General features: G+C 68.5%; 50 protein-coding genes and 1 riboswitch. Of the genes, 26 read left to right on the top strand and 24 right to left on the bottom strand.

All coding sequences use genetic code 11. From position 1 onward, the window contains the following. The first annotated feature begins 139 nt into the window (after nucleotides 1–139). Both ABNQ39_RS26065 and adhE read left to right on the top strand, forming a co-directional pair. Nucleotides 140–880: a helix-turn-helix domain-containing protein gene (locus ABNQ39_RS26065; protein ID WP_376963800.1), complete on the top strand. Its 741-nt coding sequence runs from the start codon at nucleotides 140–142 to the stop codon at nucleotides 878–880. A gap of 160 nt (nucleotides 881–1040) precedes the next feature. After that, the gene (adhE, locus tag ABNQ39_RS26060; RefSeq protein WP_376963797.1) at nucleotides 1041–3698 is read left to right on the top strand and encodes a bifunctional acetaldehyde-CoA/alcohol dehydrogenase; all 2658 of its coding nucleotides are present in this window, start codon (nucleotides 1041–1043) and stop codon (nucleotides 3696–3698) included. 95 nt (nucleotides 3699–3793) lie between these two features. Here adhE and ribB read toward each other — a convergent pair whose 3' ends face one another. After that, nucleotides 3794–4456 carry a 3,4-dihydroxy-2-butanone-4-phosphate synthase gene (ribB, locus tag ABNQ39_RS26055; protein ID WP_376963794.1) on the bottom strand — a complete coding sequence of 221 codons (663 nt, stop codon included), beginning with the start codon at nucleotides 4454–4456 and terminating at the stop codon, nucleotides 3794–3796. Between the two features lie 133 nt (nucleotides 4457–4589). Next, nucleotides 4590–4741, bottom strand: a riboswitch (FMN riboswitch). 109 nt (nucleotides 4742–4850) lie between these two features. Further along, nucleotides 4851–5837: a sugar-binding transcriptional regulator gene (locus ABNQ39_RS26050; protein WP_376963791.1), complete on the bottom strand. Its 987-nt coding sequence runs from the start codon at nucleotides 5835–5837 to the stop codon at nucleotides 4851–4853. A 148-nt stretch (nucleotides 5838–5985) separates the two neighbouring features. Here ABNQ39_RS26050 and ABNQ39_RS26045 point away from each other — a divergent pair, with 148 nt between their 5' ends. From ABNQ39_RS26045 to ABNQ39_RS25990, 12 genes are all read left to right on the top strand, one after another. Continuing rightward, nucleotides 5986–6933, top strand: coding sequence for a sugar ABC transporter substrate-binding protein (locus ABNQ39_RS26045; protein WP_376963788.1), 948 nt, complete (start codon nucleotides 5986–5988; stop codon nucleotides 6931–6933). Nucleotides 6934–6937: 4 nt separating this feature from the next. Continuing rightward, entirely contained in the window at nucleotides 6938–8560 is a 1623-nt protein-coding gene (locus tag ABNQ39_RS26040) for a sugar ABC transporter ATP-binding protein (protein WP_376963785.1), read from the top strand. Continuing rightward, the gene (locus ABNQ39_RS26035; RefSeq protein ID WP_376963783.1) at nucleotides 8557–9546 is read left to right on the top strand and encodes an ABC transporter permease; all 990 of its coding nucleotides are present in this window, start codon (nucleotides 8557–8559) and stop codon (nucleotides 9544–9546) included. The genes ABNQ39_RS26040 and ABNQ39_RS26035 overlap by 4 nt, the downstream gene beginning before the upstream one ends. A gap of 14 nt (nucleotides 9547–9560) precedes the next feature. Beyond that, entirely contained in the window at nucleotides 9561–10634 is a 1074-nt protein-coding gene (locus ABNQ39_RS26030) for a thiamine pyrophosphate-dependent dehydrogenase E1 component subunit alpha (RefSeq protein WP_376963780.1), read from the top strand. A gap of 11 nt (nucleotides 10635–10645) precedes the next feature. Beyond that, nucleotides 10646–11641 carry an alpha-ketoacid dehydrogenase subunit beta gene (locus ABNQ39_RS26025; RefSeq protein WP_376963777.1) on the top strand — a complete coding sequence of 332 codons (996 nt, stop codon included), beginning with the start codon at nucleotides 10646–10648 and terminating at the stop codon, nucleotides 11639–11641. Next, nucleotides 11638–12954, top strand: a complete 1317-nt coding sequence (locus ABNQ39_RS26020) for an acetoin dehydrogenase dihydrolipoyllysine-residue acetyltransferase subunit (RefSeq protein ID WP_376963774.1) — start codon at nucleotides 11638–11640, stop codon at nucleotides 12952–12954. Before ABNQ39_RS26025 ends, ABNQ39_RS26020 begins: the two co-directional genes overlap by 4 nt. After that, entirely contained in the window at nucleotides 12947–13282 is a 336-nt protein-coding gene (locus ABNQ39_RS26015; RefSeq protein WP_109095760.1) for a carboxymuconolactone decarboxylase family protein, read from the top strand. Before ABNQ39_RS26020 ends, ABNQ39_RS26015 begins: the two co-directional genes overlap by 8 nt. A gap of 112 nt (nucleotides 13283–13394) precedes the next feature. After that, the gene (locus ABNQ39_RS26010) at nucleotides 13395–14933 is read left to right on the top strand and encodes an FGGY-family carbohydrate kinase (protein WP_376963770.1); all 1539 of its coding nucleotides are present in this window, start codon (nucleotides 13395–13397) and stop codon (nucleotides 14931–14933) included. After that, nucleotides 14930–15676 (top strand): SDR family NAD(P)-dependent oxidoreductase, encoded by a 747-nt coding sequence (locus ABNQ39_RS26005; protein WP_376963767.1) that lies wholly within the window; start codon nucleotides 14930–14932, stop codon nucleotides 15674–15676. The genes ABNQ39_RS26010 and ABNQ39_RS26005 overlap by 4 nt, the downstream gene beginning before the upstream one ends. Before the next feature lie 14 nt (nucleotides 15677–15690). Beyond that, nucleotides 15691–16458, top strand: a complete 768-nt coding sequence (locus ABNQ39_RS26000; RefSeq protein WP_376963764.1) for an SDR family NAD(P)-dependent oxidoreductase — start codon at nucleotides 15691–15693, stop codon at nucleotides 16456–16458. Between the two features lie 100 nt (nucleotides 16459–16558). Continuing rightward, entirely contained in the window at nucleotides 16559–17686 is a 1128-nt protein-coding gene (locus ABNQ39_RS25995; RefSeq protein ID WP_376963761.1) for an HlyD family secretion protein, read from the top strand. Next, complete coding sequence (locus ABNQ39_RS25990) at nucleotides 17683–19263, top strand: MFS transporter (RefSeq protein WP_376963758.1); 1581 nt, start codon at nucleotides 17683–17685, stop codon at nucleotides 19261–19263. Before ABNQ39_RS25995 ends, ABNQ39_RS25990 begins: the two co-directional genes overlap by 4 nt. A 38-nt stretch (nucleotides 19264–19301) precedes the next feature. Here the strand turns inward: ABNQ39_RS25990 and ABNQ39_RS25985 are convergent, their stop codons facing one another. From ABNQ39_RS25985 to ABNQ39_RS25925, 13 genes are all read right to left on the bottom strand, one after another. After that, nucleotides 19302–19994, bottom strand: a complete 693-nt coding sequence (locus tag ABNQ39_RS25985) for a TetR family transcriptional regulator (RefSeq protein ID WP_376963755.1) — start codon at nucleotides 19992–19994, stop codon at nucleotides 19302–19304. A gap of 89 nt (nucleotides 19995–20083) precedes the next feature. Next, nucleotides 20084–20950, bottom strand: a complete 867-nt coding sequence (locus tag ABNQ39_RS25980) for a sugar phosphate isomerase/epimerase family protein (protein WP_376963752.1) — start codon at nucleotides 20948–20950, stop codon at nucleotides 20084–20086. Then, nucleotides 20950–22110: a dihydrodipicolinate synthase family protein gene (locus ABNQ39_RS25975; protein WP_376963749.1), complete on the bottom strand. Its 1161-nt coding sequence runs from the start codon at nucleotides 22108–22110 to the stop codon at nucleotides 20950–20952. Before ABNQ39_RS25975 ends, ABNQ39_RS25980 begins: the two co-directional genes overlap by 1 nt. 86 nt (nucleotides 22111–22196) lie before the next feature. Next, a complete protein-coding gene (locus tag ABNQ39_RS25970; RefSeq protein WP_376963746.1) occupies nucleotides 22197–23348 on the bottom strand; it encodes a Gfo/Idh/MocA family protein in 1152 nt (383 codons plus the stop codon). Continuing rightward, nucleotides 23345–24721 carry a hypothetical protein gene (locus ABNQ39_RS25965; protein ID WP_376963743.1) on the bottom strand — a complete coding sequence of 459 codons (1377 nt, stop codon included), beginning with the start codon at nucleotides 24719–24721 and terminating at the stop codon, nucleotides 23345–23347. The genes ABNQ39_RS25970 and ABNQ39_RS25965 overlap by 4 nt, the downstream gene beginning before the upstream one ends. Before the next feature lie 141 nt (nucleotides 24722–24862). Then, nucleotides 24863–25687: an ABC transporter ATP-binding protein gene (locus ABNQ39_RS25960; RefSeq protein WP_098736845.1), complete on the bottom strand. Its 825-nt coding sequence runs from the start codon at nucleotides 25685–25687 to the stop codon at nucleotides 24863–24865. Between the two features lie 76 nt (nucleotides 25688–25763). Continuing rightward, nucleotides 25764–26780 (bottom strand): ABC transporter substrate-binding protein, encoded by a 1017-nt coding sequence (locus ABNQ39_RS25955; protein WP_109049672.1) that lies wholly within the window; start codon nucleotides 26778–26780, stop codon nucleotides 25764–25766. Between the two features lie 112 nt (nucleotides 26781–26892). Further along, the gene (locus ABNQ39_RS25950; RefSeq protein WP_098736847.1) at nucleotides 26893–27702 is read right to left on the bottom strand and encodes an ABC transporter permease; all 810 of its coding nucleotides are present in this window, start codon (nucleotides 27700–27702) and stop codon (nucleotides 26893–26895) included. A 236-nt stretch (nucleotides 27703–27938) separates the two neighbouring features. Next, nucleotides 27939–28739, bottom strand: a complete 801-nt coding sequence (locus ABNQ39_RS25945) for an ABC transporter permease (protein WP_376963738.1) — start codon at nucleotides 28737–28739, stop codon at nucleotides 27939–27941. Further along, complete coding sequence (locus tag ABNQ39_RS25940; RefSeq protein WP_376963735.1) at nucleotides 28736–29659, bottom strand: ABC transporter permease; 924 nt, start codon at nucleotides 29657–29659, stop codon at nucleotides 28736–28738. Before ABNQ39_RS25940 ends, ABNQ39_RS25945 begins: the two co-directional genes overlap by 4 nt. A 2-nt stretch (nucleotides 29660–29661) precedes the next feature. Then, nucleotides 29662–30714 carry an ABC transporter ATP-binding protein gene (locus ABNQ39_RS25935; protein ID WP_376963732.1) on the bottom strand — a complete coding sequence of 351 codons (1053 nt, stop codon included), beginning with the start codon at nucleotides 30712–30714 and terminating at the stop codon, nucleotides 29662–29664. Nucleotides 30715–30776: 62 nt separating this feature from the next. Beyond that, complete coding sequence (locus tag ABNQ39_RS25930) at nucleotides 30777–31826, bottom strand: ABC transporter substrate-binding protein (protein WP_376963729.1); 1050 nt, start codon at nucleotides 31824–31826, stop codon at nucleotides 30777–30779. Between the two features lie 282 nt (nucleotides 31827–32108). Continuing rightward, complete coding sequence (locus tag ABNQ39_RS25925) at nucleotides 32109–33062, bottom strand: LysR substrate-binding domain-containing protein (RefSeq protein WP_376963726.1); 954 nt, start codon at nucleotides 33060–33062, stop codon at nucleotides 32109–32111. 369 nt (nucleotides 33063–33431) lie between these two features. Between ABNQ39_RS25925 and ABNQ39_RS25920 the strand changes: the two genes are divergently transcribed. From ABNQ39_RS25920 to ABNQ39_RS25890, 7 genes are all read left to right on the top strand, one after another. Next, complete coding sequence (locus ABNQ39_RS25920) at nucleotides 33432–34565, top strand: NAD(P)/FAD-dependent oxidoreductase (RefSeq protein WP_376963723.1); 1134 nt, start codon at nucleotides 33432–33434, stop codon at nucleotides 34563–34565. Continuing rightward, on the top strand, nucleotides 34546–34848 hold the full coding sequence (locus tag ABNQ39_RS25915; protein WP_376963720.1) for a (2Fe-2S)-binding protein: 303 nt from the start codon (nucleotides 34546–34548) through the stop codon (nucleotides 34846–34848). Before ABNQ39_RS25920 ends, ABNQ39_RS25915 begins: the two co-directional genes overlap by 20 nt. Next, nucleotides 34845–36296, top strand: coding sequence for an NAD(P)/FAD-dependent oxidoreductase (locus ABNQ39_RS25910; RefSeq protein WP_376963718.1), 1452 nt, complete (start codon nucleotides 34845–34847; stop codon nucleotides 36294–36296). The genes ABNQ39_RS25915 and ABNQ39_RS25910 overlap by 4 nt, the downstream gene beginning before the upstream one ends. 13 nt (nucleotides 36297–36309) lie before the next feature. Next, entirely contained in the window at nucleotides 36310–37437 is a 1128-nt protein-coding gene (locus ABNQ39_RS25905) for an NAD(P)/FAD-dependent oxidoreductase (protein WP_376963715.1), read from the top strand. Nucleotides 37438–37456: 19 nt separating this feature from the next. Beyond that, nucleotides 37457–37804 carry a RidA family protein gene (locus ABNQ39_RS25900; RefSeq protein WP_376963712.1) on the top strand — a complete coding sequence of 116 codons (348 nt, stop codon included), beginning with the start codon at nucleotides 37457–37459 and terminating at the stop codon, nucleotides 37802–37804. A gap of 135 nt (nucleotides 37805–37939) precedes the next feature. Beyond that, nucleotides 37940–38704 (top strand): transporter substrate-binding domain-containing protein, encoded by a 765-nt coding sequence (locus ABNQ39_RS25895; RefSeq protein ID WP_376963709.1) that lies wholly within the window; start codon nucleotides 37940–37942, stop codon nucleotides 38702–38704. A 32-nt stretch (nucleotides 38705–38736) separates the two neighbouring features. After that, nucleotides 38737–39084: a RidA family protein gene (locus tag ABNQ39_RS25890; RefSeq protein WP_098736858.1), complete on the top strand. Its 348-nt coding sequence runs from the start codon at nucleotides 38737–38739 to the stop codon at nucleotides 39082–39084. Nucleotides 39085–39121: 37 nt separating this feature from the next. On the opposite strand, the gene ABNQ39_RS25885 is transcribed toward ABNQ39_RS25890, so the two are convergent. The 5 genes from ABNQ39_RS25885 to ABNQ39_RS25865 all read right to left on the bottom strand — a co-directional run bounded on the left by ABNQ39_RS25885 (nucleotide 39122) and on the right by ABNQ39_RS25865 (nucleotide 45311). Beyond that, nucleotides 39122–40423 carry a four-carbon acid sugar kinase family protein gene (locus ABNQ39_RS25885; protein WP_376963706.1) on the bottom strand — a complete coding sequence of 434 codons (1302 nt, stop codon included), beginning with the start codon at nucleotides 40421–40423 and terminating at the stop codon, nucleotides 39122–39124. Nucleotides 40424–40428: 5 nt separating this feature from the next. Continuing rightward, complete coding sequence (locus tag ABNQ39_RS25880; RefSeq protein ID WP_376963703.1) at nucleotides 40429–41709, bottom strand: ribulose-bisphosphate carboxylase large subunit family protein; 1281 nt, start codon at nucleotides 41707–41709, stop codon at nucleotides 40429–40431. Between the two features lie 12 nt (nucleotides 41710–41721). Next, nucleotides 41722–42261: a VOC family protein gene (locus tag ABNQ39_RS25875; protein ID WP_376963700.1), complete on the bottom strand. Its 540-nt coding sequence runs from the start codon at nucleotides 42259–42261 to the stop codon at nucleotides 41722–41724. A gap of 64 nt (nucleotides 42262–42325) precedes the next feature. Beyond that, nucleotides 42326–44221 (bottom strand): TRAP transporter large permease, encoded by a 1896-nt coding sequence (locus ABNQ39_RS25870; protein WP_376963697.1) that lies wholly within the window; start codon nucleotides 44219–44221, stop codon nucleotides 42326–42328. 49 nt (nucleotides 44222–44270) lie between these two features. Beyond that, nucleotides 44271–45311, bottom strand: coding sequence for a TRAP transporter substrate-binding protein (locus ABNQ39_RS25865; protein ID WP_376963694.1), 1041 nt, complete (start codon nucleotides 45309–45311; stop codon nucleotides 44271–44273). A gap of 142 nt (nucleotides 45312–45453) precedes the next feature. Between ABNQ39_RS25865 and ABNQ39_RS25860 the strand changes: the two genes are divergently transcribed. Further along, a complete protein-coding gene (locus ABNQ39_RS25860; RefSeq protein ID WP_376963691.1) occupies nucleotides 45454–46542 on the top strand; it encodes a LacI family DNA-binding transcriptional regulator in 1089 nt (362 codons plus the stop codon). A 74-nt stretch (nucleotides 46543–46616) separates the two neighbouring features. On the opposite strand, the gene ABNQ39_RS25855 is transcribed toward ABNQ39_RS25860, so the two are convergent. The 3 genes from ABNQ39_RS25855 to ABNQ39_RS25845 form a co-directional block, all read right to left on the bottom strand. After that, on the bottom strand, nucleotides 46617–49805 hold the full coding sequence (locus ABNQ39_RS25855) for an efflux RND transporter permease subunit (RefSeq protein WP_376963689.1): 3189 nt from the start codon (nucleotides 49803–49805) through the stop codon (nucleotides 46617–46619). A gap of 102 nt (nucleotides 49806–49907) precedes the next feature. Further along, nucleotides 49908–51071 carry an efflux RND transporter periplasmic adaptor subunit gene (locus ABNQ39_RS25850; protein ID WP_376963686.1) on the bottom strand — a complete coding sequence of 388 codons (1164 nt, stop codon included), beginning with the start codon at nucleotides 51069–51071 and terminating at the stop codon, nucleotides 49908–49910. Between the two features lie 5 nt (nucleotides 51072–51076). Then, nucleotides 51077–51853, bottom strand: coding sequence for an alpha/beta hydrolase (locus ABNQ39_RS25845; protein WP_376963683.1), 777 nt, complete (start codon nucleotides 51851–51853; stop codon nucleotides 51077–51079). 234 nt (nucleotides 51854–52087) lie between these two features. On the opposite strand from ABNQ39_RS25845, the gene ABNQ39_RS25840 reads away from it, so the two are divergent. Beyond that, nucleotides 52088–52294: a hypothetical protein gene (locus tag ABNQ39_RS25840; RefSeq protein WP_376963681.1), complete on the top strand. Its 207-nt coding sequence runs from the start codon at nucleotides 52088–52090 to the stop codon at nucleotides 52292–52294. 143 nt (nucleotides 52295–52437) lie between these two features. Here the strand turns inward: ABNQ39_RS25840 and ABNQ39_RS25835 are convergent, their stop codons facing one another. Further along, the gene (locus ABNQ39_RS25835) at nucleotides 52438–52851 is read right to left on the bottom strand and encodes a winged helix-turn-helix transcriptional regulator (RefSeq protein WP_376963678.1); all 414 of its coding nucleotides are present in this window, start codon (nucleotides 52849–52851) and stop codon (nucleotides 52438–52440) included. A 94-nt stretch (nucleotides 52852–52945) separates the two neighbouring features. Here ABNQ39_RS25835 and ABNQ39_RS25830 point away from each other — a divergent pair, with 94 nt between their 5' ends. From ABNQ39_RS25830 to ABNQ39_RS25820, 3 genes are all read left to right on the top strand, one after another. Beyond that, entirely contained in the window at nucleotides 52946–53899 is a 954-nt protein-coding gene (locus ABNQ39_RS25830) for an aromatic alcohol reductase (protein WP_376963675.1), read from the top strand. A 465-nt stretch (nucleotides 53900–54364) separates the two neighbouring features. Then, nucleotides 54365–55690: a solute carrier family 23 protein gene (locus ABNQ39_RS25825; protein ID WP_376963672.1), complete on the top strand. Its 1326-nt coding sequence runs from the start codon at nucleotides 54365–54367 to the stop codon at nucleotides 55688–55690. 158 nt (nucleotides 55691–55848) lie between these two features. Next, nucleotides 55849–56556 carry a hypothetical protein gene (locus tag ABNQ39_RS25820; RefSeq protein WP_376963669.1) on the top strand — a complete coding sequence of 236 codons (708 nt, stop codon included), beginning with the start codon at nucleotides 55849–55851 and terminating at the stop codon, nucleotides 56554–56556. The last annotated feature ends 56 nt before the right edge of the window (nucleotides 56557–56612 follow it).

Below are 56612 nucleotides of genomic sequence, written 5' to 3'. Positions count from 1 at the left end.
TGTAGGTACACTTACGTACGCAAACTTCCTTAGGTACATCACCGAACTGCACAGGGCGACAGGGGAAAGTTAGCTTCGGGCCATCGGATGCACACCGGAACGAACCGGACCGCATCGCACCGTCAAGGCCGAGGTCACCATGTCCACGCACGCCGCCATTGCCGCTCACGCCAACCGCGCCGTCCCTGGTTATCTGGTCTCCGCCCTGGCGATGACGCCGAACGCCGGCATGGGTGCCGCCATCCAGCCGCGCAACCCCGCCGACCCGCTCGCCAGCCTGGGCCACGCCAAGGTCTACGAGCGTGAGACCACGGTCTTCACCGAGGGCGATGCCGCCGGCTCGGTGTTCCGGGTGATGAGCGGCATGGTCCGCCTCTACAAGATGCTGCCCGACGGCCGCCGCCAGATCATCGGCTTCCTACAGGCCGGCGACATGATGGGTTTGGCCTTCGCCGCCCAGTATCTCTACACCGCCGAAACCGTGACGGCGACCACCATCCAGCGCATCCCGCGCCTTGAGCTGGACGCCCTGATGGATGCCCAGCCGGCCTTCGCCCGCAAGCTGCTGTCGGCCACCACCTCGGAGCTGATGGCGGCGCAGGACCAGATGGTTCTGCTCGGCCGCAAGACCGCCGCCGAGAAGGTCGCCACCTTCCTGCTGCGCCTCAGCGACCGCAAGTGCGGCGGCAAGGGAGACGATTGCACCATCGACCTGCCGATGGGCCGCAGCGACATCGCCGACCATCTCGGCCTGACCACCGAAACCGTGTCGCGCACCCTGACCAAGCTGAAGTCGAGCCGCCTGATCCGCATCCTGGTCGGCGGCAAGCTCGACCTGCTGGACCGCGACGCCCTGGCCGACCTCGCCGGCGGCTTCTGACCCCCACCGCATCCTTTTCAAATTCCTGGCCGAACACCGGGCGCTCCAAATGATTTTTGAGCGTCCCGGAGCGCGGCGGCGCGCCCGAACGGCGCCCTTCCCCACACATCACCGCGACGGCGTCATTGCGTACTTCGCGGACAGCAAGTGGATGATGACCATGACCGTTAAAACCCTTTCCGACCTGAACGCCCTGATCGCGCGGGTGAAGGCGGCGCAGGCGCGCTTCGCCGACTATCCGCAGGAGAAGGTCGACCTGATCTTCCGCAGCGCAGCACTCGCCGCCGCCAACGCCCGCATCCCGCTCGCCAAGATGGCGGTGGCGGAGACCGGCATGGGCGTCATGGAAGACAAGGTCATCAAGAACCACTTCGCCGCCGAATACATCTACAACAAGTACAAGGACGACAAGACCTGCGGCGTGCTGTCCGAGGACAACGACGCCGGCATCCTCACCATCGCCGAGCCTGTCGGCCTGATCTGCGGCATCGTCCCCACCACCAACCCGACCTCCACCGCCATCTTCAAGGCGCTGATCGCGCTGAAGACCCGCAACGGGCTGGTGCTCTCCCCCCATCCCCGCGCCCGCAAATCGACCTGCGAAGCCGCCCGCCTCGTGCTCGCCGCCGCGGTCGAGGCCGGCGCGCCCGACGACATCATCGGCTGGATCGACGAGCCCTCGCTCGAACTCTCCAACGCCGTCATGCACCACCCCGACATCGCCCTGATCCTCGCCACCGGCGGGCCGGGCATGGTCAAGGCCGCCTATTCCTCGGGCAAGCCCGCCATCGGCGTCGGCGCCGGCAACACCCCCGCCGTCATCGACGAGTTCGCCGACATCAAGCGCGCGGTGGCCTCCATCCTGATGTCCAAGACCTTCGACAATGGCGTGGTCTGCGCGTCCGAACAGTCGGCGGTGGTGGTCGAGGCCGTCTATGACGCCGTGCGCGACCGCTTCGCCCACCATGGCGGCTACATCCTGTCGCCGCGCGAGGCCGACGCCGTGCGCAAAATCCTGCTGACCGACGGCCATCTCAACGCCGACATCGTCGGCCAGCCCGCCCACGCCATCGCCGCCATGGCCGGGCTGAACGTGCCGCTCGCCACCAAGGTGCTGATCGCCGAGGTGACCGACATCGATGACAGCGAACCCTTCGCCCATGAGAAGCTGTCGCCGACCCTGGCGCTCTATCGCGCCAAGGATTTCGCCGAGGCCTGCGACAAGGCCGCCGCCCTGGTGGCGCTCGGCGGCATCGGCCACACCTCGGCGCTCTACACCGACCAGGACCGGCAGGCCGAACGCATCCGCCATTTCGGCGACAGGATGAAGACCGCCCGCATCCTGATCAACACGCCGTCCTCGCATGGCGGCATCGGCGACCTCTACAACTTCCGCCTCGCCCCCTCGCTGACGCTGGGCTGCGGCTCGTGGGGCGGCAACTCGATCTCGGAGAATGTCGGGCCGCAGCATCTGATCAACAAGAAGACGGTGGCCAAGCGGGCCGAGAACATGCTGTGGCACAAGCTGCCCAAGTCGATCTATTTCCGCCGCGGCTGCCTGCCCTTCGCGCTGGAGGAGCTGCGCGGCAGGAAGCGCTGCCTGATCGTCACCGACCGCTTCCTGTTCGAGAACGGCCATGTCAACGACAGCGTCCGCGTGCTGAAGTCGCTGGGGCTGGAGGTCGAGACCTTCTTCGAGGTTTCGGCCGACCCGACGCTGGCGGTGGTGCGCAAGGGCGTGGCGCTGGCGAACGCCTTCCAGCCCGACGTGATCCTGGCGCTGGGCGGCGGCTCGCCGATGGACGCGGCCAAGATCATCTGGGTGATGTACGAGGCGCCCGAGGTGGCCTTCGAGGATCTGGCCCTGCGCTTCATGGACATCCGCAAGCGCATCTACACCTTCCCCAAGCTCGGCGTGAAGGCGCAGCTGGTGGCGGTGCCGACCACGTCGGGGACGGGATCGGAAGTGACGCCCTTCGCAGTGGTGACCGACGAGCGCACCGGGACCAAGTACCCGATCGCCGACTATGAGCTGACGCCGAGCATGGCGATCGTCGACGCCAATCTGGTGATGGACATGCCCAAGGGCCTGACGGCGGCGGGCGGCATCGACGCGGTGACCCATGCGCTGGAGGCCTATGTTTCGGTGGTGGCGAACGAGTATTCCGACGGTCAGGCCTTGCAGGCGCTGAAGCTGCTGAAGGAGCATCTGCCGTCTGCCTACCGCAACGGGAGCCAGGATCCGAAGGCGCGGGAGCTGGTTCACAATGCGGCGACGCTGGCCGGCATCGCCTTCGCCAACGCCTTCCTCGGCGTGTGCCATTCGATGGCGCACAAGCTGGGGGCGGAGTTCCACATCCCGCACGGCATCGCCAACGCGCTGCTGATCGCCAACGTGATCCGCTACAACGCGGCGGACATCCCGACCAAGCAGACGGCGTTCAGCCAGTACGACCGTCCGAAGGGGGTGGCGCGCTATGCGCAGATCGCCCGGCATCTGGAACTGGGCGGCAGCCGCGACCATGAGCGGGTGGAAAAGCTGATCGGCTGGGTGGAGGAGTTGAAGCGGGCGCTGGAGATCCCGGTCTCGATCCAGGCGGCGGGGGTGCCGGAGGCGGCCTTCCTGGCGCGGGTCGATGCGATTGCCGAAGCCGCCTTCGACGACCAGTGCACCGGCGCCAACCCGCGCTACCCGCTGGTCGCCGAGATCAGGCAGTTGCTGATCGACAGCTACTATGGCCGCGCCTATGTCGAGCCGGCGGGCGAGCACACCCCGGCCGAGTTGACTGTCGTCGGTCAGAAGACGGCGGCCGAGTAACCGCTCTTCCCACCTCACGCCACACAACGCGGACCGCCCCGCCGGAAGCAATCGCTCCGACAGGGCGGTTCCCGTTTGCCTGCGGCCGAACCCGGTCAGCGATCCGATTGCAGGCCGCTCTCCGCCACCAGATCGGCGATGCTCACAATCGGCATCGACTGGTCTTCCGCAAAGACGATCAGCTCCGGCAGGCGGGCCATGGTGCCGTCCGGGTTCATGATCTCGCAGAGCACGCCCGCCGCCTTGCGTCCGGCCCGCGCCATCAGCTCGATGGTGGCTTCCGTATGGCCGCGGCGGGCCGCCAGACCTTGCGGATGGGCGCGGATCGGGAAGACATGGCCCGGCCGCGCCAGATCCTCCGGACGGCAGTCGTCGGCAATCGCGGTGCGGATTGTCGTCACCCGGTCGGCCGCCGAAACGCCGGTGGTGACGTCCTCGCGGGCTTCGATGGACACGGTGAAGGCGGTTCCGAAGCGCGAGCTGTTGGCCGGCACCATCGCCGGCAGCTCCAGCCGTTGCAGATGCTCGTCGGGCAGGATCAGGCAGACGATGCCGCTGCACGCGCGGATCAGCAGAGCCATCTGCTCGACGGTGATGCTGTCGGCCGGGTAGATGATGTCGCCTTCATTCTCGCGGTCGTCGTCATCGACGACGATCACTCCCTGCCCCTGCTTGAGGCTGTCGAGGGCGCGGGCGACGCGTTCGCCCGGCGTGCCGAAGCGGGCGAGCAGGTCGTTCTGACGGTAAATCTGATTCATGGTTCTCACATCCACTGAAGGGTGAGCCTGAATCAGGGCGCAAAGAGACCTCCAGCGCGCCGGACCGGAACCCGACGCGATGGCGCGAACCAGCGACGGTGGGCCTGCTCGCGGCAAGCCACCGGCGCGGTCTGCTCATTCTCTTCCATCCGGACTGTAACCGTCGGCCCCGGCCTCACACCGGGTCTGCTGACCTCACCGCCAGAGGCGGCAAGCGCTCGCGGGCTCCCCTTCTGTCGAAGGGATACCGCCGGTCGGGAGTTTCACCCTGCCCTGAGAACAAGCCTATATCGCCGACCGGGATCGGTCGACTGCGTCACCATTCCGCAACCGAACCGCCGCTGTCAAGGGAGCATGGCTGCCGTTTCCACCGGGCGGCAGCACGGGCACTCCCTCACTTCACCAGCTCCAGCGCGGTGTCGCCGTCGATGATCAACCCGCGCGCCACCCCGCTGGCGAGGAAGGCGCGGGCGGCCTGGAGCTTCGTCCGGCCTGCCACCAGCGCCACCGTGTAGGTCTGCTTCAGCCCGTCGAGGCTGAGCGCCAGCGTGCGGCGGTTCAGCGGATGGTCGACCGCCCTGCCGTCCTCGTCGAAGAACAGCCCGTTGGTGTCGCCGACCGCCCCCGCCGCCCGCAGTTCCGCCAGTTCGCCGGCGCTGATCATGCCCTGCGTCCGCAAGAGCGACGCCTCGCGCAGCTCGCCGATGGAGATGTAGGCCACCGTCGTCGACCGCGCGAGCTGGAGCGCCGTCTGCACCGACTGCTGCGACAGCAGCACGTCGCGCGCCTCCAGGCTGTCGGCGATGAAGGGCACCGGCAGGAAATAACCCTCCGCCCCGGTGGTCCGCGCCAGCGCATGCACCACGTCGAACGGGTTGTAGGCCGAGCGCGCGGTCAGCGATCCCATCAGGCTGATGAATTTCGCCCGCGGCGCGCTGACCCCCGCCATCTGCAAGGTCATCTGCTCCAGCGTCCGGCCCCAGCCGGTGCCGACCACCGCCTCCTCCGTCTCCGCCAGATGGCGGCGCAGATGGGCGGCGGCGGCGGCCCCCACCGCCCGGAAGGCGAAGGGGGCGAGCAGCGCGTCGTCGCGCTCGCCGCCGGCATCCTGGGTCAGCGCCGGCGTGCAGATGCAGACGTCCAGCCCATAGCGCTCGCGGATCGCCTCCTCCACCGGCAGCAGACCGACATTGGCGGAATTGATGGTGATGCTGACCATGCCGCTGTCGCGGGCGTCGGACAGCAGCTTGTTCACCCGTGCGCGGGTGACGCCCAGCCGGCGCGCCGCCGCCTCCTGGTTCAGGCCGCCGACATAGTACAGCCAAGCCGCCCGCGCCATCAGCACCTCGTCCTCCGGCCCTTCGCTGGTCCCGTTCCGCATCGCGCGCTTCTCCCCTCTACCCCTGTCAGGTGACAAATGTATCTGGTGTTGACATTTGTCACGCCCCACCACAAGCTCATCGTCGTCGGCGCAAGACCGGCATCGAGAATTCGCCAGCCAGATAGCTGGCAATGGGAGGAGAATGGAAATGAAAAACCGGCTTTCCGGAATGCTTGCGGCTGTCTCGATGGTCGCGATGATGACCGCCACGGGTGCGGCGCAGGCGCTCGACATCGCCTGGGTCCATGCCAATGCCGCCGCGCAGTCCGAACAGCGGGTGAAGGCCGGCTTCGACGCCTGGGCCAAGCAGAGCGGCAAGACCGACTGGAAGATCAGCGTTCTCGACAGCGGCGGCTCGGGCGAGGCGACCGCCTCCAACATCCAGGACGCAGCCAACCGCGGCGTGAAGGCCATCGTCATCACCATGGCCGACCTGCGCGCCAGCCGTGCCGCGCTCGACGCCGCCAAGGCCGCCAAGATCCCGGTCTTCGCCGTCGATTCCGGCTATGTCGACGGGGTGCTGGTCGATGTGACCACCAACAACTGGGCGATGTCGGCCAACGTCTCGGTCTATCTGCTCGACCAGATGGGCGGGCAGGGCAACCTCGTCTTCCTGCGCATGGCCGAACACCACGGCACCCGCAAGCGTGGCGACGTGATGGCGACGGTGCTGAAGGAATATTCCGGCGTGAAGGTGCTGGCGGAGCACAACATCAACTACACAGCCTTCTTCGAGGACACCAACCGCACGATGGAGGATTACGTCGCGCGCTTCGGCAACACCATCACCGCCGTCTGGGCGCCGTGGGACGAGCCGGCGCAGGCCGCCGTCAACGTCATCAAGGGTGCCGGGCTGAAGAACGTGAAGGTGATCGGCATCGACGGCCACCCGCAGGCGGTCGCCGAGGTCTGCAAGCCCGACAGCCCGCTGATCGCCACGGTGCGCCAGCCCTTCGAGGAGATGGGCAAGACCGTCGGCCAGTGGCTCGACGACGTGGTGGTGAAGGGTAAGCCCGCCGCCGAGGTGATCCCGACCAAGACCGTCTATCTCGACGCGCCGCTGATCACCAAGCAGAACTGCAAGCAGTTCATGTGACCGGGTGCCGCCGGCCCGCGATGGCGGATCCGTCCGCATCTGGGCCGGCGGCGGCCAGCTTCATCCCCTGCTGTTGCAAGAGGTCGCCATGGAAATCCATCTGGCCGACATCGCCATGCAGTTTCCGGGAACGCGGGCGCTGGATGGCGTGGACGTCGTCTTCCGCAGCGACGAGGTGCATGGCCTGATCGGCGAGAACGGCGCCGGCAAATCGACGCTGGTCAGCATCCTGGGCGGCAGCCTTCAGCCCAGCGGCGGCACCATCGCGGTGGACGGGCGCAGCGTCCGTTTCGGCTCGCCGCAGGACGCGCTGTCCCAGGGCATCGCCCATGTCAGCCAGGAGGGCAGCCTCGTCCCCGGCCTGACCGGGGCGGAGAACATCCTGCTCGGCGTCGAACCGCGCCGCCTCGGCGGCATGATCCGCGCCTCGGCCCTGAAGGCGCAGGCCGCGGCGCTGCTCGCCACATGGTTTCCGCAGGTCGAGATCGACCTCGGCTGCCCGGTGGCCGAACTGCCGATGGCCGACCGCAAGGTGATCGAGATCGTCCGCGCGCTCCGCGGCTCCGCCCGCATCGTCATCCTCGACGAGCCGACGGCGACGCTGCCCGCCCGCGAGAAGGAACAGCTGTGGGCGATCATCCGCACGCTGCCGGCCCGCGGCGTCGGCGTGGTGCTGATCAGCCATTTCCTGTCGGAGATCAAGGCGCTGTCGCACCGCATCACCGTGCTGCGCGACGGCCGGCGCATCTGCACGGAGTCCGCCGACGCGCTCGACGAGCAGATGCTGGTCGACATGATGCTGCGCCGCAGCGGCTCCGGTCCGCAGCGCAAGTCGGAAGAGGCGGCGCGGGCCAGCCGCGGCGAAATCGTGCTCGACATCCGCGACTGGCGGGTCGGGCGGCTGCATGTGCCGCGGTTCACCCTGCATGCCGGCGAGATCGTCGGGCTGATCGGCCTGACCGGTGCCGGCCATTTCGGCTTCGCCCGCTCGCTGCACAGCCCGTCCGGCGTGCGCTGCGCCGGGCTGGCGGTCGGCGGCCGGCCGGTGAAGCCGGGACCGCCCGCCCACATGCAGGCGGCCGGCATCGCGCTGGTCCCCGACCACCGCATGGAATACGCGCTGATCGGCGAGTGGACGCTGCGCGAGAATCTGGCGATGGTCCATCCCGGCCATGGCGCCATCGCCGCCGGCATCCTGTCGCCCGGCCGGGAGGAGGCCGAAGCCCGCCGCATCATGCGTCTTCTCAACGTGAAGGCCCATTCCTCCGGCCAGCTTCTGCGCACGCTGTCGGGCGGCAACAAGCAGAAGATCTCCATTGGCAAATGGCTCTACGGCGCCGAGGGCCGCTACCGCGTGATGATCTTCATCGAGCCGACTGAGGGCGTCGACATCGGCGCCAAGGCCGAGATCTATGCCGAGATGCGGCGCCTCGCCGCCACCGGCGTGGGGATCGTCATCGCGTCCTCCGACCTGCTGGAGATCGAGGCGCTGGCGCACCGCGTCATCCCCTTCCATCACCTGCGGCCCGGCCCGGAAATCCCCGGCACCGGCTTTTCCGAGAGCGCGTTCATCGCCGCCATCTCCGGAGCCGTCCCGGAGACTGCAAAATCAGGAATTCCCGCATGACCGACACCGCCACCGGATCCCTCCCCAGCCACGACCGGCTGTTCGGGCTGCGCAAGGAGCATGTCCAGCGCTACAGCACGCTGGTCGTGCTGGTCGCCATGTTCGTGGTCTTCTCGCTCGGCGTCGACCGCTTCCTGACCGGACAGAACCTGCTGAACATTGCGCAGCAGATCTCGATGCTGACCATCGTCGGCGCCGGCCTGACCTTCGGCTTCGCCGCCCGCGAGATGGATCTGTCGGTCGGTTACACCGTCGGGCTTGCCGGCGTGCTGGTGCCGCTGCTGCTGGTCAAGGGCGTGCCGCTTCCGCTCGCCCTGCTGGCCGGTCTCGGCGCCGGGCTGGCGGTCGGGTCCGTCAACGCCCTCCTCGTCACGCTGGTCGGCATCCCGTCGCTGATCGCGACGCTGGCCGTCGGTTCCATCCTCTACGGCATCAACTTCCTGATGACCGGCGGCCGGGCGATCTATGGCGGGCTGGACGAGGCCTATCTCTGGCTCGGCCAGGGCCGCGTCGCCGGCATCCCGGTCCTCGCCTTCTTCATGCTGGCCGCCGTGCTGGTCGCCTGGTTCGTCATGGAGCGGACGATCTTCGGCCGCTACATCTACGCCGTCGGCGGCAACCAGAAGGCGGCCGAGCTGTCCGGCATCCGCGTGCGCAAGTACCGCGCCGCCGCGCTGGTCGTCTGTTCCCTCTTCGCCGTGATGGCCGGCACGCTGCTCGCCGCCCGGCTCGGCTCCGGCCAGCCGAATGCCGGCGAGCGCTACCTGCTCGACGGGCTGGCGACGGTCTTCATCGGCATGACCATGTTCCGGCCGGGCACCGCCACCGTGCCCGGCACCTTCTTCGGCGCGCTCTTCATCGGGGTCATCAACAACGGCCTCAACCTGATGGGGATGGACACCTACATCCAGGCGATCGTGAAGGGCGTCATCATCCTTGCCGCCGTCGCCGTCGTCTCGCGCAGCACCAAACTCAACCTTCTTTGAAATCGGAGTCTTCGATGTACGAGGCTGACCTCCGGGCCACGGCCGGCCGCGCCATGGCGGGCCGGGTCGGGGCGGGCGCCAACACGCGCCTTCCCGAACTCTACCGGACGATGCGCCGGATCCGCACCTTCGAGGAGCGCGTGGGCGAACTGTTCGTCCGCGGCCAGTCGGCCGGTTCCATGCTGCACCTGTCCATCGGCGAGGAGAGCGCCGCCGCCGGTGTCTGCGCACATTTGCGCGACGGCGACAGCTTCACCACCCACCACCGCGGCCACGGCATCTTCCTCGCCCGCGGCGCCGACCCAGCCCGCATGATGGCGGAGATCGGCGGCAAGGAAGCCGGCTATTGCCACGGCAAGGGCGGGTCGATGCACATCGCCGACATGGGGCTGGGCCATCTCGGCGCCAACGCCATCGTCGGCGGCGGCATCCCGGCGGTGGTCGGCGCCGGGCTTTCCGCCCGCCACCACAAGACCGGCGCCGTCAGCGTCGCCTTCTTCGGCGACGGCGCCACCGGCCAGGGCATCCTCTACGAGAGCATGAACATGGCCGCCCTGTGGGGCCTGCCCTGCGTCTTCGTCTGCATCAACAACCAGTACGGCATGGGCACCAACATCGCCCAGGCGACCGCCAACCCCAACCTGCACGAACGCGCCGCCGCCTTCGGCCTCGCGGCGGAGACGGTGGACGGCCTCGACGTCGAGGCGGTGGCCGAGGCCGCCGAGCGTCTCGTCGAGGGTGCGCGGGCCGGCAAGCCCGCCTTCCTGGCGGTGTCCTGCTACCGCTTCTACGGCCATGCCCGCAAGGACAAGTCGCCCTACCGCGACCCCGTGGAGGAAGAGGCCGGCCGCCGTCAGGACCCGGTCGCCTTCGCCCGCTCAGCATTGATCGACCGCGGGCTGGAGTCGGAGAGCGAACTGGACCGGCTCGATACCGAGATCGGCGCCGAGATGGACGCGACCATCGACTTCACCGTGGCGCAGACCGAACCGCCGCTCGCCTCGATGTTCCGCGACGTCTATGCGCCCGAGGAACCCGAACCCGAACCGGTGCGCGCCCGCATCGACCGCGTTCTGGCGCGGGACTGAGGAGACCACCAATGGCACTTCAGGAACTGACCTATCGCGACGCTCTGCGCAAGGCGCTGGCCGACGCGATGACCGAAAACCCGGACGTGGTGATCCTCGGCGAGGAGGTCGGCCGTTACGGCGGCGCCTATGGCGTCACCAAGGATCTGATCAAGGAGTTCGGGGCGGAGCGGGTGATCGACACGCCGATCTCCGAACCGGCCATCGTCGGCGCCGCGGTGGGTGCGGCGATGACCGGCCTGCGCCCGGTGGCGGAGCTGATGTATGTCGATTTCATCGGCATGACCATGGACCAGCTCGCCAACCAGGCCGCCAAGATCCGCTACATGTTCGGCGGCCAGATCGGCGTGCCGATGGTTCTGCGCACCCAGGGCGGCACCGGGCGGTCGGCCGGCGCCCAGCACAGCCAGAGCCTGGAAGCCTATGTGATGCACACGCCGGGCCTGCGGCTGGCGATGCCCGCCACGGTGGCCGACGCCTATCACCTGCTGCGCATGGCGCTGACCAAGCCCGATCCCGTCGTCTTCATCGAGCATAAGGCGCTCTACACCATGAAGGAGAGCGTGGACCTCGACGCCGAGCCGCTGGCCTGGGGCAAGGCGGCGGTGCGGCGCGAGGGGCGCGATCTCGTCATCGTCACCTATTCCCGCCAGCTTCATTACTGCATGGAGGCGGCGCGCCAGCTGTCGGCCCAGGGCGTCGAGGCGACGGTGATCGACATCCGCACGCTGAACCCGCTCGATTTCGACACCATCCGCGCCCATGTCGAGCGCACCGGCCGCGCCATGGTGGTCAGCGAGGGCGTGATGACCGCGGGCGTCGCCGCCGAACTGTCGGCGCGCATCACCGAGGAATGCTTCGACTTCCTCGAGGATCCGGTGGTCCGCGTCGCCGGCGAGGACATCCCGATCTCGGTGTCGACCGCGCTGGAAGCCGGATCGGTGCCCGGCCCGCAGCTGATCGCCGACACCGCTCTCCGGATGCTGGCCGGACGGGTGCCGGCATGACGACCGCAAGTACCACGACCCTCACCCTGACCATGCCCCGGCTTGGCGAGACGATGGAGGAGGGCGTCATCGTCGGCTGGCTGGTCGAGCCGGGACAGCAGTTCCGCCGCGGCGACGCCATCCTGGAGCTGGAAACCGACAAGACCGTCGTCGAATATCCCGCCCTGGGCGATGGCCGTCTCGACGGAACGCTGGTGTCGGCCGGCGACCGTGTGCCGGTCGGCGCCCCGATTGCCCGCGTCGCGGTCCTGTCGGCCGACGAGTGGGCCGCCGCCCTTCCCGACACGGCGGAAGCCGAGGCTGAAGTAGCCCCTGCGGCCGGCGCATCGGCAGCGCCATCCCCGCCCGCCGGCTTCACTGCCGCCACGCCGGCTCCGGAACGCGGCTCCGACGACCGGCTGCGCGCCACGCCGACCGCAAGGCGGCTGGCCCGCCAGCACGGCGTCGCGCTGGAGACGCTCCACGGCAGCGGGCGCCGTGGCCGGATCGAGCGGGCCGATGTCGAGAATGCCACCGGTTCGACCGCCCCTGCGCCGGCCGATCTGCGCTGGCTCGACACGCCGGCCGGCCGGCTGGCCTATGCGCAGGCCGGAAGCGCAGGCCCGGTGCATCTGCTGGTCCATGGCTTCGCCGGGGACCGCAGCGCCTGGGCCAATCTGGCCTCCGGTCTCGCCCGCTCCGGCAAGCGTGTGCTGATGCCGGATCTCCCCGGCCATGGCGCGACCGCCATCGAGGCGACCGATGTTGACGGTCTGGCCGCGGCGGTGACGGCGCTGGCGGAAAGCCTGCCCGGACCGCTGGTTCTGGTCGGCCATTCGCTGGGCGCCGCCGCCGCCGTCCACGCCGCCCGCCGGCTCGGCAACCGGGTGGCGCGCCTCGTCCTTCTCACCCCCGCCGGCTGCGGGCCGAGGATCGGTGCCGACTTCGTCCACGGCATGGCCACGGCTGAAACCACCGGCGAGGTCTCGCATCTGCTGCGCCTGCTGGGGCCGCGCGGCGGCCAGCTGTCGGATGCCGCCCTCGCCGCCATGACGCGCGAGATGGGGCGGGGGCGCCTGCGCACGCTCGCCACGGCGCTCGCCACCGCCGACGGCCGGCAGCGCATAGACCTGCTGCGCCCGCTGGCGGAGCTGGCAGAGCGCATTCCCGTCCGCGCCATCTTCGGCCTGGACGACCGCATCGTGTCCGCGACCGACGCGCTCAACCTGCCGCCGCGTGTGGCGGCCCATTTCCTGCCGTCCGGCCACATGCCGCAATGGGACGCCCCGCGCGAAGTCGCGGCCCTGATAGATGAGGAGACTCCGCATGGATGACGCAAAGACCGATCTGGCGGCGGCGAAGGCGCGGCTCGGTGCCTTCGCCAAGGCTTCCCCCGCCCTGATGAAGGGTTTCGCCGAGGTCAGCCGGACGGCCAGCGCCGCCGGCTCCTTCACCCCCGCGCAAAAGGAGCTGATGGCGGTGGCGATCTCCGTCGCCACCCGCTGCGAGGACTGCATCCTCTACCATGTCGACGGCGCCCGCCGGCACGGCGCCGCCGAGGCCGAGCTTGTCGAGGCGCTTGAGGTCGCGGTCGAGATGGGCGGCGGTCCCGCCGTGATGTATGCCGGCAAGGCACTGGCGGCGTTCCGCTCGCTCGGCTGAGGGGAGCCCCCCGTCCCCCGGCACTTCCCCCTCTCCCCCCTGGGGAGAGGGGATCTCTCGCAATCATAAAGCGGCCCGCAAAGGGCTGCGTGTCTCCAGGGAGGACAAGGGAATGGCCTATTACCTGACCGCCGACGGCGGCACCGAAAGCCTGCGGGCGCGCATCTACGACCTGAGCGGACGCTGCCTCGGCCAGAAGGCCGTCGCCTACGACACGCAGTTCGGACCGGGCGCGCGGGCGGAGCAGGACCCGGAGGACTGGTGGCGGGCGCTGGCCGACGCCACCCGCGGCGCCGTCGCCGATGCCGGCATCGACGCGGCGGAGATCGAGGCGATGTGCTTCGCCACCACCTGCTGCACCGTCGTGGCGCTCGACGCCGACGGACGCGCGCTGCGCCCGGCGCTGCTGTGGATGGATGTGCGCGCCCATGCCGAGGCGGAGGCGGTGCTCGCCACCGGCGATCCGGCGCTGAAGATCAACGGCGCCGGCCGCGGCCCGGTCTCCGCGGAATGGATGATCCCAAAGGCGCTGTGGCTGAAGCGGAACGAGCCGGCGACCTTCGCCGCCGCCCACACCATCTGCGAATACCAGGATTTCCTCACCCTGCGCCTGACCGGCGAACGGGTGGCCAGCCTCGACAATGCCGGCCTGCGCTGGCACTACTCCAGCCGCGACGGCGGCTGGGCGCGCGGCATCCTCAAGGCGCTCGACCTCGAGGAGCTTGAGGGCAAATGGCCGGCCCGCGTGCTGGCCCCCGGCGAAGTGGTCGGCACGCTGAGGCCCGAGGCCGCCGCCACCCTCGGGCTGCGGCCGTCGGTCAGGCTGGTGCAGGGCGGGGCGGATGCGCTGATCGGCATGATCGGGCTCGGCGTCGCCCAGCCGGGGCAGCTGGCGCTGATCACCGGATCCTCGCATTTGCAATTCGGCGTCACCGAGGCGCCGCTGCATGCCCCCGGCGTCTGGGGCAGCTATCCCGACATCGTCTATCCCGGCCGCTGGATCGTCGAGGGCGGCCAGACCTCCACCGGCTCCATCGTCAACTGGCTGCGCCGCTTCAGCGGCGGCACGCTCGACCTCGCAGCCCTGAACGCCAAGGCGGCGGCGCTGGAGCCGGGATCGGACGGGCTGCTGGTGCTCGACCATTTCCAGGGCAACCGCACCCCCTACACCGACCCGCTCAGCCGCGGCGCCATCGTCGGGCTGACGCTGGCCCACGAACCGCACCATGTCTTCCGCGCCATCGTCGAGGGCATCGGCTTCGGCACCCGCGCCATCCTCGACGCCTTCAAGGCCGGCGGCTACAGCTCGACCGAGATCACGGTCGGCGGCGGCGCCACCGCCTCGCAGCTGTGGATGCAGATCCATGCCGACACCGCCGGCCTGCCGGTGCGCATCCCGGCATCCGCCGACGCGCCGTCCACCGGTTCGGCGGTGCTGGCCGCCCACGGCGCCGGCCGCTTCGCCAGCATCGACGAGGGCATCGCCGCGATGGTCCGCCCCGGCACCAGCATCGAGCCGCGTCCGCGCGAATCCGCCCTCTACCAGGAGATCTACCAGCGCTACCTCGCCCTCTATCCGGCGCTGAAGGGCGTGCTGAACGGGCCGGTGCCCGCTACGGCCGCAACTCCGGTCAAGGAGCCCGCGGCATGAAGGAGTTCGACCTCACCGGCCGGCTTGCCGTCGTCACCGGCGGGGCCGCCGGCATCGGCCAATCCATCGCCCGCGTCCTGACCGAGGCCGGCGCCCGCGTCGCCATCCTCGACCGCGACGGCGAGGCCGCCCGCCGGCTGGCGGCGGAGATCGGCGGGCTGGCCTACAGCCTCGACGTCACCGATGCCGAGGCGGCCGAGGAGACCGCCGCCCGTCTGGTCGCCGAGGCCGGCGTGCCGCACATCCTCGTCAACAACGCCGGGATCGTCCACAACGGGCCGGCGCTTGAGGTCGATCTGGCCGACTGGCGCCGGGTGATCGACGTCAATTTGCACGGCGTCTTCCACACCGCCCGCGCCTTTGGCCGGCCGATGGTCGAGGCGGGCAGGGGGGCGGTCGTCAACATAAGCTCGATGTGCGGCGAGATCGTCGTCCATCCCCAGCCCCAGGCCGCCTACAACGCCGCCAAGGCGGGGGTCAATCTGCTGACCAAATCGCTGGCGGTGGAATGGGCCGGGCGGGTGCGGGTCAACGCCGTCGCCCCCGGCTACATCGCCACCGAACTGACGCTGGCCGGCCGTTCCCGCCCGGACTGGTTCGAGCGCTGGCTCGCCGCCACGCCGATGGGCCGGCTGGGCGAACCGCGCGAGATCGCGTTAGCCGTCGCCTTCCTCGCCTCCGACGCGGCGAGCTTCATCACCGGAACCGTCCTGGCCGTCGATGGCGGCTACACCGCTCTTTGAAGGAGAACACCGACATGGCACAGGGCAACAGGACACAGGGGAAGATCGCGCTTGTCACCGGCGCCAGCCGCGGCATCGGCCGCGCCATCGCTCTCGGACTGGCGGAGCGCGGCTTCGACCTCGCGCTGAATGACATCGCCCGGCAGGCCGGCGCGCTGACCGAGACGGCGGGGGAGGCGCGGGCGCAAGGCGTCCGGGTGGTCGAGCTGCACGCCGACGTGTCGGCGAAGGACGAGGTGCAGGCGATGGTCGACCGTGCCGTCGCCGAACTCGGCACCATCCACGCGCTGGTCAACAATGCCGGCATCCTGATCGCCGCGACGGTGGAATCCTGCCCGGAAACAGCCTGGGATCAGGTGATGGACGTGAACGCCAAGGGCACCTTCCTGGTCACCCAGGCGGTGCTGCCGCTGATGAAGGCGCAGGGCTACGGCCGCATCTGCAACATCGCCTCCATCGGCGGCAAGCACGGCGCGCCGGAGCAGGCGCATTACTCGGCGTCGAAGGCTGCGGTGATGGGCTTCACCCGCGTGCTGGCGCAGGAGGTCGGGCCGCTCGGCATCACCGCCAACTGCGTCTGCCCCGGCATCATCCTGACCGACATGGGCCGGGTGAACTTGGACGACCCGGCGATCCGCGACGGCTGGAAGGCCAAGACCGCCATGGCGCGGATCGGCGCGCCGGAGGATGTCGCCGGGCCGGTGGCCTTCTTCTGCTCCGATGACAGCGCCTTCGTCACCGGCCAGACGCTGAACGTCGACGGCGGCATCGTCCTGTCCTGACCGGTCGCAAGCGGGGCTACACCTTGGTGCAAGGCGCTTTTCCGCGGGCCATCGCGTAGGGTCGGCCGGACCGTTCCGACAGGCCGATGGAGAGCCCCGCATGAGCGATGCCGCAGCGCCACCCCAGCAAGCGGTTCAGCAACCCCCTCCGGCTGCTCCCCCGCCGGTGGCCTGGAGCCCCTGGCTGGTGCGGCTGGCGGTGCTGGGGCTGGCGGTTGTGCTGCTGGTGGCCTTCGCCACGCGCTGGGACCGCTGGCTCGGCTCCGCCGCGCGCCAGACCACCAGCGACGCCTATCTCCAGGCCGACATCACCCCGTTGTCGGCCCAGGTGGCGGGCGTCGTCCGCGACATGCCGGTCGAGGACTTCCAGCGGGTGAAGGCCGGCGATCCGGTGGCGACGATCGTCGACGACGACTACCGCGCCCGCGTGCAGCAGGCCGACGCGGCGCTGGAGGCCGCCGATGCCGCCATCGCCCAGCTCGACATCCAGAAGCGCACCCAGCGCGCCCTGGTCGATCAGGCCGAGGCGAACGTCCATGGGCTGGAGGCCGAGGCGTGGCGGGCGCGGCTGGAGGAGGCGCGGCAGCGCTCCCTCACCGAGCAGGGCGTCGCCGGCACGCTCCAGGCGCTGCAACAGGCGCAGGCGACCTCACGCCGGGCCCAGGCGGCGCTGGAGGCCGGACAGGCCCAGGTCGACCAGCAGAAGGCGGCGCTCGACGGCATCGACGTGCAGGTGCGGCAGGCCAAGGCGACCCGGCTGCAACGGCAGGCCGATCTCGACCTCGCCCGCATCACGCTCGACCGCACGACGATTCGCGCGCCGGCCGACGGCATGGTCGGCCAGCGGCAGGTCCGCCCCGGCCAGTATGTCGGGCAGGGCAGCCAGATCGTCACGCTGGTGCCGCTGCCGGCGGTGTGGGTGATCGCCAACTACAAGGAAACCCAGATGACGCGGATCCGGTCCGGCCTGCCGGCGACCGTCCGCATCGACAGCTTCCCCGACGTGACGCTGACCGGCCGGGTCGCCGCCCAGTCGCCGGCCAGCGGCAGCCAGTTCGCCCTGCTTCCCCCCGACAACGCCACCGGCAACTTCACCAAGATCGTCCAGCGCATCCCGGTGAAGATCGTCCTCGACGGCCCCCACCCGTTGCAGGACCGCCTGCGGCCCGGCATGTCCGTCGTCGTCACCATCGACACCGATGGAGAGGTTCGGGAGGGCGGATCTTGAGCGTCGGTCTGGCCGGCGGGCGGCTGTCCCGGATCCTGCTGCGCCCGGCCCAGCCGATCCTGACCCACCATCCCATCGTCGGGCTGCTCGGTGTCATGCTGGGGGCGCTGATCTCCACCCTGACCTCGCGCATCACCACCTTCGGGCTGGCCGACATCCGCGGCGCCATCGGCGCCGGCTTCGACGAAGGCGCCTGGATCACCACCGCCTACACGGTGGCGCAGATGCTGGTCGCCCCGGCCGCCGCCTTCCTCGGCGTGGTGTTCGGGCCGCGCCGGGTGCTGCTGGTGTCATCCCTCACCTACGGGCTGGCGATGCTGGCTCTGCCGCTGACCGGCACGCTGACCGGGGTGCTGACCTTCCAGCTGCTGGCCGGGCTGTCGTCGGGCACCTTCATCCCGCTGACCATCGGCTTCATCGTCCGCAACCTGCCGCCGCGCTACGTCGTCTACGGCATCGCCGTCTATGCGATGAATGTCGAGCTGTCGCTGAACTTCGCCGCCTCGGTCGAAGGCTGGGTGATCGAGCATCTCGACTGGCGCTGGCTGTTCTGGGACACCGCGCTGCTGGCGCCGCTGATGGCGCTGTGCGTCCATTTCGGCATGCCGGCCGAGCCGGTCCGCCGCGACCTGCTGAAGGACGGCGACTGGTGGGGCATCGCCTATGCCAGCCTCGGCTTCGCCCTGCTCTATGCCGGGCTCGACCAGGGCAACCGGCTGGACTGGTTCAATTCCGGCCTGATCACCGGCCTCTTCCTGTCCGGCGGCCTGCTGGTCGGCGCTTTCGTCGTGCAGGAGCTGACCTGCCCCAAGCCCTGGATCACCTTCAGCGCGCTCTTCCGCGGCAACATCCCGCTCTTGTGCCTGCTGCTGGTGCTGCTGCGGCTGGTCATGCTGTCCACCGCCTATCTGGTGCCGCAGTTCATGATCACCGTGAACAATTACCGCGCGCTGGAGGTCGGGGACACGCTGCTGCTGATCGCGCTGCCGCAGTTCCTGCTGGCGCCGCTGGTCGGCACGCTGCTTCGCCATGCCGATCCGCGGGTGGTGATGGCGGCCGGCTTCGCCGCGGTGGGGCTGGCCTGCTGGCTCGCTTCGCACCTGACAGCCGACTGGGTCGGCGCCGATTTCCTGCCCTCCCAGATGCTCCAGGCCTTCGGCCAGTCCTTCGCCATGACCTCGCTGATCTATTTCAACATCAAGAACCTGTCCCAGGCCCACATCCTGGCGCTGGGCGCCCTGTTGCAGACCTCGCGCCTGCTCGGCGGCGAGCTGGGCGCCGCCTTCATGCAGACCTTCGTCCGCGTGCGCGAGCAGTTCCACAGCTTCCGGCTGGTGTCCGACGTGGTGGCCGGCGGCACCGACACCGTCCACCGGCTGGCCGGCGGCATGGCGCGGCTCGCCGCCCGCTCCACCGGGCCTGAGGAGACGACCGACCGCGCCCTGTCGCTGCTGGCGGCGGCGGTGCGCAAGCAGGCCTATGTGCTGGCCTACATCGACGGCTTCGTCGTCATCGCCTGGTTCATCGTCGGCGGCCTGCTGCTGATCGCCCTGCTGCGCCCGGCGCCCAAACAATAGGAGTGGTCAGAATCTGACCACCCCCCTTTTCCCGGCCCTCACGGCCGCAGCGACTTCAGCACCAGCTCCACCATATGGTCCAGCCGCTCCTTCCGCGCCGGGTCGGCCAGCAGGTCGCGGCCGAAGATGACCGACAGGGTGTGGACGTTGGACAAATAGAAGTAGGACAGCCCGGCGATGGAGATGTAGAGCTGCACCGCATCGACCCCGGCCCTGAACACTCCCTGCTTCACCCCGCGCGCCAGCACGTCGCCGATCATCTGCACGAAGGGGGAGTGCATCGACTGCACCTGCCCCGAGGTCTTCAGCAGCTCGGCCCGGTGCAGGTTCTCGATGTTCAGCAGGGCCATGAATTCGGGATGGTCGATGAAATACTGCCAGGTGAAGCCGATCAGCCGCGCGATGGCCTCGGGCGGGGCCAGCTTGTCCAAATTCAGCGTGCGCTCGGTCTCGCGGATGTGGGCATAGGCATCCTCAAGGACCGCCAGATACAGCTCTTCCTTGTTGCCCACATGGTAATAGAGCATGCGCTTGTTGGTGCCGGCCTGCTCGGCGATGCGGTCGACGCGGGCGCCGCCCAGCCCATAGCGCGCGAACTCCTCCGTCGCGGCGGCCATGATGCGGGCCCGCGTTCCCTCCGGGTCGCGGGTCACCTTGACCGGCGCCGCGGCGCCTCTGGCGGGTGCGGGGGCGGGCGGCGCCGGTTCGGGGGTGTCGGTCAGGCTGTCCATGCGGGAAGCCGGCTCCTGCGGTCCGGGGGAGGGGGCTTGTTCTCCCCCATGGTAGAAGCGTCCGCCAACGATTTCAAACCACGCTCATTTTAAACCACGCTGCGGTGGCGTTCGATGCAGGTGTCCAGCACCTCGCCCATCGGCTTCTCCCACCAGGTGGCTTGCGAGAAGATCTCCACCTCCGAGTAGCCGGCGAAGCCGCACTCCTCGACCCAGCCGCGGATGCGCGGGATGTCGATGACGCCGTCGCCCATCATGCCGCGGTCGAGCAGCAGGTCGGTGGTCGGCACCAGCCAGTCGCAGACATGGAAGGCCATCAACCGTTCCTTGCCGGCGCGGCGGATCTGCGCCTCCAGATCCGGATCCCACCAGACATGATAGACGTCGACCGCCACCCCCAGCGCCCCCGACTTCTCCGGATCCAGCCGGTCGCAGAGGTCGAGCGCATGGGCCATCGTGTTCACGCAGGCGCGGTCGGCGGCATACATCGGGTGCAGCGGCTCGATGGCCAGCGGCATGCCGGCCTTGCGGGCATAGTCCAGCAGCTCGGCGATGCCGTCCTCGACCTGCGAGCGGGCCAGCGCGATGTCCTTGCTGACCGGCGAACCGGGCCGGGAGAATTGCGGCAGCCCGCCGACCACCAGCACGAGACAGGCGGCATCCAAAGCTTTCGCCTCGTCCACCGCGCGGCGGTTGTCGTCGCGCACCTCCGCCGCCTTGGACGGGTCGGCCGGGAACATGCCGCCGCGGCAATAGCCGGACAGCTCAAGCTCTCCCGCCCGCACCGCCCGCACCGCGGCGTCGAGCCCGACCGTCGCCACCTGATCGCGCCAGGGCGCGACGGCGCGGATGCCGCGGCGGGCGCAGGCGTCGAGGATCTCGACCAGATCGCCCTGCTTGCGCACCGTGGCGGTGTTGATCGACAGCCAGCGATGATCTTCGGAGAAGTCCCGCATCAGGCGATCCCCCGCACCGCCAGCACCGTCGCCATCCGCTGGGCCGCGCGGTCCGGATCGGACAGCAGCCCGGCCTTGTCGGCCAGCCGGAACAGCTCGGCCAGATGCAGGGTGGAGCGTGTGCTCTCCTGCCCGCCCACCATGGTGAAATGGTCCTGATGGCCGTTCAGATAGGCCATGAAGACGACGCCGGTCTTGTAGAAGCGGGTGGGCGCCTTGAAGATATGGCGCGACAGCGGCACGGTCGGCGCCAGGATGTCGTGGAACCCCGCCTCGTCGCCCTCGGCCAGATGGGCCAGCGCCGCGGCTGCGGCCGGCGCGATGGCGTCGAAGATGCCGAGCAGCGCGTCGGACTTGTGCTGCCCGTCGCCGGCGATCAGCTCGGCGTAATTGAAGTCGTCGCCGGTGTACATGCGCACGCCGTCCGGCAGGCGGCGGCGCATGACGATCTCCTTTTCCTTGTCGAGCAGCGAGATCTTGATGCCGTCCACCTTGGCGGCATAGTCGCCGATGATCGACAGCGCGGTGTCCATCGCCGCATCGACGTCGGCCGTGCCCCAATAGCCGGCCAGCGCCGGGTCGAACATGTCGCCCAGCCAGTGCAGGATCACCGGCTGTTTCACCTGCGACAGGATGCGGCCATAGACGCGGACGTAATCCTCCGGCCCCTTGGCGACGCGGGCCAGCGCGCGCGACGCCATCAGGATGATGCGGCCGTCCAGTGCCTCGATGGCCTCGATCTGCTCCTCATAGGCGCGGATGACGTCGTCGACGCTTCGGGCGTTCTCCGGCGGCAGATGGTCGGTGCCGGCGCCGCAGGCGATCACCCCGCCGCGCGCCTTGGCCGCCGACTGCGACCGCCGGATCAGCTCCAGCGAGGTCGGCCAGTCCAGCCCCATGCCGCGCTGCGCCGTGTCCATCGCCTCGGCGACGCCGAGGCCGAGGTCCCACAGATGCTCGCGGAAGGCGATGGTGCGGTCCCAGTCGATGGCCGGGGCCAGCCACGGATCGCACTCGGCCAGCGGGTCGGCGACCATATGGGCGGCGGCGAAGGCGATGCGGGTCAGCGGCCGTTCGGTGCGGGCGGGAAAGCCGCGCGGCGGGGCCAGCGTGTAGCTTTCGATGCTGCGGTCGGCGCGGGGGAGGCGGATGGTCGGCATGGGCGGTGTTCCTGGAAAAGTCGCAGCGGAGGGGCCGGGGGAGGGGTGGGGGAGGGGGCGGTCCGCACCCCTCCCCGGCGAACGCCTCAGCCCTCGATGGCCGGCACGTCGACCCAGCGGCGTTCGCGCCAGCTCTGCATCGCGCATTCCACCAGCTGGACGCCCTTGGCGCCTTCGATCAGGCCGTGATTGTAGGGGGTGTCCTCGACCACATGGCGGATGAAGGACTCCCACTGCACCTTGAAGCCGTTGTCGAACACGGCGTTGTCGGGCACCGGCTGCCAGGTGTCGTAAAAGTCGATGGTCTGCTTCTGGTCGGGGTTCCACACCGGGCGCGGCGTGCCCTGGCGCGGTTGGATCACGCAGTCGGTCAATCCTGCGACCGCCGAGCCGTTGGTGCCGTCGACGTGGAAGGTCACCAGATCGTCGCGGTAGACGCGGGTGCACCAGGACGAGTTGATGGTGGCGATCACCCCGCCCTCAAGCTCGAACATCGCATAGGCGGCATCGTCGGCGGTGGCCTTGTAGGGCTTGCCCTTCTCGTCCCAGCGCTCCGGGATGTGGGTGGCGCCCAGGCAGGAGATGCTCTTCACCGTGCCGAACAGGTTGTCGAGCACATAGCGCCAGTGGCAGATCATGTCGAGGATGATGCCGCCGCCGTCTTCCTCGCGGTAGTTCCACGAGGGACGCTGCGCCGGCTGCCAGTCGCCCTCGAACACCCAGTAGCCGAACTCGCCGCGCACCGACAGCATGCGGCCGAAGAAGCCGCTGTCGCGCAGCATGCGCAGCTTCTCCAGGCCCGGCAGGAACAGCTTGTCCTGCACCGTGCCGTTCTTCACCCCGGCCTCGGCGGCCAGCCGGACGACGCGCAGCGCCTCGTCCAGGTTGGTGGCGATGGGCTTCTCGCAATAGACATGCTTGCCGGCGCGGATCGCCTTCTCCAGCAGCGTCGGGCGCATCTGGGTGGTGCCGGCGTCGAAGAAGATCACGTCGTCCGGGTTTTCCAGCGCGGCGTCGATGTTGTCGCTCCAGCGCTCGATGCCGTGGCGGCGGGCCAGCTCCTGCATCTTCTCGGCGTTGCGGCCGACGATGATCGGGTCGGGCATGACGCGCGAGCCGTCCGACAGGGTGACGCCGCCCTGGGCGCGGATCGCCAGGATCGAGCGGATCAGGTGCTGGTTCATGCCCATCCGCCCGGTGACACCGTGCATGATGAGGCCAAGGCGCTTGGTGCTCATGGGTGGACTCCTTCGGAAAACGCTGATGTCGGGTTTGAAAGGGGGGAAAGCGTGGCCCGGTCGGGGCCCGCTGAAGAGGCGAAACCGGGACCGCGCAGCGCGGCGGTCGGCAGCCGGCCGGAGCCGGTGGCGAGCCTGACCGTGCCGTCGGCGCGGCGGTCGTAGAAACCGGGATGGGCGGCGAGGAAGGCATCGGCTTCGGCGGCGCTGCCGAAGCCCTCGCCATACTGGTGCCCGTTGCGCTCGGCATGCGGGATGCCGAGGAAGGCGACCAGCGCGGTGTCCTGCTGCACCGACAGACCGGCCTGACAGGTCAGATCCTCGGCGGAGATGAAGTGCGGCGGCCCCCAGGCCGCGCAGCGGGCGCGGTTGAGCATCGCCTTGTAGAGGCCCTTGCAGGATTTCGACGACACCCCGCGATAGCCCATCGCGCGGGCGCGCGGGAAGGCGTCGTAGCCGTCGTCGGACTCGTCGATGATGACCGGCACCCGCTCCGCCACTGCGCCCAGCGGCCGGGCGAGCGCCGCCTCCCGCGTGATCGGCTGTTCCAGATAGGCCAGCGCCCTGCGGAAGCAGGCGAGCGCCGGGGAGGCGTCGATGCGGTCGAGCAGGTCCGCGACATGGTCGGCGTCGCGATACTGCTCGTTGCCGTCCAGCGTGGCGCGGTAGCCGGGGGCGGCGGTTTCCAGCACGCCGGCCAGCTCCACCAGCCGCTCGGCATCGGCGGCAGCGTCGCCGCCGAGCTTGATCTTGAACCAGCGCAGCGGCGTGCGCTCCAGCAGGGCGCGCAAATCTTCCGCCTTGTCGAGCAGCCCGACGGTGTGGCGCAGCTCCACCTCGCGGAGCGGAGAAAGCCCGCGCAAAAATCCGTCGAGATCGAAACCGGCGAGGTCGGGCGCCAGCCGCGCATCCAGCCCGGCGACATTGCCGCCCAGCCCGTCGAACGCGTTCAGGCCCAGCACCCGCTGCAACCCGTCGAGCACCGCCTTGTCGATCTGCGCCGGCCCGAAGGCGGCGGCCAGCTTCGGCTCCAGCACCGGGCTGTAGGCGGCGTGATGGCCGAAGGCGGTGTCGAGCCGGTCATCCGACAGATAGGCATCGCGCGCTTCGATCAGCGAGCGGCGCAGCCCGTCCACCGTCTGGGCCGGGCTGCGGTCCGGCGTCTTGTCGAACCATTTCGGCATCATCATCTCTGCCGTCGCCCCCCAGGCCTCCCCCTGTCCCTCGACCGCGACCAGGGCGCGGACGAAGGATTGCGGGGCGGCCTCCACCGTCACCGCGCCGAAGCGGAACGGCTTCACGAAACGGACGGGCCGCTCGTACAGCTCGATGGCGCGGATGCGGAGACGGGGGGCGGACATGGCGGCAGACATGGTGAGAGTCTTTCCGTACGTCTTCGGCCGTCATTCCCGCGAAGGCGGGACTCCAGCCTGCGCAGCGATTCACCTGCGAAGTTGTCTGGATCCCCGCCTTCGCGGGGATGACGCAAAGTTTCTGCGGTGGGCGTCCGGCGCTTAGTCGAGGTGACCCTGCGCCGCGAAATGCTTGCGGATGGTCTGGGTCAGCTGGATGAACGTCGGGTCGCCCATGACGTCCAGCGTCCGCGGGCGCGGCAGCGGGACCTCGTAGGTGGCGGCGATGGTGCCGGGCCGTTCCGACATCACCATCACCCGGTCGGCCAGGAACACCGCCTCGGGGATCGAGTGGGTGATCAGGATCACCGTCTTGCCGGTCTCGTGCTGGATGCGTTGCAGCTCGACATTCATCCGTTCCCGCGTCATGGCGTCGAGCGCGCCGAACGGCTCGTCCATCAGCAGGATCTTCGGATCGTGCACCAGCGCCCGGCACAGGGCGGCGCGCTGCTGCATGCCGCCCGACAGCTGCCAGGGATACTTGTTCTCGAACCCCTTCAACCCGGTCATCTCGACCAGCTTATGGGCGCGTTCCAGATAGCGCTCGCGCGGCAGGCGGCGGATCTCCACCGGCAGCATGATGTTGCGCAGCACCGACCGCCAGGCCAGCAGGGTCGGGCTCTGGAAGACGATGCCGGTGTCGTCGTGCGGCTCGGTGACCGTGTCGCCCTCGATTTTGATGGTCCCGCTGCTGACCGGCAGCAGGCCGGCCAGCATCTTCAGCAGGGTGGACTTGCCGCAGCCGGACGGACCGACCACCACCAGGAATTCGCCCGGCCGCACGTCGAAGGTGATCGGGCGGAGCGACGGCACCTCGCCGTCGCGGGTGCGGTAGGTCTTGGTCACGCCGTCGATGCGGATCAGCGGCTCGCCGGACAGGCGCTGCGTCGCCGCCTCGCCGACCAGTTTCAACTGAGGCTGTGCCATGCTCTCCTCGTCGCTCCCTGCTGTGGGCTGGGCGGTGGGCCGTGCGGTGGGCCGGTCGGTCACGTCTGGCTCGCGCTTACTTGGCGGCGGCGTTCACGGCGGCGGCGGCCGGGTCGGGCGGCAGGAACTCGCGGGTGTAGAAGCGCTTGGGGTTCTCCTTGGCCGCCGCGTCCAGCCCGCCATACTCGACCAGCAGATCGACCGTCTCCTTCATGTTGGCGTCGGTGACCTGGAAGGGCCGCAGCTTCTCCGTCTCCTTGGTGCGGTAGAGCGGGATGGTCAGCTCGAAGCCTTCCTGGAGCGTGTCCGGCTTGCCGCCCTTCGGGTTGGCCTTCAGGATGGCGGCGGCTGCGTCCTTCGGCGCCTTCTCCGCCTCTTCCACCGCCTTGGTGGTGGCGGCCATGAAGCGGCGGACGAGGTCCGGGTTGCTCTTCATCACGTCGGTGTTGGCGATGATGCCGGAGGAGACCATGTTGACGCCGTAATCGGCGAAGCGGATCGGCGTCACCGACTTGCCGGTGGCGTCCTTGATCTTCATGCTCTGGTCCATGACGTAGCCCAGCAGCAGGTCGGCCTGGCCGTTGATGACGGCGTTCAGCTTGGTCTGCGCGTCGCCCGACACCACCTCGAAGTCACGCTCCTTCAGGCCGGTCTTCTTCAGGAACAGCGGCCAGATCTGGGACATGCTGTCGCCCGGCGTCATGGCGACGATGCGGTTCTTGATGTCTTCCGGCTTGCGGATGTTCTTCTCGGTGAAGCCCATCGCCGACATCGGGCTGGTCTGCAACAGCACGCCCGGCGAGGTCACCGGCGCGCCCTTCATGGCGGCCTTGATCATGGTCGGCACGTCGACATAGCCGAAGGTGACACCCTTGCTGGCGACCAGCTGCGTCGTCACCGCCGAGCCGCGGCCTTCCTGGATTTCCAGGTCGATGCCCTCGGCCTCGTAGAGCCCCTTGTCCTTGCCGTAATAGAAGGGCGCATGCTCGCCATAGACGTACCAGTTCAGCATCAGCGTCACCTTGTCGGCGGCCTGCGCCGGCAGGGTGGAGGCGGCAAAGGCGCAGAGCGCTGCGACGATGGTTTTCTTCATCACGACCGGTGACCTCCCATGGGTGGTGGATCGCCCCGTCGGCCTGCATTGTGCGGCTTCGGGGTTCTTGTCGATGAACCGAGGTTTCGAAGTGCCGTTAGACGACGGGCCATTAGGCGCCGAGATTGGCCTTGTGGCGCTGGCTGGAGTGCCAGGGAATGGAGAAGCGCTCGACCACGTCGATGACCCAGAACAGCACGACGCCCATCAGCGCCAGCACGGTCAGCGCCGCGAACATCAACGGCAGCTCGAAATTGCCGATGGAGCGTTGCAGGACGAAGCCGATGCCGGAGTTGGAGCCGACGAATTCGCCGACCACCGCCCCGACCACCGCCAGCGTGATCGAGACCTTCAGCCCGGCGAAGATCGCCGGCAGCGCATGCGGCAGGCTGACCATCTGGAAGGTCTGGAGGCGCGACGCCTTCATCGAGCGGGCGAGGTCCATCATCTCGTTGTCGACCGACTTGAAGCCCTGCACCGCCGACACCACCACCGGGAAGAAACCCAGCAGGAAGGCGGCGATCACCTTCGGCATCAGGCCGAAGCCGAACCACACCACGAACAGCGGCGCGATGGCGACCTTGGGGATCGACTGCGAGAAGACCAGCAGCGGGTAGACATAGGCCTCGACCACGCGCGATCCGGCAATCAGCATCGCGATGGGGATGCCGAACAGCACCGACAGTGCGAAGCCGCCGAGCGTGGCCGTGAAGGTCGGGACGGATTCGGCCAGCAGGCGCGGCCATTCGTCGATCATCGCCAGCACGACGTCGCCGGGTTTCGGCACGAGATAGGCGGGAACGCCGAACACCCGGACCGACAGATCCCACAGAACCAGCAGGATGACCATCAGCAGGATGGGGCGGACCCAGTCGGAATTGAGCAGGCGCAATGCTGCGCCCGAGCGAGAGCGGGGTTCCATGCGTCTCCTCCGGCCGGCGGGCTCGGGGCGACCAGTGTGGCGGTCGCTATGTTTTAACCGGCTGGTTAAAAGTACGTCCGCATGCCCCCTGCGGTCAACACAGAAAATGGCGTGGACGAATCATTTGCATTCTGAACCATCGGCGTAACGGCTCCGATGCTGCGCAAAAAAATTGCCCCGCACCGGGGAGGTGCGGGGCAGTTCAGGGAGGAAACCTTGAGGAAGAAGCGCCCGTGTCAGTCGCGGCCCTTGCCGACCAGCAGCCGCTCCAGCCCATAGACGCGGTCGAGCACCAGCATGGCGGCCACCGTCAGGAAGATCAGCACCGCCGACACCGCCGCGACCAGCGGGTCGATGTTGTCCTGGATGTAGAGGAACAGGCGGACGGGCAGGGTGGTGGTCTCCGGCGAGGCGATGAAGACGGTCATCGTAACCTCGTCGAAGCTGTTGATGAAGGCCAGCACCCAGCCGCTCGCCACGCCCGGCAGGATCAGCGGCAGCGTCACCCGGCGGAAGCTGGTCCAGGACGAGGCGCCCAGCGACGCGGCGGCGTTCTCCACCGCCCGGTCCATGCCGGTGGATGCCGCCAGGATCAGCCGCAGCGCGAAGGGCAGGATGATGATGACATGGCTCAGCACCAGCCCGGCGAAGGTGCCGCCCAGCCCGATCATGGTGAAGAAGCGCAGGAAGGCGATGCCGAGAACGATGTGCGGCACCATCAACGGCGACAGGAACAGCGCCTGGATCGCCTCGCGCCCGAAGAACTGGTGGCGGGCGATGGCGAGAGCCGCCGGCACCGCCACCAGGATCGCCAGGGTGGAGGACACCGCCCCCAGCAGCAGGCTGTCCTTGAAGGCGCGGATGAATTCCGGATTGTCGCCAATGGCGCGGAACCAGCGCAGCGACAGCCCCTCGGTCGGCAGCGACAGATAGCCCTGCGAGGTGAAGGCGACCGCGCAGACGATCAGGATCGGCGCCAGCAGGAAGCCTAAGAACAGGACGTGGAAGATCAGCGCGAGCGGGCCGTTGCGGTTCATTCGAACACCTGTTTGTAGCGACGTTCGACCAGCCGGTTGCAGCCGACGATGATGACGACGTTGGCGATCAGCAGCAGCACCGCCACAGTGGCGCCCAAGGGCCAGTTCAGCGTGTTCAGGAATTCGTCATAGGCGAGCGTCGCCGCCACCTTCAGCCGCCGCCCGCCGATGATCGCCGGGGTGGCGAAGGCGCTGGCCGCCAGCGCGAAGACGATGATCGATCCCGACAGGATGCCCGGCACGATCTGCGGCAGCACCACCCGGCGCATCACCGTCAGCGGCCCGGCGCCCAGCGACAGCGCCGCATTCTCCACCTGCGGGTCGAGCCGCTGGAGCGAGGCCCAGACCGACAGCACCATGAAGGGCACCAGCACATGGGTCAGCGCGATGATGACGCCGGTCTCGGTGTACATGAACTCGATGGGCGTCGCGATCAGCCCCAGCCCCATCAGCCCCTGGTTGACCAGCCCGGTCGAGCCGAACAGCAGCGCCCAGCCCAGCGTCCGCGACACCACCGAGATCAGCAGGGGCCCCAGCACGATCAGCAGGCACAAGCCCCGCCACGGCGACTTCATCCGGCGCAGGATGTAGGCCTCCGGCGCGCCGAACAGCGCGCAGAGCAGCGTCACCACCGCGGCGATGCGGAAGGTGCGCAGGAAGACCTCGTGGAAATAGCTGTCGGCGATGATGTCGGCATAGTTGCCGATCTGCCAGACGTTCTCGATGCCGCCATAGAAGCTGAAGCTGTTCAGCGACAACAGGAAGGTCATCGCCAGCGGTACCAGCAGCAGCACCGCGAACAAGGCCAGACCCGGCGCGCTCAGCAGATAGGGTGTCCATGGCCAGCGGCGCGGCCGGCGCGGCAGCGGTGCCGCAGATGCCTGGGTGCCGGAGGCGTGGCTTTCGGTGGATGCCGCCATGCTCATGCCGCCTCCCGATCAGCAGGCATCACCGCCATGTCGTCCGCCCGCCAGCCGACCATCACCCGCTCGCGCTCCGCCGGCAGGGGCGAGCCGTCATGCTGGCGGATCACCATCAATCGGCCGGCGGCGGTCTCGATCTCGAACAGCCATTGCGTGCCCTGGAAGACGCGGGCCAGCACGGTGCCGCTGAGGCCGCCGGCATCGACGAAGCCGATCTTCTCCGGTCGGACGGCCAGCGCCCCCGGCCCCGCCGCCATCGGCTGCGCCACCGGCCAGACGCTGTCGGCCACCGTGATGACGGTCCCGCCCGCGCCGCCGCCGACCATGCCCGGCAGCAGGTTGGTGCGGCCGAGGAAGTTGGCGACGAAGGCGTTGGCCGGGTGGTCGTAGGCCTCCTGCGGGGTGGCGACCTGCTGGATGCGGCCCTTGTTCATCACCACCACGCGGTCGGACAGCGCCATCGCCTCCGACTGGTCGTGGGTGACCAGGATCATGGTGGTGCCGACGGTGCGCTGGATGCGGCGCAGCTCGATCTGCATCTCCTCGCGCATCTTGGCGTCCAGGTTCGACAGCGGCTCGTCCAGCAGCAGCAGGCTCGGCTTGATCACCAGCGCGCGGGCAAGCGCCACGCGCTGCTGCTGGCCGCCCGACATCCGGCGCGGGTGGCGGTCGCCATACTGCTCCAGCCCGACCAGCTTCAGCGCGTCGGCGACCATGCGGTCGCGGTCGGCACGATTGATCTTCCGCATCTCCAGCCCGAAGGCGACGTTCTCCGCGGCGGTCATGTGCGGGAACAGGGCATAGCTCTGGAAGACGATGCCGAGCCCGCGCTCGTTCGGCTTCTTCGCCAGCAGATCCTGGCCGTCCAGCATCACCCGGCCGCCGTCGGCGTCGAGGAAGCCGGCGATCATCTGCAAGGTGGTGGTCTTGCCGCAGCCCGACGGCCCCAGCAGCGAAATCAGCTCGCCCTTCTCAACGGTCAGCGAGACGTTGTCGACCGCCGTCCAGTTTCCGAAGCGCTTGGTCAGTTGGTCGAGAACCAGATAAGCCATGTCGTCGTCTCCCTTTCCCCGCACCCCCTCTCCCCAGGGGGAGAGGGGATTAGCCCCTTACCTCAGCGCTCGATCTCGCGGGTCCAGCGCTTGTTCCAGACTTCGCGGTTCTTGTTGATGGTGTCCCAGTCCACCACCAGCAGCTTGCCGACCTGTTCCGGACCGTAGGGGATGCCGGCCTGCTTTTCGGCGGGCAGCTCGACCGTCTTGTTCACCGGGCCGAAGCCGGCGCTGACGGCGAGAGCGGTCTGCGCCTCGACGCCCAGCATGTGCTGGATGAACTTCTGCGCTTCGGGCGCATTCTTGCTGCCGGCGACCTGACAGGCGGCGGAGCCCAGCACGATGCCGCCTTCCTTGGGATAGACGAAGGTGGCGGGGAAGCCGGTGTCGGCCAGCGCCTTGGCGCGGCCCGAGCCCCAGACGGCGATGACGGCTTGGTTGCTCTGGAACAGCTCGGTCATCTTGCCCGGCGATGGCTCATAGGCCAGCACGTTCGGGTTGATCTTGTCCTTGAACTCCTTGAAGCCCGGCTCGATGTTGGTCTCGCCGCCGCCGTTCAGGCGCGCCATCATCACCAGCGCGTGCAGGCCGTAGCTGTTGTTGATCGGCGGGATCGCCAGCTTCTTCTTGAAGCGCGGATCCTCGATGTCCTTCCACGAGGTCGGGGCCGGGATCTTGTTCTCGTCGAAATAGGCCTTGTTGTAGAGGATGCCGGTGCCGACGGCGCCGAAGTTGACCGCCTTGCCCGACGGCATCTTCGCCAGATCGTAGAGCTGGTCGTAGACCGGCGCCTTCTCCAGGTCGGCGCAGAAGTTCAGCGCCACCGCCTGATACATCGGGCCGTCGTCGAGGATGACGACGTCGATCTGCTGGTTGCCCCGCTGGGCCTGCAGCTTGGCGAGGTTGTCGGTCGAATTGCCGGCGACATACTCGATCTTCAACCCGTTCGCCTTTTCGAAGGCCGGGATGATGTCCTTGCGCATGGTCTGCTCGAACGATCCGCCATAGGCGGCGACATAGAGCGTCTTTTCCTGGGCCTGGGCCGTCTGCACCGCGGCCATGCCGCACCACAGGGCCGCCGTCGCCATCAACCCGCACATCACCGAGCGCATCGTCATTCTCCTCTAGAGCCTTGATCCCTGTTGGCAGGGTCCCTGTTCATCGGGTTCCCAGTTCCATGGAAGCCTGTTCCTGGCCTGGGGGTTCATCTGGGGCTGATCTTCGGACCGCATCGTCTGTTAAGGACCGGATCGCCGCTTTAACCGTCCGTCACCTTGCCGGCCGCCCGTTTTCGGGCTGTTTTTCGTGAAGGTCCCGGCAGGACATGGATCAAGGGTGATGGTGCAGTCACATAACCGTCAAATCGAATTCCCGCCATCATTCATCCGGAAATGTTATAATTCCGTGCTGCGAACGAGTTGAGCGGGGTTTCCGGCGCCGCCGATCCCGAGAAAACTGTCGCGGAAGCGGGTCGCCTCCTCCAGGAAACCGGCCAGGAAATCCTCGGCGATCATTGACAGCGGCACCTGGGCGGAGCGCAGGATGGCGATGTCGAAGCCGATGCGCGGTTCGAACGGGCGGACGACCAGCCCGTGCGGGACGTAGTCCTGGGCGGTGAAGGGGTCGACGATCGACATGCCGTAGCCGGCCGCCACCATGGCGCAGGCGTTCATCGTCAGTTGGGTTTCCACCCGCATCAGCCGCGACACGTCATGATCGGCGAAGATGGTGTCGATGCGGGAGCGCAGCAGGGCCGGCGGGCTGGTGGAAATGAAGCTCTCCCCCTCGAAATCCTTCGGCGCCAGCACCTCTTTGGCGGCCAGCGGATGGCCGGGCGGCAGGATGGCGACGGCGGGTATGCCGTGGATCTTCTCGGTCAGCACCGCCGCATGGTCGATGGGGGTGTGGGCGAATCCCAGCTCGCACTGGCCGGTCGCCACCCAGTCCAAAATGATCGGCGAGGTGCTGCCGCGCAGCGCGATGTCCACCCGCGGCCGGTCGCTGAGGAAGCGCGCGACATAGCGCGGCAGGAACCCCACCCCCAGCGCCGGCATCGCCGCCACCCGCAGCGCCCCGCTGCGCCTCGCGGTCAGGTCGCGCGCCGTCTGCTCGATCAGTTCCAGCCCGACGAAGGCGCGGTCGACCACCTGATAGAGCGAGATCGCCTCGCTGGTCGGGGCGATGCGCGGGCCGCGCCGTTCGAACAGCGTCAGCTTCAGCGCATATTGCAGGTCGCCGATCAGGCGGCTGACCGCCGGCTGCGAGATGTTCAGCAGCTCCGCCGCCGCGGTGATGCCGCCGGTCAGCATGACGGCGCGGAAAGCCTCGATCTGGCGCGGATTGATCATGGCGCCCGCCCGGTCCGAAAGACCGAATCATAACATTCAGTCATGAAACACCCCTTCGATCTGATTTGACAGTTATAGGTTGGCTGCCGATGCTGTCGCAAGGATCACGGGAACTCGGGGGAACGGTCGGGTGGCGCCGGGCAGAATCCCGCGGTGCTCCGGCAAAGAAAACCCTGCAGTTTGCAATACATCCATGTGTAACGCCGGCAGATCCGGCGCGACCTCAAGGATATACGGTGCACCGATAAATATTCGACACTGTATACGGGTGCCGAATTCGGCGATGCGCGCCATACGATAAATGCGGCGGCCGGTGCGCACGGAGTGTGCGATTCCGTCAGCGCGACTGAAAAGGCGGGAGTGGAGACGATGACGCAGCCCAGTCGGGGCGGAGAATACGACGTCGCCGTGATCGGCGGCGGGCTGGTCGGATCGGCGCTGGCCTGGGGTCTCGCCCGTGCCGGCCAGAAAGTCGCCATGCTGGACGAGGGCGACATCGCCGTGCGCCCGTCGCGCGGCAACTTCGCCCTGGTCTGGGTGCAGGGCAAGGGCCTCGGCATGCCGGAATATGCCGGCTGGACCAAGAAATCCTCCGACGACTGGAGCGGCTTCGCCGACCTGCTGCGCGAGCAGACCGGGCTCGACGTCGCCTACCGCCGTCCCGGCGGCTTCATGCCGATGCTGTCGGAAGAGGATTTGCAGGCCCGCGCCAACACCATGATGCGGCTGCACAACCAGCCGGACATGATCCGTTACCCCTACGAGGTGATGGACCGCGAGACGCTGCGCAAGGAACTGCCCTTCATCGGGCCGGACGTGGTCGGCGGCACCTATTGCCCGCTGGACGGTCACTGCAACTCGCTGCGGCTCTTGCGCACCCTGCACAAGGGCATCACGATGCTGGGCGTCGACTACCGCCCCAACCACCGGGTCGAGCGCATCGAGCATCGCGACGGCGGCTTCCACATGACCACAGCAGCCGGCGAAGTCCGCGCCGGCAAGATCGTGCTGGCCGCCGGCCATGACAGCGCGCGGCTGGCGCCGATGGTCGGGCTGTCGGCCCCCGTCCGCCCGCAGCGCGGCCATGTCATCGTCACCGAGAAGACCGCCCCCTTCCTGCACCACCCCACCGTCTACATCCGCCAGACCGACGAGGGCGGGGTGATGATCGGCGACAGCTTCGAGGAGGCCGGCTTCGACACCACGCTGCAACCCGGCGTGTCGTCGGCCATCGCCCAGCGCGCCATCCGCTTCTTCCCGCTGCTGGGCAAGCTGAACGTGGTGCGCAGTTGGGCGGCGCTGCGCGTGCTGACGCCGGACGGCTTCCCGATCTACGAGGAATCGAAGACGGCGCCCGGCGCCTTCGTCGCCACCTGCCACAGCGGCGTCACCCTTGCCGCCAACCATGCGCTGACGCTGGCGCCGCTGATCGCGGCCGGCGGCCTCGGCGACAGCTTCACGCCCTTCAGCGCCCGGAGGTTCCATGTTCCGCAGGCTGCCTGAGATCGAATCCGCTGCCCAAGCGGTCTCCTTCACCATCGACGGCCGTCCGGCCAGCGCGCGGGCCGGCGACAGCGTCACCGCCGCCCTGCTGGCGAACGGCGTCACCGCCTGCCGCACCACGGCCGTGAGCGGCGCGCCGCGCGGTCCCTACTGCATGATGGGCGTCTGTTACGACTGCCTCGTCACCATCGACGGCACCGGCAACCGCCAGGGCTGTCAGGTGCGCGTGGCCCCCGGCATGGCGGTGGAAACCCAGAACGGCAAGCGCGAGGTGGAGCGGTGAGCAAGTTCGATTTCGACATCGCCGTCGTCGGCTCCGGCCCCGCCGGCCTCGCCGCCGCTGCGCTGGCCGCGTCCAAGGGCGCATCGGTCGTCCTGCTCGACGAGCAGACGGAGCCGGGCGGCCAGATCTACCGCGCGGTCACCGAAACGCCGGTGCGCGACCGCAAGGTGCTCGGCCCCGACTACTGGCATGGCGCTGAGCTGCTGGGTCCGCTGCGCGACAGCGGTGCCGTCCACTGGCCGGGCACCATCGTGTGGAGCGTCGCCCGTCCCCGTGAGGACGCGGGCGACGGACACCGTCCGATCCAGATCGGCCTGTCGCGCAACGGGTCGGCGTCGATGCTGACCGTGCGCCACGTCATCCTGGCGACCGGCGCCCTGGAGCGGCCCTTCCCGGTCCCCGGCTGGACCCTGCCGGGCGTGCTCGGCGCCGGTGCGGCGCAGGTGCTGCTGAAGACCTCCGGCCTCGTGCCGTCGGGCGCCACGGTGATGGCGGGCAGCGGCCCGCTGCTCTGGCTGCTGGCCTGGCAGTATCTCCAGGCCGGCGCGCGGATCGACGCCATCCTCGACACCACGCCGAAGGAGAACTGGCGCGCCGCCCTGCCGCTGCTGCCCGGCTTCCTGCGCTCGCCCTATCTTGGCAAGGGCATGAAGCTGATGCTGGAGGTGCGGCGCAAGCTGACCGTCATCGGCAACGTCACCGCGCTCCGCGCCGAAGGTGCCATCGGCGGGGACAGCGCGTTGAAGAGCGTCGTCTACACCCGCAACGGCACCGAGCACCGGCTGCCTGCCGACACCCTCCTGCTGCATCACGGCGTGATCCCAAACCTGAACCTCGCCAACGCCACCGGCTGCGCCCAGCGCTGGGACGAGCAACAGCGCTGCTGGCGTCCGACCACCGACGAGTGGGGCGCCACCTCGGTCGAGGGCGTGTCGCTGGCCGGCGACGGCGCCGGCATCGGCGGTGCCCGCGCGGCGGAGGAAGCGGGCCGGCTGGCCGCGCTCGACGCGCTGCACCGGCTGGGCCGCATCGGGCGCGAACAGCGCGACAAGGCGGCAGCCCCGTTCCGCGCCGCGCTCGACCGCGCGCTGACCGGCCGCGCCTTCCTCGACACGCTCTACACCCCGGCGGAAGCCTTCCGCGTCCCGGCCGACGACACCATCGTCTGCCGCTGCGAGGAGATCACCGCCGGTGCGGTGCGCGAGGCGGTGCGGCTCGGCTGCTCCGGTCCCAATCAGGCCAAGAGCTTCCTGCGCTGCGGCATGGGTCCGTGCCAGGGCCGGCTCTGCGGCCCGACCGTGACCGAGGTCATCGCGGCGGAGCGCGGCGTCTCCCCGGCGGAGGTCGGCTATTACCGGCTGCGCCCGCCGGTGAAGCCGATCACGCTGGCCGAGCTGGCCGCCCTGCCGAAGACCGACGCCGACATCGACGCCGTGTTCAAGCACTGACCGGAGGCGCCCGATGACCGCGACCGCCTCCTTCAAACCAGACGTCATTGTCATCGGCGGCGGCCTGCACGGCTGCTCCGCCGCACTGCACCTGTCGATGCGCGGCGTGCGCGTGCTGGTTCTGGAGAAGGACCATGTCGCCCGCCACGCCTCCGGCGTCAATGCGGGCGGCGTGCGCCAGCTCGGCCGCCATGTCGCCGAGGTGCCGCTGACCGTCGCCTCGATGGCGCTTTGGCACCGCATCCGGGATCTGGTGGACGACGATTGCGGTTTCGAAAGCCACGGCCAGATCAAGGTGGCGGAGAGCGAGGCCGAACTGGCGACCTCGCACGCCCGCGTCGCCGAACTGGGGGCGCTGGGCTTCACCCACGAGGAGGTGATCGGCCGGGACGAGCTGCGCGCGCTGGTGCCGGCCATCGCCGATCACTGCGTCGGTGCCCTGGTGTCGCGCGGCGACGGCGCGGCGATCCCCTTCCGCACCACCTTCGCCTTCCGCCGCAAGGCCATTTCGCTCGGCGCCCGCTTCCAGGAGGGCGGCGCCGTGACGCGGCTGTCCCGCCAGGGCGGCCTGTGGACCGTCGAAACCGCCGACGGTGCCCGCTTCGAAGCGCCGGTGGTGGTGAACGCCGCCGGGGCCTGGGCCGACCGCATCGCCGCGCAGGTGGGGGAGCCGGTGCCGCTGGAGGTCATCGCGCCGATGCTGATGATCACCGCCCGCGTCGCCCCCTTCATCAAGCCGGTGGTCGGCGCCACCGGCCGCACCCTGTCCTTCAAGCAGTTCCCCAACGGCACCGTGCTGATCGGCGGCGGCCTGCTCGGCCGGGCGGTGCGCGACGAGAACCGGACGGAGCTGGACTTTTCGCAGGTGTCGGTGAACGCCCGCACGGTGTGGGACCTGTTCCCGTGCATGCGCGGCGCCACCATCGTCCGCTCCTGGGCGGGGATCGAGGCGCGGATGCCGGACCAGATCCCGGTGATCGGCCCCAGCGGCACCGAGCCGGACCTCTACCATTCCTTTGGTTTCTCCGCGCACGGCTTCCAGCTTGGCCCTATTGTCGGGCGCATCACCGCCGACCTGATCACGGGCGGGTCCACCGACCTGCCCATCGCCCCGTTCAGCATCGGCCGCTTCGCCGCCTGACCCTTTGGAGCATCCCACAGTGACGATCCAGCGCTTCCACCTGACCCCGCGCCTCTGCGACATGGTCATCCACAAGGACACCGTCTATCTCGCCGGCCAGATCGTCGATGATGGATCGACGACCGTGGAGGCGCAGACCCGCGACGTGCTGCGCCAGATCGACAATTTGCTGGCCGAGGCCGGCACGTCGAAGAGCAACCTCCTGACCGCCACGGTCTATCTCGCCGACATCGCCACCTTCCCCGAGATGAACGCCGCCTGGGACGCCTGGGTCGACAAGGCCAACCCGCCCGCCCGCGCGACGGTCGAGGCCCGGCTGGCCGACCCGTCGATCCTGGTCGAGATCGTGGTCGTCGCGGGACTCTGACCTGGAGTGTGGTCGGTTCAAGCGGAATCGCTTGAAGCGTGAATCACACGGAAAACCAAAAGCTAAGAGCCCGTCCGGTGCTTACAGAAGCACCGGACGGGCTCTGAAACATCTTCGCCACTTCCGGAGCCTGCCATGAAGCGCCTCGTCACGGGCGTTGCCGCCCTCCTCTTGCTTGCGTCCGGCGGCGTCGCCGCCGCGCAGGAGATCCGCATCGCCACCGAAGGCGCCTATCCGCCCTTCAACTTCACCCAGCCCGACGGCAAGGTGGCGGGGCTGGAGGTCGATCTCGCCAATGCGCTGTGCGAGCGGATGAAGCGCCCCTGCACCGTGGTGGCGCAGGAGTGGGACGGCATCATTCCGGGTCTGCTGTCGAAGAAGTACGACGCCATCATGGCGACGATGAACATCACGCCGGAGCGGGCGAAGGCCATCGGCTTCTCCACCCCCTACATGGTGGTGCCGGCCTATTTCGTGGCGCCGGCCAACTCCGCCATCGACGGCTCGCCGGCCAGCCTGCGCGGCAAGACCATCGGCGCCCAGGTCTCCACCACCCATTCCCGCTATGTCGAGAAGCATCTCGGCAGCGACGCGACGCTGAAGACCTACGACACCGCGTCCAACCTGCTGGCCGATTTGAAGGCCGGGCGGCTCGACGCCGCCATCACCACCGGCGCCACCGCGTCAGACTGGGTGAAGGGCGACGGCGGCAAATCGGTCAAGCTGGTCGGCCAGCCGGTGATCGACGCCGAGGTGTTCGGCCCCGGCATCGGCGTCGGGCTGCGCAAGGAGGACACGGCACTGAAGCAGTCCTTCGACGAGGCGATCCGCGCCGTCGTGCAGGACGGCACGCTGGCGCGCATCGCCGCCCGCTACGTCGATTTCTCCATCACCCCCTGAGTTCTTCTTAAAAAACCAAGGAGCAGTTCCCCGTGATCAAGCGCATCGAGAAGACCAAGATCATGCACCGCGTCGTCGTCAACAACGGCACGGCCTATCTCGGCGGCATCATCGCCGACGACGTCAGCGTCGGCATGGGCGGCCAGGTCACGCAGATCTGCGGCAAGCTCGACCAGGTGCTGGCGCTGGCCGGCAGCGACAAGACCAAGCTGCTGTCCGCCCAGCTCTTCATCACCAACATGGGCCTGAAGGACGAGATGAACGACGCGTGGCTGTCCTGGCTGGACGGCAACGACCTGCCGGCCCGCGCCACCATCGGCGTCGCCGATCTCGGCAAGCCGGAAATCCTGATCGAAGTGGTCGTCACCGCCGCCGTCTGATCGGCGATTGCAGAAGGCTCTCCCCTCGGGGAGAGCCTCACCCCAGCAACCGCTCGAACAGATCCTCGCCGCCCATCTGCCCGCCTTTCAGCATCAGCTCCAGCCCATCGACCGCCGGATCGTCGGCATGGGTGCGGCTGACGGTGACGCCCGGCGCCAGCGTGCAGCGGTAGGACAAGCCCCAGCAGCCCAGCGCCCGCACCGCGAGGCTGGAGGTGTCGCCGCCGGCAATCCCGACCCGGCGCAGAGCCACCCGCCGCAGCACCGCCGCGACGAAATCCGCCGTCGCCGCCGCGACCCGCCCGGCCTGAGCGGTGTCTGCCGTCCCGGCCTCTGCCGGTGCCGTCCACACCAGCGTGTGGCGCCCGGCCGCCAGCGAGGCCGCCACCTCTCCCAACAAAGTTTCCGCATAGCCGGGGTCGCCGCACAGCGCCGCCGCGTCGGCCTGGATGCGCGTGTAGGATCCCGCCGCCTCGATCTGCCGCCGCGTCACCGGCGACAGGCTGCCCGCCATCAGAAACACCGGCCTGTCCGTCGCAGCCAGCGGCACCTCTTCCGTCACTGAAGCGTCGGATCCGCCATTCCAATGCGCCACCAGCGCCTGGGCCACGCTGCTCGGCCCGACTGCCAGCAACGGCTCGCGCTCGGCCCGCTGCCAGATCAGCCGCCCGACCGTGGCGAGATCCTCGGCACGCGCCACATCCAGCAGCAGCGCCGACGGCCCCTCCGCCAACAGCCGCTCAAGCCGCCCGTCCAGCGCGTCACTACCCAGCGCATAGTCCGGGAAATGCAGCGCCGCCATCCCCCACAGCCCCTGCGCGGCCAGATGCCGGCGCAGGTCGGCCTCCGCCATCGGGGTGACGGGATGGACGCTCATCGTCGGGTGACGGTCGATGCGATGGACCACGCCGCCGGTGCCCGCCGCCGCGAACAGGGTGCTGAACAGGCAATAGCGCCCGATGTTCGGCTGGCCGCCCACCACCGGGCGGAAGCGGTTGGGGAAATGCGGAGCCAGCGTCCGCACCGCCTCGCCGATGCTGCCGACTTGGGGTCCGCTGTCGAAGGTGGAGCAGCATTTGTAATGCATCACCGGAACGCCGAGCGCCGCGAAGAAGCGGCCGACCGGCTCCAGCTCCGCCCGCATGGCGTCGGGCGCCATGCTGCGCGCCGCCCCGGCGATGCCCACCGCGTCCAACTGCCCGGCTTCCCCCAACCGGGCGACGTCCGGCACGTCGAGGAACAGCAGCGCCCGCTGCCCGGCCTTCGCCAAGGCGGCCAGCGTGTCGGTTGCCCCGGTGAAGTCGTCGCCGTACCAGCCCAGTCGGGGAGTCGCCACCATCGTCCTCAGCCCTTCTTTCCGAAGAAGTCGAGCGACCGCCGCAGTTCCGGCTGCCCTGCCGCCGCTTCGTCCAGCGTGCGCCCGGCCCGCACGGCGTCCCAGGCCTGCCGGATGCTCCGCACGCCGGCCGCCGGCCCGTCGGGATGGGCCATGATGCCGCCGCCGGACATGAACATCAGGTCGGCGGTCCCCACCGCCTCCCAGGTGACCGGCACCGTGCCGGCCCATTGCCCGGAGGAGAAGGCCGGCATCACGGCGTCGGAACCGTCCGCCGCATCCGCCGCCAGCGGCGCCAGACAGGCGCGCGCCCCCTCGATCACCTCGTCGTCGGGCTGGGCGAACTTGCCGTTCAGCCCATGGACATGCATGTGGTCCACGCCCGTTAGCCGCCACAGCGCCTGATAGGCGTCGAAACCGATGCCCAGCAGCGGATGGCGCGACAGGGCGCCGAAGCCGTTGCGGTGGCCGTGCAGCGCCAGCCCGCTGTGCCGGCGCAGCGTCTGCACCGCCGAATACCCGCACCAGTTCAGGCTGACCATGATGCAGGACCCGCCCTCGCGCTCCACCAGATCGGCGTGGCGGCGCATGGCGTCGGTCTCGTCGGTGATGTTGAAGGCGACCATCACATGCTTGCCGGTGCGGTCCTGGTGGCGGCGCACCCGGTCCATCACCGCCGGGATGCGCTGGGCCAGCGGCGCATGGGCCGGATCGGCGCAGATCTCGTCGTCCTTGATGAAGTCCAGCCCGGCGGCGCACAGCGTGCCGACCAGTTCGCCGGTCTCTTCGGCCGACAGCCCGACATTCGGCTTGATGATGGAGCCGACCAGCGGCCCGTCCGCCACCCCGGTCAGCCGCCTCGTGCCGGCGACGCCGTGGCGCGGCAGGTCGAACTGCGCGCGGTAGGCCTGCGGGAGGCGCAAGGACTCCAGCCGCAGCCCCGTCACCTCCCCCAGGTCATAGAGGTTGCCGGCGACCGTCGCCGCCAGCGTCGGCAGGTTGGCGCCGATGTTGGCGGTGGGGAAGGAGATGGTGACGCGCGCCCGCTGCCAGGGCCCTGGATTGCGCTGCCGCTCCAGCCACGTGTTCGGCAGGGCAGGGGTCTCGGCGACGTCCAGTTTTTCCACCGATTCGACGATGGCGCGGGCACGGGCCCGCAGGTCGTCGGTCTCGCCATGGACGCGGGTGAAGGTGCCGCAGGACTGCTCCCCCGCCATCACCTCGGCCACCTTGGCCGGGGCGAGCGGGGTTTCGATCAGGTATGTGGCTTCGATGCGGTCGGCGTGCATGTCGGCCGCCCCTTACAGCTTGCTCAGGTCCGGGAACGGCCGCACCGGGTCGCTGCCGTCCCAGCCCATCGACGCTTCGCGGATCAGGTCGAACATCTTGCCCTTCGGCCCGGCGACCTCGGACAGCTCGATCACCGTGCCGGGATGGTATTCGGTGTCGAAATAGATGAAGCGGCCCTTCTCGCCGACCTCGCCGCTCATCACCGGCTTGAAGCCCTGCGCCAGCAGACGCTCCAGATCGGCGTCGTAATCCTCGGTCCAGTAGGCGACATGCTGCAGCCCGGTGTTCCCGGCCTGGAGGAAGTCGCGGTACATCGACGGCGCGTCGTTGCGGGTCTGGATCAGCTCCATCTGCAACGGGCCGGAGTTGGCCAGCGCCACCGAATTGTGAACCTCGTAGGACTCGCCGCGGTAGGTGTAGTTCCGGATTGGAACCCGCTCGTTGTAGAACCAGGGCCCGATGCCGAGCGTGCGGCTCCAATAGTCCATGGCGGCTTCGATGTCGCGCACGACGTAGCCAGCCTGACGGATCTGGCCGAAGAATCGGCTCATTGAGGGAACTCCGGATAAGAGGAAAACGGGTGGCTTTAACGGGCCCAGAACCCAAGCCCGCTGGTCAGCGGGCGAGGAAGCCGGTCGAAATCCAGGGAATGGCGGCGACGATCACCAGCCCGACCAGCAGGGCGCCGACATAGCCCCAGATGTGCTTCAGGCCGTCGTCGGGATTGACCTTGCTGATGGCGCAGGCGCCGTAGTAACCGACGCCGAAGGGCGGGGCGAACAGGCCGATGCCCATGGCGAAGATGACGACCATCGCATAGTGGACCTCATGCACCCCGGCCGCGCGGGCGATGGGGAACAGCAGCGGTCCGAACAGCACGATGGCGGGGATGCCCTCCAACACGCTGCCCAGGATGATGAAGGCGACGATGGAGATGGCGAGGAAGCCGTAGGCGCCGCCGGGAATGCCGGCCATGAAGCGCGCAAGGTCGGAGGAGAAGCCGGACTGGGTCAGGCCCCAGGCCATCGAGGTGGCGCAGCCGACGATGAAGATGATGGCCCCGGTCAGCGATGCCGTCTCGATCAGCATCGGCTTCAGCCGGCGCCAGTCGAACTGGCGGTAGATCAGCAGCCCGGCGAGGGTGGAATAGGCGATGCCGATGGTCGACACCTCGGTCGCCGTCGCGATGCCCTCGACCACCGCGGCGCGGATGACGAAGGGCAGCAGGATGGCGGGCAAGGCCACCATGGCGAGCCGGGCGATCTCGCGGCCGGCGGTGCGCTCGACGTGGCTCAGATCCTCGTTGCGGTAGCGCCGCCAGACGACGAAGCACAGGCAGGCGCCCAGAACCACGCCCGGCAGCATGCCACCGGTGAAGAGCGCGGCGATGGACACGCCGGTGACCGAGCCGATGGTGATCAGCACGATGCTGGGCGGGATGGTTTCGGTCTGCGCGCCGGTGGCGGACAGCAGCGCCACCAGATCGCCCGGAGGGGCGCCGCGCTTCTTCATTTCCGGGAACAGCACCGGGGCGATGGCCGCCATGTCGGCGATCTTCGAACCGGAGATGCCGGAGACCAGATACATCGCGCCGATCAGCACATAGGACAGGCCGCCGCGCACATGGCCGAGCAGGCTGGCGAGGAACTGGATCATGGCGCGGGCCATGCCGGTCATCTCGATCAGCAATCCCAGGAAGACGAACAGCGGCACCGCCAGCAGGATCAGGTGGCTCATCCCCTCGTCCAGCCGGCCGACCATCACCAACAGCGGCGTCGAGGTGGTCAGCGCCAGATAGGAGAAGGTGGCGAGCGCGAAGGAGAAGGCGATGGGCACGCCGGCAAAGACGTTGGCGGCGACCAGCCCGACGAAGAAGATGACGAGGTTCAACTGCCCCAGCGGCTTCAGCATCGGCCCGGCGACCCAGAAGCCGGCGACGATGGCGCCGGTCACCAGCGCCGCCGCCAGCACGGTCAGGGGCCTGGCGACGCGCAGCAGGCGGAACAGCGCCGCCACCAGCATCAGCCCCAGCCCGACCGGCAGGGCGGACGCCCGCCACGCGTTGGAAATCTCCATCGCCGGGGTGGTGATGAACTGCTCCTCCATCGCGTAATCGACGGCGTGGTACAGCACCAGCGTCAGGAAGGCGATGGGGGCGGTGATGGCGATGCATTCCAAGAGGCTGCGCGCCTGCGGGCCGACGCGGCTGACCAGCCCGGTCATCCGCATATGCTCGCCCCGGCGCAGCGCCACCACCGCGCCCAGCATCGACAGCCACAGGAACAGGATGGAGGCCAGCTCGTCCGACCACACCAGCGGGGTGTGGAACAGGTAGCGGGCGGTGACGCCGGCCAGCAGGACGACGATCTCGACCAGCACCAGAAGGCCCGCCACGACCTCGACCCCGACGGACAGGCCGTGGTCGATCCTGCGCAGCAGCGAGCCGCCGCCGGCACCCAGAGTGCCGGGAGCCTCGGCGAAGCCGTGGACCGGCTCGGACATGTGGGACATGGCGGGATGTTCCTTCATGGAAGAGGACCGGAAAGGACTGCGGCTGCGGTCAGGCGAGCTTGCCGACCGCCTCTTCCAGCAGGCCCCAGGCCTCGTCGCCGAAACGGCCCTTCCATTCGCCGTAGAAGCCGCTGTCGCGCAGCTTGGCGCGGAAGCTGTCGGGCGCCGGCTGGTTGAAGGTCAGACCCTTCGATTCCAGGTCGGCCTTGACCGACTGGTTCAGCGCCTTGATGTCGCCGCGCTGGGCCACGCCGGCATCGTTGATGGCGTTGGCGACGATGGTCTGCATGTCCGCCGGCAGGCCCTTCCAGGCGCGGCCGTTGGCGATGAACCAGAAGCCGTCCCAGATGTGGTTCGACAGCGAGCAGTATTTCTGCACCTCGTACAGCTTGGCGACCTGGATGATCGGCAGCGGGTTTTCCTGCGCGTCGACGATCCGGGTCTGCAGCGAGGAATAGACCTCGCTGAACTGCAGGCTGGTCGGGGCGGCGCCCAGCCCCTTGAACATGGCGATGCTGAGCGGGCTGACCGGCACGCGGATCTTCAGGCCGCCCATGTCGGCGGCGGAATTGATCGCCTTGTCGCCGCTGGTCATCTGGCGGAAGCCGTTGTCCCACATCTTGTCGAAGGCATAGAGCCCGACCTTGGAGATCGCCTCGCGGACATGGGCGCCCAGCTTGCCGTCCATCGCTTTCCAGACCTGATCGTAGTCGGAGAAGGCGAAGCCGACCGCGTTGATCGCGGCGACCGGCACCAGCGTGGCGATCACCAGCGCCGACGGGGTGAAGAAGGTCAGGCCGCCGCTGCGCACCTGGGACAGCATGTCGGTGTCGCCGCCAAGCTGGTTGTTCGGGAAGATCTTGACCACGACCTTGCCGTTCGACTCCTTGGCGATCCGCTCCGCCGCCTCGTTGGCGCGGACGTTCAGCGGATGGGTCAGCGGCAGGTTGTTGCCGTATTTCAGCTCGAACTCGGCGGCGCGCGCGATGTGCGGCATGCCGATGACGGCACCGGCGGCACCGATTGCCGGAATGGCGGCGGGGGTGGCGGCGATGGCCTTCAGCATCGTGCGGCGGCTCAGACTGGTCATTTCAAACCTCCCATGGATTACCGGCCGACGTTGCTGTTTCCGGCCTTGCGTTTCTGATGTGATCTGATGTCAATTGATGATTGTTGGATGGACGGTATGTCCAGCGCCGACAAGTGTCAAACACCGAAATTGATGGTTTTTGATGGTTTCATTGAAGGACGATCCGGAAATTGCCGCCGGACCCCGCGGCCTGCCGCGGGTGGTCGACATCGCGCAGGCGGCGGGTGTCTCCACCGCCACGGTGGACCGCGTGCTGAACAACCGGCCAGGCGTGCGCGCCGCCACCGTGCAGCGGGTGCTGAAGGCGGCGGCGGAGCTGGACTATCTGCCTGACGGCGACCTCTATGCCGCGGCGGGTCAGAAGCCGATGCGGCTGTCCTTCCTGCTGCCCGCCGGCAACAACCGTTTCCTGACCGGGCTCGGCGAGATGATCCGCCGTGCCGACGCCATGCTCGCCCCGCACGGGGTCAAGGCGCAGGTGGAATTCATCAAGAGCTTCAATCCGGAACTGCTGGCGCGCAGCCTGTTCCAGCATGGCCGCCGCGCCGACGGCGTCGCCTTCATGGCGCTGGAGCATCCGGCAGTGCGCGAGGCGGTGGACGCGCTGGCCGACCGCAATGTGCCGAGCGTGACGCTGATCTCCGACATCCTGAACTGCCGGCGCGCCGGCTATGTCGGGCTGGACAACCGCGCGGCCGGCCGCACCGCCGGCTACCTGATCGCACGCTTTTTGAAACACCGCCCGGCCAAGGTGGCGATGATCGCCGGCAGCCTCAGCTACCGCGCGCACGAGGACCGCGAGATGGGCTTCCTCCATGTCCTGAAGGAGATCGCCCCCGACATCGAGGTTGTGGGGCTGCGCGAAGGCCATGACGACGAGGGGAAGAGCTACCGCCAGACCCGCATGCTGCTGGGCCTGCATCCCGACCTTGCCGGGGTCTACAACATCGGCGGCGGGGCGGAGGGCGTGGCCCGCGCGCTGAAAGAGACGCGGCGGGAACGCGAGATGATCTTCATCACCCACGGCCTGACCACTGAAACGCGCGGCCTGTTGATCGACGGGGCGCTGGACGCGGTGATCACCCAGGATCCGCGCAACACCCTGTCGGCCTGCGTCGGCATCTTCACCAACCTGCGCGCCGGCCGCCCGCCCATGCAGGCGGTGGAAAGCCCGCGGGCGGAAGTGATCTTCCGCGAAAACCTGCCGAAAAACATGCTGCCTGACGAATAAAAAAAGAGCGGTGCGGCCCTCGTGAGGCCGCGCCGCCCTTTTTCATTCAACCCGTCGTCATCAGGCCATCGTCATCACCCCATCTTCCACTCCGCCGGCGGCGCCCCGCCTTCCGCCGGCGCGTCCGCCCGGCGCTCCGCTCCGGCCAGCTTGCGCAGCAGCACGTAGAACACCGGGGTCAGCACCAGACCGAACAGCGTCACGCCGATCATGCCGGCGAACACCGCCACACCCATGGCGTGCCGCATCTCGGCACCGGCCCCGCTGGAGGTCACCAGCGGCACCACGCCCATGATGAAGGCGATGGAGGTCATCAGGATCGGCCGCAGCCGCAGCCGGCTCGCCTCGATGGCCGCCTGCACCACGCCGCGTCCCTCATGCTCCAGCTCGCGGGCGAACTCGACGATCAGGATGGCGTTCTTCGCCGACAGGCCGACCAGCACCATGAAGCCGATCTGCGTGAAGATGTTGTTGTCGCCCCCTGTCAGCCACACCCCGAACAGGGCGGACAGCACGCTCATCGGCACGATCAGCAGGATGGCGAGCGGCAGGGTCAGGCTTTCGTACTGCGCCGCCAGCACCAGGAACACCAGCAGCACGCTGATCGGGAACACCCACAGCCCCGCATTGCCAACCAGGATCTTCTGATAGGTCAGGTCGGTCCATTCCAGCTTGACGCCGCGCGGCAGCACTTCCGCCGCGATGCGCTCCGCCGCCGCTTCCGCCTGTCCCGAGGAGAAACCGGGCGCCGGCCCGCCATTGACGTCGGCGGCGGTGAAGCCGTTGTAGCGCACCACCATCTCCGGCCCGTAGCCCGGCTGCACCGTGACCAGCGAGGACAGCGGCACCATGGTCCCCGCCGCGTTGCGGGTCTTCAGCACGCCGATGTCGTCGGCGGTGTCGCGGAACGGCGCGTCGGCCTGCACCCGCACCTGGTAGACGCGGCCGAAGGCGTTGAAGTCGTTGACGTAGAGCGAGCCCAGATAGATCTGCATGGTGTCGAAGACGTCGGCGACATTGACGCCCAACTGCTTGGCCTTCACCCGGTCGAGATCGACGTCCAACTGCGGCACGTTGATCTGGTAGGCGGAGAAGGTCGGCCCCAGCTCCGGCGTCTGCGCGGCGCGCTTGACGAAGGCGTTCACCGCCTCGCTCAGCGCCTCGTAGCCGAGGTTGCCGCGGTCCTCCAGCTGCATCTTGAAGCCGCCCAGCTGTCCCAGCCCCATCACCGGCGGCGGCGGGAAGATGGCGACGAAGGCCTCCTTCAGCCCGGCATAGCGCTGTTGCAAATCCATGGCGATGGCGCCGGCCGACAGCGACGGATCCTTGCGCTCGGCGAACGGCTTCAGCGTGACGAAGACGATGCCGGCGCTGGACGAGTTGGTGAAGCCGTTGACCGACAGGCCGGGGAAGGCGACGGCGCTCTGCACGCCGGGACGCTTCAGCGCGATGTCGGTCATCTCGCGGATCACCGCTTCCGTGCGGTCGAGCGAGGCGCCGTTGGGAAGCTGGGCGAAGCTGATCAGATACTCCTTGTCCTGCATCGGCACGAAGCCCGACGGCACCGAACGGCCGAGCAGCACCGTGGCGCCGATCAGCAGCGCATAGACCGCCAGCATCACGCCCTTGCGCCGCACCACCCCGCCGACGCCGCGGCCGTAGCCCTCCGACGCCCGGTGGAACACCCGGTTGAACAGCCGGAAGAAGCCGCCGAACACCCGGTTCATCGCCCGGGTCAGCCAGTCCTGCGGCTCGTCATGGCCGCGCAGCAGCACCGCCGCCAGGGCCGGCGACAGGGTCAGCGAGTTGAAGGCGGAGATCACGGTGGAGATCGCGATGGTCATCGCGAACTGCTTGTAGAACTCGCCGGTCAGGCCGGTCATCGCCGCCAGCGGCACGAAGACGGCGACCAGCGTCAGCGCGATGGCGATGATCGGGCCGCTGACCTCCTGCATGGCGCGGATGGTGGCGTCGCGGGCCGACAGGCCGGACGCGATGTTGCGCTCGACATTCTCGACCACGACGATGGCGTCGTCCACCACGATGCCGATGGCCAGCACCATGCCGAACAGCGACAGCGCGTTGATCGAGAAGCCGAAGGCGAGCAGCAGCGAGAAGGTGCCGACGATGGAGATCGGCACCGCCAGCAGCGGAATGATCGACGCCCGCCAGGTTTGCAGGAAGACGATCACCACCAGCACGACCAGCGCCACCGCCTCCAGCAGGGTATGCACCACCGCCTCGATGGAGGAGCGGACGAACTGCGTCGGGTCGTAGACGATGGAGTAATCGACGCCGTCGGGCATGTCGCCCTTCAGCTCCGCCATCACCTTGCGCACCTCGTCGGAGATGGCGAGCGCGTTGGCGTCCGGCGTCTGGGTGATGCCGAGCGCCACCGCCGGCTTGTTGTCGAGCAGCGAGCGCAAGCCATACTGCGCGGCGGCCAGTTCCACCCGCGCCACGTCGCGCAGCCGGGTGACGCCGCCGTCCCCGCCGGTCTTCAGCACGATGTCGCCGAACTCGTCGGCGGTCTTCAGCCGGCCGCGCGCGTTGATCGACAGCTGCATCGGCACGTCGGGCAGCGAGGGCGAGGCGCCGATCACGCCGGCCGCCACCTGGACATTCTGTTCGCGGATGGCGTTGACCACGTCGGTCGCGGTCAGCCCGCGCTGCGCCACCTTGCCGGGGTCGAGCCACACCCGCATGGCATAGTCGCCGGCCCCCCACACCTGCACCTCGCCGACGCCGGAAATGCGGGTCAGCCGGTCCTTGACGTTCAGCACCGCGTAGTTGCGCAGGTACGTCATGTCATAGCGGTCGTTGGGCGACAGCAGATGCACGACCATGGTCAGCGTCGGCGAACTTTTCACCGTGGCGACGCCCAGCCGCTGCACGTCGGCCGGCAGCCGCGGCATCGCCTGGGCGACGCGGTTCTGCACCAGCTGCTGCGCCTTGTCCGGGTCGGTGCCCAGCTTGAAGGTCACCGTCAGCGCCAGGTTGCCGTCGCTGTTGGCCTGCGACTGCATGTAGAGCATGCCTTCGACGCCGTTGATCTGCTCCTCCAGCGGGGAGGCGACGGTCTCGGCGATGACCTTGGGGTTGGCGCCGGGGAACTGCGCGCGCACCACGACGGACGGCGGCACCACCTCCGGATATTCGGAAATCGGCAGGCGGAAGACCGCGATGGCCCCCGCCAGGAACAGCGCCACCGACAGCACGCCGGCAAAGATCGGCCTGTCGATGAAGAATTTCGAGATGTTCATCTGGGGTCTCCCAGGCTGCACGCTCCCCATCCCTCCCCGCGTCCGGCAAGGAATGCCGGGCGAGGAGGGTTAGGTAAGGCGCATGCCTTCCTTGTTCGTGTCTTAGCGGGCCGCCGTCTGGGTTTTCTCCGTCCCCATGGCGACCGTCTTCGGCGTCACCGCCATGCCCGGCCGGGCGTGCTGCATGCCGTTGACCACCACCTGCTCGCCGGCCGACAGCCCCGCCGTCACCACGCGCAGCCCGTTCTGCAAGGTGCCGAGCTTCACCGGCCGGTATTCCACCTTGTTCTCCGGCGTCACCACCAGGACGAACTTCTTGTCCTGGTCGGTGCCGATGGCGCGGTCGTCGACCAGCAGCGCGTCATAGGGCTTGGTGCCCCCCACCTTCACCCGCGCATAGAGCCCCGGCACCAGCGTGCCGTCGTCGTTGTCGAAGCGGGCGCGCACGCGGATGGTGCCGGACACGCTGTCCAGCCGGTTGTCGACATGCTCGACCATGCCCGAGCGCGAATACTCCTCCTCGTTGGCAAGGCCGAGCTTGACCGGGATCGTGCCCGAATCGCGCATCGGCGCGATGTGGCGCAGATAGGTCTGCTCATCGACGTCGAAGGAGGCGTAGATCGGCGATTCCGACACCAGCGTGGTCAGCGGTTCCGCCGCCGCACCGGCGGCCACCACATTGCCGAGCGTCCGTTCCGCCCGCGACACCCGGCCCGACACCGGCGCCGTCACCCGCGTGTAGCCGAGATTGAGCCGCGCGATGTCCAGCGCCGCCTGCGCCGCCTTCAGGTTGGCGGCGGCTTCGCGGGCGGCATTGTCGCGCTGGTCCACGGTGCTGCGCGAGATGGTGTCGTCGCGCACCAGCTTCTGCGCGCGGTCGAGGTCGGCGACGGTGAAACGCACCCGCGCCTGCGCCGCGGCGACCTGCGCCTCGGCGCGCGCCACCTCCGCCTCATAGGGGCGGGGATCGATGGTGAACAGCACGTCGCCCTGTTTCACCAGGGCGCCGTTGCGGAAATGCACGGCGACGATGGTTCCCGGCACCTGCGGCCGGATGTCGACGCGGTCGACCGCCTCCAGCCGGCCGGAATAGGACTGCCAGTCCGTCACCGGCCGGGCCAGCACGGTGGCGACATCCACCTCGGCCGGCGGCGGAGCGGGGGAGGCCGTTTGTGCTTCGGCCGGGCTTCGCAGGGTGACGGCGCCGGTCAGCGCCGCCACGGAAACACCGGCCGCGATCAGAAGGGAAAGTGTCTTGCGGGCCATGACGTTTACCTGTTGCTCGAAGGATGGGAAGGAGCGCCGGTCAGGCGGCGCCGGAAGAAATCGGCCGCGGCGGCCAGCGCCGGCGGGTGGTTGGCGAGGCCGGCATGGCTGACCCCGGCGAAGCGGGTGACCTCGGTCGGCACCCCGGCGTCGATCAGCCGGGCGGCATAGCTTTCCGCCTCCGGCCGCAGCACGTCGTTCTGCGCCGTGGCGATCAGGATCGGCGGCAGCCGGCCGAGCCGGCGCGATTCCAAGGGTGCCGCATAGGGATGCAGCCGCAGCGCCGCCTCCGGCAGATAGGCGCGGTAACAGCGCGCGCAGTCCGTCACGCTGCCCTCGCCGTCCCCAACCCGCGTCAGGCTGGGATCGAGCATCGGCCCGAACAGCGCCTGCGCCGCGATCTCCGGCCCGCCGCGGTCGCGGGCGAGCAGGGTGAGCGACACCGCGACATGCCCGCCGGCATCATGGCCGGCGACGCCCAGCGGCCCGGCCCGTTCGGCCAGCCACACGGCGGCGGCATGGGCATCCTCGATGGCGGCGGGAAAGGGATTTTCGGGGGCCAGCGCATAGCCGACCGCCACCACCAGCGCCGGAATGCTCTCCGCCAGCGCCATCGCCGTGATCTCCACCTCTTCGACGGAGCCGGAGGTGAAGCCGCCGCCATGGAAATACAGCAGTCCGGGCAGCGGCCCGTCTGCTGTCGACCGGTTGGCCGCCGGCCTGAACAGGCACAGCGGAACCTCGCGGCCTTCCACCATCAGCGACGTGCGTGAACGTTCCATCCCGATCCGGCGACCAGCGCCCCTCCTGCAATGCGGCAAGAGGGATAATGTGCGAGCGTCCGGGTGGGATAAAGCCGCTGCGGCTGGGAACAGAATTCAGCCGGGACGAACAATCGGGGTAGGGTGGCGCGGGGTGTTCGCTAGAAATGGACTATTGGGGCGGGGTGACGTCCCGGCGCGAAGGGCGTTCGCATCCGGCGGCACGATCCTATATGCTCAACGGAAAGCATAACGATGGAGGAAGCGAAAATGCGCTATCACATCACGGGGAGTTCTCAAGTCGGCGTTATGGGCCTGAAGCGGGACACTCTTGAAGGGGCGCTTAAGAAGGCCAAGGAACTCCGCGAACAAGGCACCTATAACGACGTGCAGATCATCGACATCGAGACGGGAGATATCGTCAAAGAGCCGTTGTCCGACGGCGATCAGGCAGGGAATTGAGCCATGCCGATGCGGACGGCACTCCGCTGCGGTTCGTGACTGCCTACCCCTTCCTATAGCCAGCCGGGAGTTTTGACCTTCGGGATCCGGGAGGAATGGAACAGAAAACCGGCATGAGGACGTTTGACGCCTCGGGCCAGCTGCTATGGCTCTTCACCAGGGTGATTTCTGTCAAAAATCTCCCGTGCCGTCCGAAAGCTGTCCGCGTTCTCGACGATCCACGTCCATAAGGGAACCATCCGGACAAGCAGCTCCAGGCCGGACTCGGACAGCCGATACTCGACGTGCGGCGGTACCTCCTCGAAGTCGTGACGGATCACCAATCCGTCACGCTCCAATTGGCGAAGGGTGCGCGTCAGCATCCGTTGAGTAACACCGTGCATGCGCCGGCCGATGTCTGCATGGCGCAGTTGGCCGTACACGCCGAGCGTATGAATGACGCCGAGCGACCAGCGACTGCCGGCATGGGCCAGCACTTCACGCCGTAATCCGTCGTCGTCGTCTCTGAGGCCGTCACAGACGGTCTGGGAGTATTTGAGAATGTCGTCCCGGTTCAAGGATTCGACCCCAGTATCACGCATGTACCTTCTTTCACGCTTGCATATGGGTTGCTAGCTCTTGGCGGCAACCAATGCTGAATGGGTCAGAACGATGAACGAAGCAGTTTCCGCCGTAAAGTCACGAAACATCCTCGTGCTGGGTGCCGGCGAACTCGGCATGCCGGTCTTGCGCAATCTGGCGCATCGCGCAAAGAGCGTGGACGGAGCCAGGATCAGCGTGCTGTTGCGCGCCAGTGCCGTTGCATCCGACGAACCGGCCAAGACGCGCGATATCGGCGAGATTCGCGACCTCGGGATAGAGGTCGTCGTGGGCGATCTGGTGAAGAGTTCGGTCGACGAGCTTGCGTCGGTTTTCAAGCAGTATGACACCGTGGTCGGATGCGCCGGCTATGCCGCCGGCATCGACACGCCCATGAAGCTGGCCAAGGCCGCCTTGCAGGCGCGGATCCCTCGTTACTTTCCGTGGCAGTTCGGCGTCGATTTCGACGTGATCGGCCGTGGCAGCCCACAGGACATTTTCGACGCACAACTCGATGTGCGCGCGCTCCTGCGCGGGCAGAGCGGGACCGAGTGGGTCATCATCTCCACCGGCATGTTCATGAGTTATCTCTTCGAGCCGGAATTCGGTGTCGTCGATCTGGAAAACAGCGCGGTCCATGCGCTTGGCAGTCTCGACACCGCCGTGACGCTGACCACGCCCGACGACATCGGCGCATTGACTGCCGAGGTGGTGTTTGCCGAGCCGACCATTCGCAATGAGATCGTGTTCCTGGCAGGCGATACCGTGACCTATGGGGAGGTTGCGGACAAGCTGGAGACGGCTTTGGGGCGTCCCTTCAGCCGGTCGGAATGGACCGTACCCTTCCTGATGGAAGAGCTGGCGCGCGACCCGCAGAACATGATGCGCAAATATCGTGCGGCTTTCGCCTTGGGGCGCGGAGTCGCCTGGGACAAGGCCGGGACGTTCAACCAGCGCAATGCCATCCCGGTCACCGACGTAACGGCCTGGATTGGCGCAAACCTTACCTCGCTTCGGAACGCGTAGCCGCCTGACGATGGCGCAACCGCTGCGGTCTGCAAAGCCTTTCCCATTTTTACGGATGGCGCTCGCCCTATCCCAGCAGGCCGTGGCGCGCAATCCAATATCATCATTGCCTTTTTCTGCGCGCTTACAGCCGCATACAGCTTTTTCTGGCAACCGATACTGCCACCGGCGGCCCTGTTTGACTGGGGGACTTGAATTGGACTGTCCGACCCGCTGCTGTTCGCCCTCCCAATAGGGCCAGTCGCCTTCCATAGGGCGTTCGATGAAGAGTCTCAACCCGCTCGTGGATTTCACAGCGCAGCACCAACCGTTCCCACATCCGCGGGGATTCGAAGGTCCGCGTCTTCGTGTCCAAGCCCACACCGCACAAAAATGTGGCGCAATGCCCTCGCGGGCGCCAAAAAGCGGGCGACGTTTTCCCACCGGCAACAGCGCCGTTCCACCTCTCTTCGGACAAGACCCTCCATGGCAGATTTCTTCCCGCGCTGGCCGCTTGCGACCGGCCCCGTCGTCCAGCCGGACGAGCGCCTTCCCTGGGGCTCGACCCTGACGCTCGGCGTCCAGCATCTTGTCGCCATGTCCGGCTCGACCATCCTCGGGCCGCTGCTGATGGGGTTCGATCCGAACCTCGCGGTGCTGTTCTCCGGCATCGGCACCCTGCTGTTCCTCGTGCTCACCGCCGGGCGGGTGCCGAGCTATCTCGGTTCCTCCTTCTCCTTCATCGCCGTGGTCATCGCGGTGACCGGCTACAGCGGCCAGGGGCCCAACCCGAACATCGGGCCGGCGCTCGGCGGCATCATCGCGGCAGGATTCGTCTATGTCCTCATCGGCCTGCTGGTGAGCTACACCAGCACCAGCTGGATCGAGCGGCTGATGCCGCCGGCGGTCACCGGTGCGGTCGGTGCGGCCATCGGCCTCAACCTGTCGCCGGTCGCGGTCAAGGGCATCGAGGGCAGTGGCCCGCACATCCTCGTCGCCCTGTTCACCCTGCTCGCCACCGCCCTCATCGCGGTCTACGCCCCGCTTGCCATACGCCGGGTGTCGATCCTCGTCGGCATCGCCGCCGGCTATGTCTTCTATGTCGTGCTGGCCAACGGCATGGGCCTGCTGCCGCCGGTCAGCTTCGCCGAGCTGGACGCCGCCCCCTGGTTCGGCATGCCGGCCTTCCGCACGCCGACCTTCGATGCCGGCGCGATGGCGCTGGTCGCCCCCATCGCCTTCATCCTCGTCGCCGAGAATCTCGGCCACATCAAGGCCATCGGCGCGATGACCGGGCGCAACCTCGACCGCTTCATCGGCCGCGGCTTCATCGGCGACGGCATCGCCACCATCGTGTCTGGCAGCGGCGGCGGCACCGGCGTCACCACCTATGTCGAGAACATGGGCGTGATGGCGGTCACCCGCGTCTTCTCCACCCTGATCTTCGTCGTCGCCGCCGTCGCCGCCATCCTGCTGGGCTTCTCGCCGAAGTTCGGCGCCCTGCTGCGGACCATCCCGGCCCCGGTGCTGGGCGGGCTGGCGACCGTCGTCTTCGGCCTGATCGCCGCGGCGATGGTGCGGCTGTGGGTCGACAACCGCGTCGATTTCTCCGATCCGCGCAACCTCATCACCGTCGGCGTGACGCTGGTGCTCGGCGCCGGCAACTTCACTGTCACCGCCGGCGGCTTCTCCATCGGCGGCATCGGCACCGCGACCATCGCCGCACTCGGCCTCTACCAGCTGCTCGGCATCGGTCGGGCGCGCGGAGTCTCCCGCACCGCCTCAGGCACGGACGGCGCGACGCTTCACTGAGGGCGCGTCCCGCGCCGCCGCTCTCCCGGCAATTGCCGGTGACGGCGGCGGCGCGCCCGTCCTCCACAGCGCACCCAAATTTCACAAAAACTCTCCATCAAAGGACTAAAGTCCTATACCCTCTCCGCATTTGGTCCACCCACTTGCGGAGCCTTGCCATGCCTCTCGATCCCCGCGGCTTCACCGGCGACAATTTCCCCCGCTGGGCCGAAGAGCCGCCGACCCCGTCCGAAGGCGCACTGGTCCCCGGTTCGCAGTTCCATGAGGAACAATGGATCATGGCCGCCGGCATGCTGGCCCGTGGCAACAGCTTCCTTCAGGTCTCGCGCGCCATGGGGTGCAGCCGGACGACGCTCTGGCGGGCCTATTACGGCTCCAAGGATTTCCGTCACAGGGTTTGGTGGGAGCGGCAGGCGCTGAACCGCGAGGCCGAGCTGCGCCTGTCCTCCCTGCGCGTGCTGGTGGCCGAGCAGATCGAGCGTCTGGTCACCTCCGGCGACCCCGCCACCGTGCGCTGGCTGGCCGAGCGGCTCGGCCTCATCCCCGGTCTCGGAAGTGCCCGCACGCCCTCGCGGGACAGCCGGGAGATGGCGGCGGAGGCGCGGTCCGAGGACAGGCCGCGGGCGCCCCGCCCGGAAGACCCGCCCGCCGTCACCGTCCCCGAACTCGACGACGACATCCCCGGCGCCATCCGCGAGCGCTGCCCGCCCAGCCCGGCCATGGTCGCCGCCGTCGTCGCCCAGCCGGAGGCGCCGGGACCGAAGGGCGCCTTCCCCTGGACCGTCAACCAGTATGAGGAATACCCCAACCTCAACCCCGGCCCGGTGTCCCGCCGCGGCGCCGGCCCGTTCTCCGGGCGCCGGTAGCATGGAACATCCGCCGGAAAGCGTTCCACGCCGTTCCACCCGATTCCCCCTCTCCC

This window comes from Azospirillum sp. A26 (assembly GCF_042604635.1).
GTDB classification, from domain to species: Bacteria; Pseudomonadota; Alphaproteobacteria; order Azospirillales; family Azospirillaceae; genus Azospirillum; species Azospirillum palustre.
This window is presented reverse-complemented; position numbering and strand designations above follow the sequence as displayed.

Bases quoted from the DNA above. Each gene is read 5' to 3' on its own strand.
- ABNQ39_RS25860 (WP_376963691.1), top strand. From the start codon at position 45,454: ATGGTTTCATTGAAGGACGATCCGGAAATTGCCGCCGGACCCCGCGGC.
- ABNQ39_RS25925 (WP_376963726.1), bottom strand. From the start codon at position 33,062: ATGATCAATCCGCGCCAGATCGAGGCTTTCCGCGCCGTCATGCTGACC.
- ABNQ39_RS25950 (WP_098736847.1), bottom strand. From the start codon at position 27,702: ATGGAACCCCGCTCTCGCTCGGGCGCAGCATTGCGCCTGCTCAATTCC.
- ABNQ39_RS25985 (WP_376963755.1), bottom strand. From the start codon at position 19,994: ATGGACAGCCTGACCGACACCCCCGAACCGGCGCCGCCCGCCCCCGCA.
- ABNQ39_RS26035 (WP_376963783.1), top strand. From the start codon at position 8,557: ATGACCGACACCGCCACCGGATCCCTCCCCAGCCACGACCGGCTGTTC.
- ABNQ39_RS25880 (WP_376963703.1), bottom strand. From the start codon at position 41,709: ATGCACGCCGACCGCATCGAAGCCACATACCTGATCGAAACCCCGCTC.
- ABNQ39_RS25855 (WP_376963689.1), bottom strand. From the start codon at position 49,805: ATGAACATCTCGAAATTCTTCATCGACAGGCCGATCTTTGCCGGCGTG.
- ABNQ39_RS25840 (WP_376963681.1), top strand. From the start codon at position 52,088: ATGGAGGAAGCGAAAATGCGCTATCACATCACGGGGAGTTCTCAAGTC.
- ABNQ39_RS25865 (WP_376963694.1), bottom strand. From the start codon at position 45,311: ATGACCAGTCTGAGCCGCCGCACGATGCTGAAGGCCATCGCCGCCACC.
- ABNQ39_RS25820 (WP_376963669.1), top strand. From the start codon at position 55,849: ATGCCTCTCGATCCCCGCGGCTTCACCGGCGACAATTTCCCCCGCTGG.
- ABNQ39_RS26050 (WP_376963791.1), bottom strand. From the start codon at position 5,837: ATGCGGAACGGGACCAGCGAAGGGCCGGAGGACGAGGTGCTGATGGCG.
- adhE (WP_376963797.1), top strand. From the start codon at position 1,041: ATGACCGTTAAAACCCTTTCCGACCTGAACGCCCTGATCGCGCGGGTG.
- ABNQ39_RS25935 (WP_376963732.1), bottom strand. From the start codon at position 30,714: ATGGCTTATCTGGTTCTCGACCAACTGACCAAGCGCTTCGGAAACTGG.
- ABNQ39_RS25915 (WP_376963720.1), top strand. From the start codon at position 34,546: ATGTTCCGCAGGCTGCCTGAGATCGAATCCGCTGCCCAAGCGGTCTCC.
- ABNQ39_RS25930 (WP_376963729.1), bottom strand. From the start codon at position 31,826: ATGCGCTCGGTGATGTGCGGGTTGATGGCGACGGCGGCCCTGTGGTGC.
- ABNQ39_RS25945 (WP_376963738.1), bottom strand. From the start codon at position 28,739: ATGAACCGCAACGGCCCGCTCGCGCTGATCTTCCACGTCCTGTTCTTA.
- ABNQ39_RS25885 (WP_376963706.1), bottom strand. From the start codon at position 40,423: ATGGTGGCGACTCCCCGACTGGGCTGGTACGGCGACGACTTCACCGGG.
- ABNQ39_RS25850 (WP_376963686.1), bottom strand. From the start codon at position 51,071: ATGGCCCGCAAGACACTTTCCCTTCTGATCGCGGCCGGTGTTTCCGTG.
- ABNQ39_RS25955 (WP_109049672.1), bottom strand. From the start codon at position 26,780: ATGAAGAAAACCATCGTCGCAGCGCTCTGCGCCTTTGCCGCCTCCACC.
- ABNQ39_RS25960 (WP_098736845.1), bottom strand. From the start codon at position 25,687: ATGGCACAGCCTCAGTTGAAACTGGTCGGCGAGGCGGCGACGCAGCGC.
- ABNQ39_RS25895 (WP_376963709.1), top strand. From the start codon at position 37,940: ATGAAGCGCCTCGTCACGGGCGTTGCCGCCCTCCTCTTGCTTGCGTCC.
- ABNQ39_RS26025 (WP_376963777.1), top strand. From the start codon at position 10,646: ATGGCACTTCAGGAACTGACCTATCGCGACGCTCTGCGCAAGGCGCTG.
- ABNQ39_RS25825 (WP_376963672.1), top strand. From the start codon at position 54,365: ATGGCAGATTTCTTCCCGCGCTGGCCGCTTGCGACCGGCCCCGTCGTC.
- ABNQ39_RS26065 (WP_376963800.1), top strand. From the start codon at position 140: ATGTCCACGCACGCCGCCATTGCCGCTCACGCCAACCGCGCCGTCCCT.
- ABNQ39_RS26000 (WP_376963764.1), top strand. From the start codon at position 15,691: ATGGCACAGGGCAACAGGACACAGGGGAAGATCGCGCTTGTCACCGGC.
- ABNQ39_RS26005 (WP_376963767.1), top strand. From the start codon at position 14,930: ATGAAGGAGTTCGACCTCACCGGCCGGCTTGCCGTCGTCACCGGCGGG.
- ABNQ39_RS26045 (WP_376963788.1), top strand. From the start codon at position 5,986: ATGAAAAACCGGCTTTCCGGAATGCTTGCGGCTGTCTCGATGGTCGCG.
- ABNQ39_RS26015 (WP_109095760.1), top strand. From the start codon at position 12,947: ATGGATGACGCAAAGACCGATCTGGCGGCGGCGAAGGCGCGGCTCGGT.
- ABNQ39_RS25920 (WP_376963723.1), top strand. From the start codon at position 33,432: ATGACGCAGCCCAGTCGGGGCGGAGAATACGACGTCGCCGTGATCGGC.
- ABNQ39_RS25965 (WP_376963743.1), bottom strand. From the start codon at position 24,721: ATGTCTGCCGCCATGTCCGCCCCCCGTCTCCGCATCCGCGCCATCGAG.
- ABNQ39_RS26010 (WP_376963770.1), top strand. From the start codon at position 13,395: ATGGCCTATTACCTGACCGCCGACGGCGGCACCGAAAGCCTGCGGGCG.
- ABNQ39_RS25975 (WP_376963749.1), bottom strand. From the start codon at position 22,110: ATGCCGACCATCCGCCTCCCCCGCGCCGACCGCAGCATCGAAAGCTAC.
- ABNQ39_RS25970 (WP_376963746.1), bottom strand. From the start codon at position 23,348: ATGAGCACCAAGCGCCTTGGCCTCATCATGCACGGTGTCACCGGGCGG.
- ABNQ39_RS26030 (WP_376963780.1), top strand. From the start codon at position 9,561: ATGTACGAGGCTGACCTCCGGGCCACGGCCGGCCGCGCCATGGCGGGC.
- ABNQ39_RS25845 (WP_376963683.1), bottom strand. From the start codon at position 51,853: ATGGAACGTTCACGCACGTCGCTGATGGTGGAAGGCCGCGAGGTTCCG.
- ABNQ39_RS25940 (WP_376963735.1), bottom strand. From the start codon at position 29,659: ATGGCGGCATCCACCGAAAGCCACGCCTCCGGCACCCAGGCATCTGCG.
- ABNQ39_RS25995 (WP_376963761.1), top strand. From the start codon at position 16,559: ATGAGCGATGCCGCAGCGCCACCCCAGCAAGCGGTTCAGCAACCCCCT.
- ABNQ39_RS25980 (WP_376963752.1), bottom strand. From the start codon at position 20,950: ATGCGGGACTTCTCCGAAGATCATCGCTGGCTGTCGATCAACACCGCC.
- ABNQ39_RS25830 (WP_376963675.1), top strand. From the start codon at position 52,946: ATGAACGAAGCAGTTTCCGCCGTAAAGTCACGAAACATCCTCGTGCTG.
- ABNQ39_RS25875 (WP_376963700.1), bottom strand. From the start codon at position 42,261: ATGAGCCGATTCTTCGGCCAGATCCGTCAGGCTGGCTACGTCGTGCGC.
- ribB (WP_376963794.1), bottom strand. From the start codon at position 4,456: ATGAATCAGATTTACCGTCAGAACGACCTGCTCGCCCGCTTCGGCACG.
- ABNQ39_RS25905 (WP_376963715.1), top strand. From the start codon at position 36,310: ATGACCGCGACCGCCTCCTTCAAACCAGACGTCATTGTCATCGGCGGC.
- ABNQ39_RS26020 (WP_376963774.1), top strand. From the start codon at position 11,638: ATGACGACCGCAAGTACCACGACCCTCACCCTGACCATGCCCCGGCTT.
- ABNQ39_RS25870 (WP_376963697.1), bottom strand. From the start codon at position 44,221: ATGTCCCACATGTCCGAGCCGGTCCACGGCTTCGCCGAGGCTCCCGGC.